The 57,671-nt window shown below is 56.5% G+C and carries 52 protein-coding genes and 1 pseudogene (2 of these 53 only partly in view); 15 read left to right on the plus strand and 38 right to left on the minus strand.

Going from position 1 to position 57,671, the window contains the following annotated elements; translation table 11 throughout:
• The 4 genes from MFLA_RS12285 to epsA form a co-directional block, all read right to left on the minus strand.
• Nucleotides 1–1,108, minus strand: partial view of a ShlB/FhaC/HecB family hemolysin secretion/activation protein gene (locus tag MFLA_RS12285; RefSeq protein WP_011480624.1) — the 5' portion only. 536 nt of this gene lie to the left of the window's left edge; the window shows 1,108 of its 1,644 coding nt (coding positions 1–1,108); it begins with the start codon at nucleotides 1,106–1,108; the stop codon falls past the left edge of the window.
• A gap of 248 nt (nucleotides 1,109–1,356) precedes the next feature.
• Entirely contained in the window at nucleotides 1,357–2,757 is a 1,401-nt protein-coding gene (locus MFLA_RS12290) for a hypothetical protein (protein WP_011480625.1), read from the minus strand.
• A gap of 81 nt (nucleotides 2,758–2,838) precedes the next feature.
• Entirely contained in the window at nucleotides 2,839–3,597 is a 759-nt protein-coding gene (locus MFLA_RS12295) for a PEP-CTERM sorting domain-containing protein (protein ID WP_011480626.1), read from the minus strand.
• Nucleotides 3,598–4,150: 553 nt separating this feature from the next.
• Nucleotides 4,151–4,969, minus strand: a complete 819-nt coding sequence (gene epsA, locus MFLA_RS12300) for an XrtB/PEP-CTERM-associated transcriptional regulator EpsA (protein WP_011480627.1) — start codon at nucleotides 4,967–4,969, stop codon at nucleotides 4,151–4,153.
• A 255-nt stretch (nucleotides 4,970–5,224) separates the two neighbouring features.
• Between epsA and MFLA_RS12305 the strand changes: the two genes are divergently transcribed.
• Nucleotides 5,225–5,815 carry a lytic transglycosylase domain-containing protein gene (locus MFLA_RS12305; protein WP_052286279.1) on the plus strand — a complete coding sequence of 197 codons (591 nt, stop codon included), beginning with the start codon at nucleotides 5,225–5,227 and terminating at the stop codon, nucleotides 5,813–5,815.
• A 154-nt stretch (nucleotides 5,816–5,969) separates the two neighbouring features.
• Here the strand turns inward: MFLA_RS12305 and MFLA_RS12310 are convergent, their stop codons facing one another.
• From MFLA_RS12310 to gspG, 11 genes are read right to left on the minus strand one after another with little or no spacing between them, the layout of a single operon-like run.
• The gene (locus MFLA_RS12310; protein ID WP_195742006.1) at nucleotides 5,970–6,575 is read right to left on the minus strand and encodes a type II secretion system protein; all 606 of its coding nucleotides are present in this window, start codon (nucleotides 6,573–6,575) and stop codon (nucleotides 5,970–5,972) included.
• Nucleotides 6,550–6,930: a type II secretion system protein gene (locus MFLA_RS12315; protein WP_011480630.1), complete on the minus strand. Its 381-nt coding sequence runs from the start codon at nucleotides 6,928–6,930 to the stop codon at nucleotides 6,550–6,552. Before MFLA_RS12315 ends, MFLA_RS12310 begins: the two co-directional genes overlap by 26 nt.
• Nucleotides 6,930–7,403 (minus strand): type II secretion system protein, encoded by a 474-nt coding sequence (locus tag MFLA_RS12320; RefSeq protein WP_011480631.1) that lies wholly within the window; start codon nucleotides 7,401–7,403, stop codon nucleotides 6,930–6,932. Before MFLA_RS12320 ends, MFLA_RS12315 begins: the two co-directional genes overlap by 1 nt.
• A 4-nt stretch (nucleotides 7,404–7,407) precedes the next feature.
• On the minus strand, nucleotides 7,408–9,381 hold the full coding sequence (locus MFLA_RS12325; protein ID WP_011480632.1) for a secretin N-terminal domain-containing protein: 1,974 nt from the start codon (nucleotides 9,379–9,381) through the stop codon (nucleotides 7,408–7,410).
• Nucleotides 9,381–9,983: a hypothetical protein gene (locus tag MFLA_RS14175; protein ID WP_011480633.1), complete on the minus strand. Its 603-nt coding sequence runs from the start codon at nucleotides 9,981–9,983 to the stop codon at nucleotides 9,381–9,383. Before MFLA_RS14175 ends, MFLA_RS12325 begins: the two co-directional genes overlap by 1 nt.
• On the minus strand, nucleotides 9,980–10,576 hold the full coding sequence (locus tag MFLA_RS12335) for a hypothetical protein (protein WP_195742007.1): 597 nt from the start codon (nucleotides 10,574–10,576) through the stop codon (nucleotides 9,980–9,982). Before MFLA_RS12335 ends, MFLA_RS14175 begins: the two co-directional genes overlap by 4 nt.
• The gene (locus MFLA_RS12340; RefSeq protein ID WP_011480635.1) at nucleotides 10,573–11,112 is read right to left on the minus strand and encodes a fimbrial assembly; all 540 of its coding nucleotides are present in this window, start codon (nucleotides 11,110–11,112) and stop codon (nucleotides 10,573–10,575) included. The genes MFLA_RS12335 and MFLA_RS12340 overlap by 4 nt, the downstream gene beginning before the upstream one ends.
• Nucleotides 11,109–11,900 carry a hypothetical protein gene (locus MFLA_RS12345; protein WP_195742008.1) on the minus strand — a complete coding sequence of 264 codons (792 nt, stop codon included), beginning with the start codon at nucleotides 11,898–11,900 and terminating at the stop codon, nucleotides 11,109–11,111. Before MFLA_RS12345 ends, MFLA_RS12340 begins: the two co-directional genes overlap by 4 nt.
• Complete coding sequence (locus tag MFLA_RS12350) at nucleotides 11,881–13,560, minus strand: GspE/PulE family protein (RefSeq protein ID WP_011480637.1); 1,680 nt, start codon at nucleotides 13,558–13,560, stop codon at nucleotides 11,881–11,883. The genes MFLA_RS12345 and MFLA_RS12350 overlap by 20 nt, the downstream gene beginning before the upstream one ends.
• Entirely contained in the window at nucleotides 13,557–14,738 is a 1,182-nt protein-coding gene (locus MFLA_RS12355; RefSeq protein WP_011480638.1) for a type II secretion system F family protein, read from the minus strand. Before MFLA_RS12355 ends, MFLA_RS12350 begins: the two co-directional genes overlap by 4 nt.
• Nucleotide 14,739: 1 nt before the next feature.
• Complete coding sequence (gene gspG / locus MFLA_RS12360; protein ID WP_011480639.1) at nucleotides 14,740–15,168, minus strand: type II secretion system major pseudopilin GspG; 429 nt, start codon at nucleotides 15,166–15,168, stop codon at nucleotides 14,740–14,742.
• Between the two features lie 230 nt (nucleotides 15,169–15,398).
• Here gspG and MFLA_RS12365 point away from each other — a divergent pair, with 230 nt between their 5' ends.
• Nucleotides 15,399–17,177, plus strand: a complete 1,779-nt coding sequence (locus MFLA_RS12365) for an EAL domain-containing protein (protein WP_195742009.1) — start codon at nucleotides 15,399–15,401, stop codon at nucleotides 17,175–17,177.
• Between the two features lie 57 nt (nucleotides 17,178–17,234).
• Here the strand turns inward: MFLA_RS12365 and MFLA_RS12370 are convergent, their stop codons facing one another.
• From MFLA_RS12370 to MFLA_RS12380, 3 genes are all read right to left on the minus strand, one after another.
• Entirely contained in the window at nucleotides 17,235–18,197 is a 963-nt protein-coding gene (locus MFLA_RS12370) for a PEP-CTERM sorting domain-containing protein (protein WP_048811739.1), read from the minus strand.
• Between the two features lie 166 nt (nucleotides 18,198–18,363).
• Nucleotides 18,364–18,867 (minus strand): single-stranded DNA-binding protein, encoded by a 504-nt coding sequence (gene ssb, locus MFLA_RS12375; protein ID WP_011480642.1) that lies wholly within the window; start codon nucleotides 18,865–18,867, stop codon nucleotides 18,364–18,366.
• A gap of 2 nt (nucleotides 18,868–18,869) precedes the next feature.
• The gene (locus tag MFLA_RS12380) at nucleotides 18,870–20,246 is read right to left on the minus strand and encodes an MFS transporter (RefSeq protein ID WP_011480643.1); all 1,377 of its coding nucleotides are present in this window, start codon (nucleotides 20,244–20,246) and stop codon (nucleotides 18,870–18,872) included.
• A 92-nt stretch (nucleotides 20,247–20,338) separates the two neighbouring features.
• Between MFLA_RS12380 and uvrA the strand changes: the two genes are divergently transcribed.
• A complete protein-coding gene (gene uvrA / locus MFLA_RS12385) occupies nucleotides 20,339–23,158 on the plus strand; it encodes an excinuclease ABC subunit UvrA (protein ID WP_011480644.1) in 2,820 nt (939 codons plus the stop codon).
• A 73-nt stretch (nucleotides 23,159–23,231) separates the two neighbouring features.
• On the opposite strand, the gene MFLA_RS12390 is transcribed toward uvrA, so the two are convergent.
• The 3 genes and pseudogenes from MFLA_RS12390 to MFLA_RS14710 form a co-directional block, all read right to left on the minus strand.
• Complete coding sequence (locus MFLA_RS12390; RefSeq protein ID WP_011480645.1) at nucleotides 23,232–23,927, minus strand: lamin tail domain-containing protein; 696 nt, start codon at nucleotides 23,925–23,927, stop codon at nucleotides 23,232–23,234.
• Nucleotides 23,928–23,979: 52 nt separating this feature from the next.
• Nucleotides 23,980–24,888, minus strand: a complete 909-nt coding sequence (locus tag MFLA_RS12395; RefSeq protein ID WP_011480646.1) for an SdiA-regulated domain-containing protein — start codon at nucleotides 24,886–24,888, stop codon at nucleotides 23,980–23,982.
• Nucleotides 24,889–25,083: 195 nt separating this feature from the next.
• Nucleotides 25,084–25,511 (minus strand): annotated as a pseudogene (locus MFLA_RS14710) (GNAT family N-acetyltransferase).
• 183 nt (nucleotides 25,512–25,694) lie between these two features.
• Between MFLA_RS14710 and MFLA_RS12405 the strand changes: the two are divergent.
• Nucleotides 25,695–26,099, plus strand: a complete 405-nt coding sequence (locus MFLA_RS12405; RefSeq protein WP_011480648.1) for a DoxX family protein — start codon at nucleotides 25,695–25,697, stop codon at nucleotides 26,097–26,099.
• 67 nt (nucleotides 26,100–26,166) lie between these two features.
• Here MFLA_RS12405 and ispH read toward each other — a convergent pair whose 3' ends face one another.
• Genes ispH through MFLA_RS12420 form a run of 3 tightly spaced genes read right to left on the minus strand, consistent with a single transcriptional unit; the run spans nucleotide 26,167 to nucleotide 28,603 of the window.
• A complete protein-coding gene (ispH, locus tag MFLA_RS12410) occupies nucleotides 26,167–27,093 on the minus strand; it encodes a 4-hydroxy-3-methylbut-2-enyl diphosphate reductase (RefSeq protein ID WP_048811740.1) in 927 nt (308 codons plus the stop codon).
• A gap of 35 nt (nucleotides 27,094–27,128) precedes the next feature.
• Nucleotides 27,129–28,043: a CobD/CbiB family protein gene (locus MFLA_RS12415; RefSeq protein WP_011480650.1), complete on the minus strand. Its 915-nt coding sequence runs from the start codon at nucleotides 28,041–28,043 to the stop codon at nucleotides 27,129–27,131.
• Complete coding sequence (locus MFLA_RS12420; protein ID WP_011480651.1) at nucleotides 28,040–28,603, minus strand: GyrI-like domain-containing protein; 564 nt, start codon at nucleotides 28,601–28,603, stop codon at nucleotides 28,040–28,042. The genes MFLA_RS12415 and MFLA_RS12420 overlap by 4 nt, the downstream gene beginning before the upstream one ends.
• A gap of 310 nt (nucleotides 28,604–28,913) precedes the next feature.
• Between MFLA_RS12420 and purU the strand changes: the two genes are divergently transcribed.
• The 7 genes from purU (at nucleotide 28,914) to MFLA_RS12455 (ending at nucleotide 41,139) form a co-directional block, all read left to right on the plus strand.
• On the plus strand, nucleotides 28,914–29,768 hold the full coding sequence (gene purU / locus MFLA_RS12425) for a formyltetrahydrofolate deformylase (RefSeq protein WP_048811993.1): 855 nt from the start codon (nucleotides 28,914–28,916) through the stop codon (nucleotides 29,766–29,768).
• Between the two features lie 390 nt (nucleotides 29,769–30,158).
• On the plus strand, nucleotides 30,159–32,042 hold the full coding sequence (locus MFLA_RS12430; protein WP_048811741.1) for a TolC family protein: 1,884 nt from the start codon (nucleotides 30,159–30,161) through the stop codon (nucleotides 32,040–32,042).
• Between the two features lie 12 nt (nucleotides 32,043–32,054).
• Nucleotides 32,055–32,816: a hypothetical protein gene (locus MFLA_RS12435; protein WP_011480654.1), complete on the plus strand. Its 762-nt coding sequence runs from the start codon at nucleotides 32,055–32,057 to the stop codon at nucleotides 32,814–32,816.
• Nucleotides 32,817–32,863: 47 nt separating this feature from the next.
• A complete protein-coding gene (locus tag MFLA_RS12440; RefSeq protein ID WP_048811742.1) occupies nucleotides 32,864–34,120 on the plus strand; it encodes an HlyD family type I secretion periplasmic adaptor subunit in 1,257 nt (418 codons plus the stop codon).
• A 27-nt stretch (nucleotides 34,121–34,147) separates the two neighbouring features.
• The gene (locus MFLA_RS12445) at nucleotides 34,148–35,485 is read left to right on the plus strand and encodes a hypothetical protein (RefSeq protein WP_011480656.1); all 1,338 of its coding nucleotides are present in this window, start codon (nucleotides 34,148–34,150) and stop codon (nucleotides 35,483–35,485) included.
• 75 nt (nucleotides 35,486–35,560) lie between these two features.
• Nucleotides 35,561–39,421 carry a beta strand repeat-containing protein gene (locus tag MFLA_RS12450; RefSeq protein WP_011480657.1) on the plus strand — a complete coding sequence of 1,287 codons (3,861 nt, stop codon included), beginning with the start codon at nucleotides 35,561–35,563 and terminating at the stop codon, nucleotides 39,419–39,421.
• On the plus strand, nucleotides 39,421–41,139 hold the full coding sequence (locus MFLA_RS12455; RefSeq protein ID WP_011480658.1) for a peptidase domain-containing ABC transporter: 1,719 nt from the start codon (nucleotides 39,421–39,423) through the stop codon (nucleotides 41,137–41,139). Before MFLA_RS12450 ends, MFLA_RS12455 begins: the two co-directional genes overlap by 1 nt.
• Nucleotides 41,140–41,457: 318 nt before the next feature.
• Here MFLA_RS12455 and chrA read toward each other — a convergent pair whose 3' ends face one another.
• The 7 genes from chrA to MFLA_RS12485 form a co-directional block, all read right to left on the minus strand.
• Nucleotides 41,458–42,672, minus strand: coding sequence for a chromate efflux transporter (gene chrA / locus MFLA_RS12460; RefSeq protein WP_011480659.1), 1,215 nt, complete (start codon nucleotides 42,670–42,672; stop codon nucleotides 41,458–41,460).
• Between the two features lie 303 nt (nucleotides 42,673–42,975).
• Entirely contained in the window at nucleotides 42,976–43,164 is a 189-nt protein-coding gene (locus MFLA_RS12465) for a YqaE/Pmp3 family membrane protein (protein ID WP_011480660.1), read from the minus strand.
• A 41-nt stretch (nucleotides 43,165–43,205) separates the two neighbouring features.
• Nucleotides 43,206–44,456: a diaminopimelate decarboxylase gene (gene lysA / locus MFLA_RS12470; RefSeq protein WP_048811744.1), complete on the minus strand. Its 1,251-nt coding sequence runs from the start codon at nucleotides 44,454–44,456 to the stop codon at nucleotides 43,206–43,208.
• Nucleotides 44,457–44,463: 7 nt separating this feature from the next.
• Nucleotides 44,464–44,592: an LPS translocon maturation chaperone LptM gene (lptM, locus tag MFLA_RS14715; RefSeq protein WP_195742010.1), complete on the minus strand. Its 129-nt coding sequence runs from the start codon at nucleotides 44,590–44,592 to the stop codon at nucleotides 44,464–44,466.
• 59 nt (nucleotides 44,593–44,651) lie between these two features.
• Nucleotides 44,652–45,341, minus strand: coding sequence for a monofunctional biosynthetic peptidoglycan transglycosylase (gene mtgA / locus MFLA_RS12475; protein WP_011480662.1), 690 nt, complete (start codon nucleotides 45,339–45,341; stop codon nucleotides 44,652–44,654).
• Nucleotides 45,338–46,150 (minus strand): shikimate dehydrogenase, encoded by an 813-nt coding sequence (aroE, locus tag MFLA_RS12480; RefSeq protein ID WP_011480663.1) that lies wholly within the window; start codon nucleotides 46,148–46,150, stop codon nucleotides 45,338–45,340. Before aroE ends, mtgA begins: the two co-directional genes overlap by 4 nt.
• 8 nt (nucleotides 46,151–46,158) lie before the next feature.
• Entirely contained in the window at nucleotides 46,159–46,614 is a 456-nt protein-coding gene (locus MFLA_RS12485; RefSeq protein ID WP_048811745.1) for a rhodanese-like domain-containing protein, read from the minus strand.
• A gap of 250 nt (nucleotides 46,615–46,864) precedes the next feature.
• On the opposite strand from MFLA_RS12485, the gene glnA reads away from it, so the two are divergent.
• The 4 genes from glnA to ntrC all read left to right on the plus strand — a co-directional run bounded on the left by glnA (nucleotide 46,865) and on the right by ntrC (nucleotide 51,615).
• Nucleotides 46,865–48,274 (plus strand): type I glutamate--ammonia ligase, encoded by a 1,410-nt coding sequence (gene glnA, locus MFLA_RS12490; RefSeq protein WP_011480665.1) that lies wholly within the window; start codon nucleotides 46,865–46,867, stop codon nucleotides 48,272–48,274.
• A gap of 104 nt (nucleotides 48,275–48,378) precedes the next feature.
• Entirely contained in the window at nucleotides 48,379–48,861 is a 483-nt protein-coding gene (locus tag MFLA_RS12495) for a DUF4124 domain-containing protein (RefSeq protein WP_011480666.1), read from the plus strand.
• A gap of 212 nt (nucleotides 48,862–49,073) precedes the next feature.
• On the plus strand, nucleotides 49,074–50,171 hold the full coding sequence (gene glnL / locus MFLA_RS12500) for a nitrogen regulation protein NR(II) (protein WP_011480667.1): 1,098 nt from the start codon (nucleotides 49,074–49,076) through the stop codon (nucleotides 50,169–50,171).
• Between the two features lie 55 nt (nucleotides 50,172–50,226).
• Entirely contained in the window at nucleotides 50,227–51,615 is a 1,389-nt protein-coding gene (ntrC, locus tag MFLA_RS12505) for a nitrogen regulation protein NR(I) (RefSeq protein ID WP_011480668.1), read from the plus strand.
• A 145-nt stretch (nucleotides 51,616–51,760) separates the two neighbouring features.
• Here the strand turns inward: ntrC and MFLA_RS12510 are convergent, their stop codons facing one another.
• From MFLA_RS12510 to pilQ, 7 genes are all read right to left on the minus strand, one after another.
• A complete protein-coding gene (locus tag MFLA_RS12510; protein WP_011480669.1) occupies nucleotides 51,761–52,108 on the minus strand; it encodes a HepT-like ribonuclease domain-containing protein in 348 nt (115 codons plus the stop codon).
• Nucleotides 52,105–52,395: a nucleotidyltransferase family protein gene (locus MFLA_RS12515; protein ID WP_011480670.1), complete on the minus strand. Its 291-nt coding sequence runs from the start codon at nucleotides 52,393–52,395 to the stop codon at nucleotides 52,105–52,107. Before MFLA_RS12515 ends, MFLA_RS12510 begins: the two co-directional genes overlap by 4 nt.
• A gap of 260 nt (nucleotides 52,396–52,655) precedes the next feature.
• Entirely contained in the window at nucleotides 52,656–53,861 is a 1,206-nt protein-coding gene (locus MFLA_RS12520; RefSeq protein ID WP_011480671.1) for a porin, read from the minus strand.
• 253 nt (nucleotides 53,862–54,114) lie between these two features.
• Nucleotides 54,115–55,233 carry a deoxyguanosinetriphosphate triphosphohydrolase gene (locus tag MFLA_RS12525; RefSeq protein WP_011480672.1) on the minus strand — a complete coding sequence of 373 codons (1,119 nt, stop codon included), beginning with the start codon at nucleotides 55,231–55,233 and terminating at the stop codon, nucleotides 54,115–54,117.
• Nucleotides 55,230–56,309, minus strand: a complete 1,080-nt coding sequence (aroB, locus tag MFLA_RS12530; RefSeq protein ID WP_048811994.1) for a 3-dehydroquinate synthase — start codon at nucleotides 56,307–56,309, stop codon at nucleotides 55,230–55,232. The genes MFLA_RS12525 and aroB overlap by 4 nt, the downstream gene beginning before the upstream one ends.
• Before the next feature lie 2 nt (nucleotides 56,310–56,311).
• The gene (gene aroK / locus MFLA_RS12535; protein WP_011480674.1) at nucleotides 56,312–56,824 is read right to left on the minus strand and encodes a shikimate kinase AroK; all 513 of its coding nucleotides are present in this window, start codon (nucleotides 56,822–56,824) and stop codon (nucleotides 56,312–56,314) included.
• Between the two features lie 105 nt (nucleotides 56,825–56,929).
• Nucleotides 56,930–57,671, minus strand: the end of a protein-coding gene (gene pilQ / locus MFLA_RS12540) for a type IV pilus secretin PilQ (RefSeq protein WP_011480675.1). Its footprint extends 1,430 nt past the window's final position; only the last 742 of its 2,172 coding nucleotides appear in the window; its start codon lies beyond the right edge, outside the window — the gene reads right to left on this strand; its stop codon occupies nucleotides 56,930–56,932.

Below are 57,671 nucleotides of genomic sequence, written 5' to 3' on the forward strand. Positions count from 1 at the left end.
CATCCGACATCAAGTCGCGAATCGCAAAGGTCACTCCCAGATTGAGCTGGGTCGTGGTGACCTTGGATTGCATGGTGGCGTCATACCCCAGATAGAACGGCAGATAATGGATGGGCATGCTGTCCACTTCAGTGCCGTTGAGGCCGATGAATTCATCAAAATTCTTGTAGTCCACCCCCAGGCTCAGGTTATGGAAATACCCGGACAACAATGGTGCCGGCAATGGCTTGATATAGCGCAACCCGGCAATTTCCCCGTTACCGACGACATTCAGACCCCCGATGCCGCTGAGCACATTCACATTGCTGCGCGAAACCACGCCATACAACGCCCAGTAATTCCCCGTTCCGGTAGGGATCATGTAGTTGAGCGACAGTACCCGGGTTTCGTCAAACCGCTCCGGCGTGACCTGGAAACTCATGGACAGGCTGTGATCCTTCTGCCAGAGGTTGTCATAGCGCACCGATCCAGCGAGACGGGTATGCGTGGTATTCGCCATATAGCGGTTGTTCAGCTCGAGGTTGGCATGAAAGGGCAGCTTGTCCTGCACCTTGAGATCCACCTCCACCTTTCCAGGCGTCTTCCCCGGACGCATGATCGGCGCCACCTGCCTGTCGGGCTGCATGTTCAAGCCCGCCAACTGGCGTTGCACATTGGGAAAATGCGGCACCTTGCCCTCTGCCAGCTCAGGCACCCTGGACTTGATCGCGCCCAGGGAGTAATAGCGCGAGCCGACCACGCGCAATTTCTCCACCTTGCCTTCCAGCACCTCCAGCCTGACGACCTTGTCATTCACCTCCTGCTCAGGCGTGTTGACAAATACCGTCAGATAGCCTGCATCATGAAATGCCTTTTCCAACGCGGCCCGCGCGCGCTCAACATCATCAATCGTCTTGCCTTCACCCAGGAAGGGATACACCGCCTGCTCAATCTTGCCTGCAGGCAATACCGTGTTCCCGCTAACGCTGAACTCCATGATGTCGAACTGGGGCTGCTCCTCCACAGACTCTGCAGGCGCATCCTCGCCCGGGACTTCATCATCAGCCGCGAACCCTGGCACGGGCAAGAAATACAGCAACCCGGCGATACACAACAAAAATAAACGCACGCTTGATACTTTCCTGGAATGTCACAAATGGAAAATGGCTAATAAAACAAGCAACCACCAGCAGACCCCATGTTTTATTAGCCGCTCTCGGCTTGCATGTCCTGCATCCGCATACACCGAGCGCGCCTATCATATGAAGCTGATATGACACACCCATGACGAAATACAGAGTAAAAAGCACTTTCCTGTTTTCACAGGAAAGTGCCTAGGTATTACAACGGGTTCACACCCTTGTTATTGCCAGCTTTTTAGAAGAACAATTGCTGTGCTGCGCAGTTGTTGCCGAAGCGGGTACCCTTGGCAGTCACTTGCAGTTCGCCCTCAACTTGAGCGCTGCCGCAGGCAGAACCACCCAGCGGATTCAGGGTCAGGCCGCGTGGCACGTCAGCACAATTGGCTGGGCTACCCAATGCAGCAGTGATTTCAGGAATCAGCTGAGCACCAAACGCATCCGCCGTATTGGCAACGAAGGAACGCAGTTCGATATGGAATGGGTAATCACCGTTGATAGCAGTTTCACGAGCGAACTCAACACCATCAGCAATACCGTTGCCATTGCCGTCGAAAGTACCGCCTTCAGGATGTACGCCGTCCAGCTTCACATAGCGATAACCCTGGTTGGAAGCACTGTCAGTACGCCAGTTGTTTTCCATGGACAACACACCGATAGCGAACTCACCACGGCTACCACGACTCGTCAAGGTGGACTTGACATTGCCAGAGCCACTGTGCTCAGTCACCACAAAAGTACCTGTAGAATCTTCAGCACCAGCTGGCTCCAAGCTTGCCAAGGCACCTGCGGAGCAAGGATTCTTCAGGAAATGTGCATTGGAACTAGCTTGCGTACCGGAAGTCGAGACGCGGCGCTCCAAATAGACTGTCTGACCTGCACCTGCATCACCCAGAATTGGGGACCAATCAGCTTGATATCCAGCGTTACGAGCAATAATGGAAGCATATTGCGCAGAAGAGATATTTGGCGCATCAGCTGGATCATCGCTACCTACGTTCAAGCCTTGTGCTTGTTGCAAGGCACGATACAGCGGCAGACTTACAGCCACACCAAAAGTCTGACCAACGTAGGCTTCAGCTTCAGTGCCTGCAGCAGAAACATCAAAACCGAACAAAGAAGCTTCAACATCAGAGAAACCACCAGCAGGCTTGGCCACTGCACCATCAGCATTAACAGCAGGATTCACCAACGCGCAGCTCTTGTAGTTGACATGGCCAGGGAAAGCGCCAGTAGCAACTTGGCAATTGGCTTGGTCAAGACGGCGCAGACGTTGCAACTGGGTGCCATCGATATGAGGTGCGTAAGCATTCCAGGAACCATCGGCAACAGAGTGGTATACCACAGAAACCACACCGCCACGTGTACAGGCATAGGCTGCGTAGTTGCCCAAGGAGCCTGGACGCACATTGGTGTCGGAGCTGGAGCTGGAGAACAGGGAAACAGAATCAGCATCGCAACCCGAGGCAAAGCCGGTGTAGATGTTGAAGGTAGGTGCGGAAGCGCCGGAAATCCAGGTTTCCTGCAATGTGCCGGCAGCGCGGGCAGCGCCAATATCAGCAGGTGTAACAGGGGCAGCCAGCACGGAACCAGCAGCCAGGGTGGCCGCAACAGCCAGGATTAATTGTTTGACTTGCATTTGAATCTCCCAATATTGATATCTATTGAATAACACTAGAGAAGACAGCCCCGCCCTTGTGAGACGGAGCCAATACTGCAATTAAGCAGATTTGCGGCGACGGGCAGCAACCCCTACCAGACCCAGGCCAGCCAACAACAAGGCATAAGTTTCTGGTTCAGGAACAGCAGCCAAAATCAAAGCGCCATTTGCATCTAAGCGGATAGAAACAACTTCATCATAGGGAACTACACTTCCGCGACCAATCACACCAGCCCCACTCAGGTATTGCACAAGACTTTGCTCAGCGCCAAATTCAGCCAAGCTTTGAGGACCACGACCCCACAAACTGCCATGCTCACCGCTATAAACATAGCCAGCATATCCTTGACCACTTGTTGAAACATTGCCATTACGCTCATTAGCAACGAGATAATTATTCATTGGCCCAGTAACTTGTGTAATGACATTAGTAACCATAGGGTCTGGAAGCGCAGCTCCATCCCTCACAGTAGTAATGAAACCAAACTCGCCAGCCACCCGGTTGTTACCAAGATTGTCAAATGCAGCAACAGCCCACTTGGTGCTAGAAGCATCAGCTGTTGCAAAGAACGTATTCCATGTATCAGCATATTCACCAGCACTCAAATCCCAGCTAAAACCACCTGAAGTATTAATAACATCTGGCGTAAACGTGTGGTAGTTAAGCCCAAGGTCAAAAACCGCAGAAATATTGTTTGTACGGTCAAGCAGAGTCAAAAATACGCTGCTATCACCACCCCTATCAAACGCATTTGCCGCGCCAGAAATGCTCATTGTTGCAACAGCGGCAACAACCAAAGCCTTCATCTTGATATTCATGTCATTACTCCCGAAAATTGTCTTAAAAAACTAAACGAAACATCTTTGAGTCGCTGCATTCGTCACGCTGCAAACTACCTAACGTACCCAACTGCGCCTTCTCAAAATTCGCGACTGAGTGCATCTTAGAAATGGAATGTGAAGTAGGTGTGGAACCGATATAGTTCTTTAGGACTAGATCGGCAGGCGATGAAAGTGGGCAGATGGCCTGACTTGGCGCCCAGCCTCAAACCGAGATCAAGCTTGATGACATACGCCATGCCAGAGCTAATCGGTCACATAGCAATCATTCTGTAGATTTTCAAGATGACGGGGTTGTATCTGACATCAAGAATCGCGAGATACCCCGTCATTCACAACGCCCGCCAACAGGAACTCAGGTAAGCAACATTTCATGATCATCACGGGAATGTACTGGCACGACGCTGATACTTATATATATGTATATTCAGGGCACCGAATAGCACTTTCTCGCCTTCGTTGGCTTGCCGCGGTTATGGACAAGGCAAGTTCTGCGACAGAGCGAGCCTGCCTGGATAGAGACGGTACAATCTCAGTGGCGGATCAAGCCCAGGCGATAGGCTTTGGCGGCCGCATGGCTGCGGTTTTGCACATCGAGTTTGCGCAGGATGTTCTGCATGTGATTCTTGACGGTCAAGGGGCTGATCTCAAGAATGGTGGCGATTTCCCAGTTACTCTTGCCGGTATGCACCCATTGCAGGATTTCTTTTTCCCTGGGGGTGATGATGCCTGCATTGACACCTTCTCCCATTGCGTCACCAAAGTTGAACACGCCATCGCTCACACGCATGAGCACGGAATGCAGGTAAGGCACCAGCAGTTCCAGCATATAGGCATGACTGGCATTCAGCTCGCCGGAAATGCGCGAAAAGGAGAAGAAAGAAGAAATGCTGCCATCGGCGGAGGATAATCCATAAGCCGCGATATTGCGCAGCTCGCTTTCCTGCAGGTTGACCTGATCGATCTTGGGAACGGTGAACCTGCCGAAGTTGCCATCCTTGAGGTAAGGGTCAATCAGCACCGGTTGGGAAGTCTGCCGCCAAGCCTGGATGGCCTTCATTACGACACCCGTTCTTTCATGCATGGCGATTGCGACCTGCGCATCGGTCACATAGCGCGTGCTGCTGAATGTCTCAAGAGAGAAATTTCTCCCCACCCCAACAGCAAAGCCGCAGAGCAAGACTTCGTGCGGTAACAGAAATTGAAAATGGCCCTGCAGCCATGAAAAAAGTTGCGCCTTTTTCTTGATCCGCAAGGACGCATCGACCACTTCCAGAAAGGCACTCGCCTGATCCGGCGTGAGATCCTTGTTATAGTTGTCCATAACCCCGATTGATTCTAATTGCAGCACAATGCCTTCCTCCCAATGTGCATTCTCGGGGATTCAGGTTTCAATCCCGTGAAGGCAGAGTGGCATTCTTGTTTCAATATCAACAGGCATGTTGCTTCCAGCCTGACGGCTGGCATGATCCTTAACGCCTGTTCACGAGCTGAAGGTTATAGCAACACCACATGACAATATATCGGCCAGTCATAGTCCCAAAGAACTAGTCCTGTTTTTGCAATTTTCATGGTTGTGTCATCTCGATTCGGCAGGCTAGCTGGCATGAGCAAACTTGGTTTGATATTTGTCCTGGCCTTCTGGACTTGGCTGTCGCTGATCCCTGAATCGCGCGCGGATATCTGCCTGCAAGGCGACAGCGATGATGTCATGCGCATTTCCAACACGGGGAACACCCAGGATTGCACATGGCGCATCAGCGAAGCTATTCCACTACAACGCGCCACTACCTCCGCCACCATGCCGTTCCATGACGCGGTGACGGCAGCCGCGCATGCTACCCAGCTTGACCCCGCCCTGCTGCATGCAGTCATCAAGACGGAATCAGGCTACCAGGCTTCGGCAGTCTCCCCGCGCGGGGCAACAGGACTCATGCAATTGATGCCAGCCACGGCACGCCAGTTGGGAGTAAGCAACGCCCTTGATCCGGGGCAGAACATCATGGCGGGCGCACGCTACCTCAGCCAGCTGCAGCACGAGTTCAACGGTGACATCAGCCTGGCGCTCGCCGCCTACAATGCCGGTCCGGCCACGGTAAAACGGTATGGCAATGTGATCCCGCCCTATGCGGAAACCCGCGCCTATGTGCCCAAGGTATTGCAGGCATATCGGCTTATCAGCGGCAAGACCGATTAAATTCCATCTCTAAAAACCAAGAGGGTAAGTGCCGACGTTGGGCTTGAATTCCACGGCTGGCTGCGCCCGGGCAGCGCAAATCCATCGACAAAAGCGCTTGCGCCTGTCTGCGTGTTAGCGAGTGCACTACAGCGGCGATGACGGATGCCGCTCCTCAATTGGCCTTTTTCGCGATGCCTCCAGCACCTGCTGCAGGTAGGTTGGCCGCCGCCGGGGCCGATGGGGAAGCTGAAGGCATGCCGGGATTGGCCGGGCTGCGGGCGTTGGCATTGATGCCGCCCTGCTCCGCGCCTTGCTTGGCGGAAAACTCCCAACGCTGGTAGCTATCCGCCCCGGTGAATGCCCGATGTGCTTCGTCGAAACCATCCTGCTTGAACGGGCGGGCCTTGGAGCGGCTGTACACACCCACGATGCGCTCCTGGTCCTTGATCAGCCCCCAGTCCTTGCTTGCCGTCATCGGGTCAATATAAACCCGGCGCAAGTGATGCTGCGGCGTGGGTCCGCGCTTGTCCAGCAGCAAGTCATCGAGCCTAGCGGGATATTGCTTGATCGGGCTGGGCGTCTGTTGGTAGTAGCGCAGGATCGCAGCCTGTATCTGGTCGCCGGCGAACAGCAGCTCTTTTTCCTTCTCGCGCTGGGAGGCGGTATGCCAGGCTTCGCCGAGGGCGGCAAGGCCGATGCCGCTCACTGCGATCATCATGAGCAGGCCGATATAGGTAAAGCCGCGCTGCATGCTACCACTCGGCGTAGAGAGAGCCATCGGATGCCTGCCCCTCCGCGCCGCTGCGCAGATCATACAGTCCGCCCGGCATGTCTTCTTCCGGGGCAACCAGTTCCCAGGTTTCACTACTTTCCGTGATCGGGTCAACTGGCACAGCGCGGATATATTTGCGCTCTGCAAGCTCTTCCAGTGAGTCAGGGTAGCGCGCATTGTCCGCATGGAATTTGTCGATGGCATCGCGCACCACGACAAGCGTCTGCTTCAGGGCCGCCTCCTTGGCACGCTCCACCCCGTTGAAATAGCGCGGGGCTGCAATGGTGATGAGCAACATGAGAATGGCCATGACCACCAGCAGTTCGACCAGCGTGAATCCGCGAAATAACGAGCGTTTCATCACCATTCCCGATAGGCAATGCCATTGAGGCCGGTGCCGGTGCTGAGCGAGTACACATCAAACACATCGGCGCCTGGCTGCGGCGCATCCGGCGGACTGGCATAGCTGCGCTTGCCCCAAGTATCCTGCGCAGGCACATCTTTGTCCGGGAACATCGGGTCGCGCGGCAGGCGGCGCAGGAAACGGATGAGGCGCTTCTTTTCGCTGCTGGCATCCGGCACGCCGTTGGCCAGCACTTCGAGGTTGGGCGGATAACCGGATGCATCCGCATTGACGATGATCTTGCCCTCCTCCACCGCTTTTTTATAGGCGTCGATCGCGCTGCGGATGTCACGCAATGCCTGGCGCAATTCGGCTTCCTGCTGGCGCTTCACGCTCCATTGACCAAGCGGGATCAAGGCACTGGCGAGGATGCTGACGATGGTCAGCGTCACTACCAACTCAATCAAGGTAAATCCGGCCTGGCGTAGCATGATGCTATTGCGCCTGCTGCGGCGCAGCCCTGGGCACCACCACTTCGGGCGTCACCAGGGGAACCACTGGCTTGGGCTGCGTAGACATGAAGTTATCCTGCTGCGCCGGCTGGCTTTCCTCGGTTGGTGCGGGCTCTGCTTGCGGCTCAGGCTCAGGCGCAGCGGCAGGTTCCGCTGCCCCGGGACGCAAACGCTGCATCAGCAGCTCACGCGGGCTCATATTGCCAGCCGCGGCAGCGCCGGTACCGGGCACATTGATCTGCGGATGGTCACTGATGCCGTTTTCCGTACCCGACCAATATTCCAGGACCTCGGATTCCGGACGGCTGATGTTATTGACCACGTGCGGCGTAATCGCCAGCACGATCTCGGTTTTCTTGCGGTTATCCGTCTGGTTGGAAAACAGGCGCCCAAGCAGTGGGATATCGCCCAGGCCGGGCAGCCGGCTGGTGTTCCTGCGTTCCTCATCATTGATCAGCCCCGCCAGAATCTGCGTCTCGCCATCCTTCAGCCGCAGCAGGGTGCTCGCGTTGCGGGTGCCGATCTGATAAACCACTCCGCCGCCGTTGAGCGTCGTGGAGCTGCCGAGCGAAGAGACTTCGAGCGCAATCTTGATATTGACGAAATCATCCAGCGTGATGCGCGGCTCGGCTTCCAGCTTGAGGCCGACATCCAGGTACTGCACACTTTGGGATGAGCCCACGCCGGCTGTCGCCACGGTAGTGATCACCGGCACCTTGTCGCCCACCAGCACCTGCGCCTTGTCGTTGTTACGCACGCGGATGCGCGGATTGGCGAGAATATTGATGTCGCCCGTGGTTTTCCTGAAATTCAGGGTGGGGTTGCTGTTGAACAAATAGGTACCGGAATTGTTGCTGCGCATGGCGTCGATCGAGAGCCCGGCAGATGCCGTCAACGAAGTGGGATAGTCGATACCCAGCTCCTGCAAGCGTTCTCGCGACACTTCCATCACCTCGATCTCCAGCATCACTTCCGGGTCCGCCAGGTCATTTGCCGCCACCAGCTTCTCGGCAATACGCACCACTTCCGGCGTGTCGCGGATCACGATCATGTTCAGCCGCTCGTCGGTGTGCACATCCTTGGTCTTGAGCATGGTCTTGATCATGGTGGACACATCCTTGGCCTTGGCATTGGTCAGGTAGAAATTACGGATCACCAGGTCCTGATAGTCCTTGAGCTTGGCAGCGGTGTTGGGAAACACCAGCGCGGTGTTCTCGGACAGCACTTTTTTCTGCAGGCCGTTGGTCGCCAGCACCATTTCGATGGCTTCATCGACTGGTGATTTCTTGATGAAGACCGTCGCCTTGGTCTCGGGCTTGATATCCTTGTCGAGGATGAAGTTGATGCCCGTCGCGCGCGACAATGCCTCGAACACCATCTTGATATTGGCGTCGCGCAATTCCAGGCTCACCGGCTTGTTGAAGGCAGGCTTGAGCTTGGGTGGGTCCATGCGCACATTCGTACGCTGCTGGCGGATCTCGCGCTGCAAGCGCAACGCTTCCTCATGCTGCGGCGCTTCCAGCAGGACCTGGTGCAGGATATCGCGCGCAGCCTCGATCTCGCCTTTTTCCAGCAACTGGCTTGCCTGCTGTACCTGCTCCGCATGTTTGCGGGTGCTTTCGATCAACAGTTCACCCGACTGCGCCCGTGGATTATCCGGTTCTATCGCCAGCACGCGACGGAACAATTCCCCCGCATCGGCCATGCGCCTGTCGCGCAGGGCAGCCTCGGCCTCGGCCAGCAATTGGTTGATCCCCTGCTCCTGCGCCAGCCTGACGCGCTGACGCTCGGCAGTACCTTCCGGTTTTTTTTCACGCGCTGCCCGTGTATTGGCAATTTTTTCCTCGGGCGTATCCCCTGGGAACCCGGGTTTGGGCCAAGGAGTAGTCGCACAGGAGGACAGCAGCAATAAGATATTGACAAGGCCCGCGGCGCGCCATGCATAACTCGACAACATTAAAGATTCCCTTGTAAATCGTCCGGATTGACCGGTAAATGACTGGCAGGATTGGCGGTCGCCGCTGGCTTGCTCTTCTTGGATAGTATCTTGGGCAAATCGAGCGGCAAGTAGGTCAGGTAAAGATTATGCTCATCCTCCCTGTCCAGGCGCCACTGCCGGTCCACATTCTCCCCGGCACCGACCATATAGAGACGGTTTGCGCCTGCCAGCATGATCATCGTGCCCTGCGGGCCATCCTCCAGTTTGCCGATGTAGGCAAATCCTGGCTGAGGCACCACTGGCGCCTGAGAGGCGAGCTCGGCTGCCGTCTTGGGCGGGGGAACATACCAGCGCTGTGACCTGAACAGATCCGTCTGCACCTTGTCTGCTCCCGCTGCCACCGTACGACCTTGCAAGAGTCCCCAATCAAGATAATGCTGCCCACTGCCTGAAGCAGGCTGAGCAGGGTCTGGCAGCACGGCAGCAGCAGAACGGGCGCGCCCTGGCCGCTCTGGCGGCAGCAGGCCGGAATCGTCTTCATCCTCCATGCTGAACACCAGTGCCAAGGTCGCCAGCAACCCCAGCACCAGACCCCATGAACGCTTGGATTGCAGCTTCATACGCCCTGCTTCCGAATGAAGAACACCAGGCGCAGCCGCGTCTTGACCTCGCTCTCCACGGCTTCGCCGCGCTCGAAGCCCAGCTCTGCCAGCGCCACATTCGGCAAGGCGTCCAAGATCGCGAGCACCAGCGCCTTCACGGACTGGTAGCTACCTTGTACCGGCACACTGGCCTCGAAGCGGCGCACGCTCCCCTGTTTTTTTTCCGACAGTGAATACTCACCCTTGACCACTTGCAGGCCATGTTGCTCAGCCAGCCGGAACAGTACCGCCAGCTCATCTGGCAGTTGCTGGATGTCAGGAAAGCGCGCGTCGAACTCGGCCAGCTCCTGTGCCAATGCCTGCTCCGGGGAGGCGACAGCTTGGCGTTGCGGCTGTGGATGCAGGCTTGAAGCCGCCTCCTGCGCCTGCAATTCCTGCTGCAATTGCACAATGTCACCTCGCAGTGGTGCCAACCACCCGAGAACAAGGCAGACGGCTGCCACCAGCAGCACAGCCAAGGCCATGCCAGACCACCCCAGCCGGTACTGCGCACGGCGCACGGCCCATTGCAGCCATTTACCATCCAGCGGGAACGCCGCAAGCCGCATCACATTGCCCCCCACCTGGCCGTAATGCCAAAGCGGATGAAGTGCGCCATCCCCTCGCCTTCCGGCTTTTCCATCATTTCATGTTCATCAAGCGCGACATCGTGCATTTCCGGCAAGCTTTCCAGTCGTTGCAGATACGCCAGCAGTGCAGCGATGTCCTTGGCCTCGCCCTTGAGGCCCAGCTTGCCCTTGGCGGCATCGGGACGGATTGCCATCAAGGCGATTTCAGGCCTGGCGACTTGCTCCAGCCTGTTCAGCAAGGCCGGCCACGGTCGGCCCAGTTCATCGAGGATTTTGTTGGCCTCCTTGATCTCGGCCTTTTGCGCAGCTGACAGCGCTTGCGGCTGAATAGTGGCCACTTGCACTGGCTGACGGGCATCCTGCAATTGCTGCAGCTTCTGCGCGATAGCACCACGCTCGGTACGCATCTCCGTCAGTTGCCAGCCACACAACAAGACAAGGGCGCCGGCAATAACCAGGCCCGCCTGGTAACGGCTACCATTGCCGATGGGCGCCATATGGTCGAGCTGCAGCTTCACGCCATGCCTCCTGCTACCGACCCGCCTGCTGGCGGATGCCAGGTCGCCAGGCGCGGCAGCACTTCCCCACGTGGCAGTTCACATACCTGTACCTGTACATTGTCCGGTAATGCCAGCTGCAGGCGCAGCCTGCGCAGTGCGGCCTCCAGCACCGGTGGCCACTCGGCAGGCACAGGCAGTAGTTGTACTGCAGCCCAGCTTCGGTTCTGCCAGGCCAGCAAGCACAGCCGACCCGGCTCGCGCAATACGAACACCCCGTCAGGCCTGGACTGGGCAAGGTGGTTGAAGGCATAAGCCAATCCAGGCTGCACGCTGGCAAGCCGGCCTTTTTCCGCCTGGACGTGCTGCGCCAGGCCTTCCAGCAGATCCTCGTCCATCGCGCTGGCCAGACCGTTGCCGCCAAGCGCAGCCAGGCTGAGGCGGATATTCCATCCCGCGACGGCATCGCCATGCACGCGCTGAAAAGCATGGCGGCACAGCAATGCCAGCTCTTCGCTATTGGCAGCGCCATCGGGATTGGGCACGAGGGCATAACGCACGAAAGCACTCGATAGCACCAGCTTGACGCGCGCGCCAGCGACACCGGCTTCACGCAGCACTTGCGGCAATGCCGCGAGCAATGGCTGCATATCCTTGGCATGATGCTCGACACTGACTTTGCCGCGTGCGATATCACCGGGCTTGAACATGCCGTGCCGGCGTATCCAGGCAATATGCTGGGGCTGGATGTGAATGGTCACACCAGGCCGCCAGCCTGTCAGCATGCGCTCACGCCACGAAAGTGACACGATTGATCTCCTCCAGGGTGGTCTCGCCACGTGCAACGGCTTCCAGCGCCGCTTCCCGCAGGCTCTTCATTCCGCGTGCTCGGCCGGCCTCCTTGAGCTTGCGCAACGGCTCGCGCGCGATGATCATCTCGCGCAGCTCGTCGTCCAACGCCAGCAATTCGGCCACCGCCTTGCGCCCCCGGTAGCCGCTACCGCGACAATGTCCACAACCCTTTCCTTGGCGCAAGTGGTAGCCGGCCACCTGGTCGCGCGTCAGCTTGGATTGCAGCAGCAGCTCATCGCTTGCTTCTGCGGGCTCCGCGCACTGCGGGCACACCAGCCTTACCAGGCGCTGCGCCATCACGCCGTTCAGCGCAGCCACCAGGCTGTAGGCCTCGACATTCATGTGCAGGAATCGGCTGATGACATCGAAAACATTGTTCGCATGCAGGGTAGTGAACACCAAATGGCCGGTGAGCGCCGACTGTACGGCAATCTGGGCGGTTTCGGGATCGCGGATTTCGCCCACCATGATCTTGTCCGGGTCGTGACGCAGGATGGAGCGCAAGCCGCGCGCGAAAGTGAGCCCCTTCTTCTCGTTCACCGGGATCTGCAGCACGCCGGGCAGCTGGTACTCCACCGGGTCTTCGATGGTGATGATCTTGTCCTGGCCGTGGTTGACCTCGCTGATAGCCGCATACAGCGAAGTGGTCTTGCCGGAGCCCGTCGGTCCAGTGACCAGCACCATGCCGTAGGGTTCGCGTACCAGCCGACGGAAATCCTCGATGATATAGTCGTCAAAACCGAGTTGCTTGAGCGACAGCCCCTTGGCCTGGTCGGACAGGGATTTCCGGTCCAGCACCCGCAGCACGGCATCCTCGCCATAGATGCTCGGCATGATGGAGACGCGGAAATCCACGTCACGCCCTTGCATCATCACTTTGAAGCGGCCGTCCTGCGGCACACGTCGCTCGGCGATATCGAGTTCGGCGAGTATCTTCACCCGCGATACGGCCTGCTCGGCCATATCGGCACCCTGCATGCTGCCGACATGGACCAGTACGCCGTCGATGCGGTACTTGACCATCAGTCCGGCAGCCACGCTTTCCATGTGGATATCGCTCGCCCCCGCTTTCAGGGCATCGTATAGCGTGGAATTCACCATGCGGATTACCGGGCTGCTGTCGGCATGGATGCTCTGCAGGCTGAGATGCTCGACGTTGGTCTTGTCTGCCTCCATGGCTTCGCCGGTCTCGAGCAGGTCGCCATCCATGGCGCGCAGGTCTTCTTCATGCCGGCTCAGGTATGCCTGTATATCCCGGAAATGCGCCAGCCCGGTATGGAAGTCTTCCGCGATCCATTCCGCCGCCCAGTCCAATACGGCCTGGTCGAAAGGGTCGGCAAGCACCAGCCATAGCATGCCGTTCTCACGCAAGGGCAAGCACTGCAGCCGGCTGGCCATGGCAAAGCTCATGACCTCAAAAGCAGGTTGCATGGCATGCAAGGCATCCATGCTGAACAGCTGCAGTTGCGTCGCCTCGGCCAGCGCCGCCGCATACGCTTGGTCTTCAAGGGCAGACAGGCTCTGTAGCATGTCCACCATGCTGCGGTTGTTGCGCATGGCCATGCTTTGCGCCTCGGCCATGCGCTCCGGGCTGAATATCTCTGCCGCCGCATTCATTGCAGGCTCCCGGCGAGCTCGAAGATCGGCATGTACAACATGACCACCACAGCACCGATGATGAGACCGATGAAAATCATGAGCAGCGGTTCGAACAGGCGTGTAAACCACTCCAGCCAGCGTGCAATTTCCTCATCATGCAGGGTGGCGATATGCTCCATCATCCTGCCCATTTCGCCGCTTTTTTCACCAACACGCAGCATGCGCAACGAAACCGGCGTCACCAGACCGGCAGCTTCCATCGCCTCTGAAATCGACCTTCCCTCGCGGATTAACGTGGCCGCCTTGTCCAGGCTCTGGTGCATGGAGGCTGTCAGCAGGCCGCGCGCCATTTCCAGGGCCTGCTTGATGGTGATGCCGCCTTCCAGCAGCATGCCCAGCGTACGGTAGAACCGCGCCAGCTGGAACACACGCATCTGCTCGCCTAGCGTCGGCAAACGCCACAGCATGGTCAAGAGGCGTCCGCGCACGCCGGGACGCATGAGCGCCGCCACCGCCAACCCAAGACAAACCACGCCGCCCAGCAGCAGGCTTTGACCATGTGCGTCCATGAGATCCGCCCAGCCCAAGACTAGCCTGAGCATCCAGGCCTGGTTCTCGCCAGCATCGGCATAAATCTGGGAAAAGCGCGGCACGACATAGCCAAGCAGGAACAGGACGACCAGCCCACCCACAGTGATGAGGAGGAAGGGATAAATGGAAGATGCGATGAGTTTCTTGCGCAACACCTCTACCTGTTGCTCGTAACCGATGTAGCGCAACAGGGCTTCAGGCAGGTCCCCGGTACGCTCACTGGCCTTGACCATGGAGGTATAGAGGCCAGGAAATGCCGAGGGATAGGCTGCCAGCGCAGCCGAGAAGGTCTGCCCACGGTATAGCGCGTCCAGCACACCCTTGAGTACCTGGGCAATCTCGGGACGCTGCTCCTTCTCCGCAATACCTTCGAGCGACTCGACCAGTCCCAGACCGGCCTTGAGCAAGGACAACAACTCCTGGCTGAATAGCAACAAGGGAAAACGCGTGCGCCTGTTGCCAGTGAGCCCCTGGCTACCCGACTTGGTCGCCAGGACTTCATACCCCTGGCTGCGCGCCTTGGCGGCGGCCTCTTCGGCATGCTGAGCCTCGAACTCAAGCGAAACCAGGCGGCCCCCGCTTATCGCCCGTACCTGATAGCGCATATCACCAGTTCACGATATCGACGTTGTCATCGCTACCACCGGGCTGACCATCCTTGCCTAGGGAATAGAGGTCGAAATCCCCATGCTCGCCGGGTGACTTGAAATGATAGGGACGGCCCCAGGGATCATTCGGCACGCTCTTCTGCAGGTAGGGCCCCGCCCATTTGCTTTCGCCAGCGGGCGCAGTGTTCAAGGCCGCCAAGCCCTGCTCTGTGGTTGGATAGTGGCCGACATCGAGCCGATACTGATCCAGCGCCTTCTCCAGCGCCCCGATCTGGGCGCGTGCCGTCTTGACCTCGGATTTGCCGAGTTGGGCGAAATACTTGGGCGCTACATACCCGACCAGCAACCCCAGGATGACGAGTACCACCAGCAGCTCGAGCAATGTGAAGCCTATCTGGCGCAAATGCATTGAATAAGGGTTTTTCATAGCGGCATGCCAGGTTCCGCCTGGCGTTCATACATAAGATTTGGTGCCCAGCATAGTCCCGATTTATGACGTTTTCATTAAACTGAACCCACCCGTACTGTCGTGCTGGTCAGGCCAATGCATATGCCGCCACTTCATAATTCTGCAATCTTTGCATGCATAATCTGGACGGTAGGCCACGATCACCTGGTCACATCGGATTTTCCACGCTAAGGCCACCACACTGCTTCATGAACACTGCCACCCACTTCAGATTCAGCCATGGCGACGACAACCCCACCGTAAAACGCCTGCTGCGTGCAGTGACCCCTGTCCCGGACGATATGCCTTGCCTGCAGGTACTGTCCATGTTTCAGGAGAATCAGCGCATGTATGCCCTGCCTGTCGTCGATGCGCAGCAGCACCCGGTCGGCATCGTGGAGCGGCATGCCTTCATGGAAATCTTCATCAAACCCTACACCCACGAAATCTATGGCAAGAAGCCGATTGCCGAATTCATGAACCCTGAACCCCTGATCGTAAACAGCCATACGTCCATAGACGATATCTCCCGCATCATCATCGATGCCGGCATGCAGCATATGGTGAGTGGCTTCATCGTCACGGAACAGGGGAAATACGCAGGCCTCGCCAACGGCCATGACCTGCTCGACGAAATCACGCAGCGAAAACAGGCCAACCTGTTCTATCTGGCGCATTTCGACCAGCTCACCAAACTGCCAAACCGGGTGCTGTTCATGGACAGGCTGGCCATGACGCTGGCAGAAGCGAGTCGCACCAATGCGCAAGTCGGGCTGCTGTTCATCGACCTGGATAAGTTCAAGCACTTCAACGACTCCATGGGGCATGCCTTCGGCGACCAGCTGCTGATTGCGCTGGCTGGCATCCTCGCGCGCTGCTCGCGCGAGATGGATACCGTCGCCCGTCTCTCGGGCGACGAGTTCACCATCATCGTCGACAGCATCAGCGGCCAGAAAGACCTGGATATCCTATGCTGGCGCATACTCGATGCCCTGAAACTCCCACAGCAGATCATGGGACGCGAGATCTTCATCTCGGCCAGCATCGGCACCGCGATCTACCCGCTGGATGACGAGGATGCCAACAACCTCATGATCAAGGCCGATGCGGCCATGTATGAAGCCAAGCGCAACGGACGCAATACTTACCGGCACTATGCAGCAGGCATGCAGCTTTACTCGCTGGATCGCATGTCGCTGGAAACCGACCTGCGCCTTGCCATCGAACGCAATGAATTCGAACTCTATTACCAGCCGCAAATTGCGCTCGACAGCGGCCAGGTGGTCGGCAAGGAAGCCTTGATCCGTTGGCACCATCCGCAACGTGGGCTACTCACCCCCATCCATTTCATTGAAATTGCCGAAGAAACCGGGTTGATCGTGGCCATCGGCCAGTGGGTGATCAGTGAAGCCTGCCGACAGCACCAAGCCTGGCTGCAGGAAGGATTCCAGCCCATGCGAATCTCGGTCAATATTTCCGCCATGCAGTTCTACCAGAGTGACTTCTGCGACATGGTGGAGCACATCCTCAAGGAGACCAGGATCAACCCGGCTTATCTCGAATTCGAGCTGACCGAGAGCATGTTCATGCAGGATGCCGATGCCGTGGTGCGCACCCTGCATCAACTGAGCAGGCTTGGCATCAAACTGGCAATCGATGATTTCGGCACGGGCTACTCCAACCTCAGCTACCTGCGCAAATTCCCGATCGACCGGCTCAAGGTCGATCAATCCTTCATCAAGGGCATAGAGCGCGAACCGATCAATGTAGAAATCGTCAAGACCATCGTGGCGCTGGCGCGCAGCATGTCACTGGAACTGGTGGCTGAAGGTGTGGAGACGGACGTGGAGCTGCACTGGGCGGAAAGCAGCGGCTGCACCTTCGTGCAGGGCTACCGCTTCTCCCAGCCGCTGCCGGCGGAAAAATTCACGCGCTGGGTGAGGGAATACAAATACCAGGCCAACCAGCACTCGCTGGCTGACATTTAGTGTTCAGCAAGGACCTGTTCCCGTATTTCCGGGCGGTCTCGGCATCGACACAACCATTCACTTACTGGTGATCAGCGTGGATTGTTTGCGCTGCCAGCGTCCAAACACGCCAATCAGGCCCAACAACAACATCCAGATGGTCGACGGCTCGGGCACCGCGCTCACCTGCCAGCCGATGTCCGCCAGCGCCGCGTAATCCAGATCGCTGAAATATTCGCGATTGCCGAACGGGGTGCCCGGATCCATGAGGTTGGGCACAAGCTCCCCGTTTATCCTCCCCTGCACGCCATAGGCCCAATGCGCCCCTCCATCAACGGGCACCATATCGCCATACGCCGCCACGGCATGTTCACCGGCAAATACCCAGCCGTCATCCGTGGGCAACAGCAAAGCATCCCAAGCTGTAGACGCCCCAAAACCGAGCAGGTGCGCGATTTCATGGGTTGCCGTGGTCAACAGGTCCGGCTGGCCTGCAGCCAGGCCGCTCTCATCGAGACCTGCATACCATGAAAAATGGCTGTTAAACCAGATGGAGTCTCCCCATGGACCGACATCAGTAGGTACATCCTCCAGCGCGCCTTCCTGCCCACGCGCCGTTACCGTCTCCAAGAAATCCTGGCTACCCTGGGCACGAATGCTGCCACCACCTGCTGCGCCAAGTACCGAGCCATTAAAGGAGGATGCCCCTACGAAAATCACCATGCTGTTTTCCGGGACATACAAATCCGTCACCGTGACATTCTCGATCCAGCTATTCCAGCTAGGATGCTGGAACCTCACACTCCAGCTATCACCTGCGCCAGGCTGGATTGCCGAGAGGGAATCGGTGAAGCCACTGAATACCGAGGCGGCCTGCTCCAATACGTTGCGCCGCATCAGGCCAGCATCGCTGTCGGTACTGAACCAGCCATTCCGGTCAAACCGGTAGTCAAACACAATATCGAGCGCATGGGCCGAACTCGCAATCAGGGCAAGGCTGGCGATCAGGGCCGCTTTAATGGGAATGCGGAATGAATGCATGATGCAATTTCCAAGCAGTGAAATTATTAATTGAGAATCATTATACATTGAATCAACAATCATTCTCAATAATGCACCAAGAATCCGCTACTTCATGGCTTGTTAGCGCAACAAAAAGCCCCGCTTGACGGGGCTTTCAGCAATCACCGACGAAGCAAAGCATGCCTTAGAACGGGATATCGTCCTCGAAATCATCGAAATTGCTGCCTCCAGCAGGCTTGGATGCGGCAGGCGCGGGGCGTTGTGCCGGCGCAGCCTGTTGCCTGGGGGCGGGCTGGCTGTAGTCTTGGTTGAAGTCGTCGCCACCATCATAGCTCGCTCCGCCACCGCCGCCGCTATCGCGCCCGCCCAGCATCTGCATCTGGTCGGCGATGATCTCGGTGGTGTAGCGGTCCTGGCCTTCCTTGGTCTGCCACTTGCGGGTTTGCAGGCGGCCTTCGATGTAGACCGGGCGCCCCTTCTTCAGGTACTCGCCGGCAATTTCCGCCAACCTGCGGTACATGACGATGTTGTGCCATTCGGTGCGCTCCTGACGCTGGCCGTTCTTGTCTTTCCAGCTGTCGGTAGTGGCAATGCTGAAGTTGGCCACCGCCTCGCCATTGGGCATATAGCGCACTTCCGGGTCGCGGCCCAGGTTGCCTACCAAGATTACTTTATTGACCGATGCCATCTTTAACCCCTTATCAATTGCAGGGCGGCGGAATCATCCCAATCCGCCTGCATATCCACTTTCAATATCACCACGCCCTCCTCGGGCAAGACGACCGATTCCTTCACGCCCGGCAACGCTGCCAGTTGCCGCGACAATTGCGCCGCATCATGCGTTTGCCCTTCAGGCAAGGGGTACATTCTACTACGTACTGCCGCCGGTGCACGCATGGTCCATACGCTGACCAGCCATAGCAGCATGAGCGCACCGCAGAAAGCGAATACTGCCGCATATCCATGCTGGCTGGACAGCCAGCCGCCGCAGACGCCGCCAACGAAAATGCCCAATGACTGCGCGGTATTGAACACCCCGATCGCGGTACCCTTGGCATCGGCAGGCGCCTGCTTGGAGATGGTGGAAGGCATGATCGCCTCCAGTACATTGAAGGCGATGAAGAAAATGGTCAACGCCACCATGATGCCCCAGAAACTATCGATCATGAGCCCGAACGCAAGTTCCGCCAATAGCATCACGGCGACACTGATGATGAACACCTGCTTGAGCTTGGCCTTTTTCTCGCCAATGATGATGGCCGGCACCATGAACGTCAGGGAAATCACCATGATGGGCAGATAGATCATCCAATGGTCATTCTCGTTCAACCCACTGGTCTGCTTGAGCGCGAATGGCACCACGACAAACATTGCCATGTGCGAGGCATGCAACGCGAAGATGCCGAAATTGAGCCGCAACAGCTGCGTATCCTGCAGCACTGGGCCGAGCTTGGCCGGCGCGGCCTGGGTATCGGAATGGAACCGGCTGACCTGGGGGTTGGGTACCAGATACTTGATATCCAGCATGGCAAGCAAGGCCAGGACGCCGGTCAGCACGAAAATGCCTGGAACGCCAATCCACTGGTTGAGCGTCGGCCCGAGGATCAGCGACAATGCGAAGGTAATGCCGATGCTGCCGCCGATCATCGCCATTGCCTTGGTACGGTGCTCTTCGCGCGTCAGATCGGCCACTAGTGCCGTCACCGCGGCGGATACGGCGCCCGCGCCCTGGATGGCACGACCGATGATGATGGTATGGATGTCGTCCGCCATACCGGCAACGAAGCTGCCGATCGCAAAGATCAGCAGGCCGATGTAGATCATGGTCTTGCGGCCAAAGCGGTCTGAAGCCATGCCGAACGGCAGCTGGAACAAGGCCTGCGTCAAGCCGTAAGCGCCTAGCGCCAGGCCGATGTAGAAATGGTCATCCCCCGACGGCAAGGTTTCAGCGTAGATCGCAAAGATCGGCAGGATCAGGAACATGCCCAGCATGCGTAAGCCATAGATCGAGGCCAGGCTCAGGGTGGAGCGTAGTTCAACCGGGGACATGCGTTCAGGCTGTGACATTAAAATTCATTGAATTCAACACGCGAAGTTGCGTATATTAACAGGTTGCCCCACCAGGCGTTAACCAAACTCAAGGCAACAGCTTCTACCCCATGGATTACATACGTATACGCGGTGCCCGCACGCACAACCTGAAAAATGTTTCACTGGACTTGCCCCGCAACAAGCTGATCGTCATTACCGGCTTGTCGGGTTCAGGTAAGTCCTCGCTGGCGTTCGACACTTTATATGCCGAGGGACAGCGCCGCTATGTAGAATCCCTGTCCGCTTATGCGCGCCAGTTCCTGGCGCGCATGGACAAGCCGGATGTCGACCTGATCGAAGGACTGTCTCCCGCGATTTCCATCGAACAAAAATCCACCTCGCACAACCCACGCTCCACTGTAGGCACCGTCACCGAAATCCATGACTACCTGCGCCTGCTCTATGCGCGCGCAGGCGACCCGGAATGCCCGGACCACGGCATCAAGCTCGAAGCGCAAACCGTCTCCCAAATGGTGGACAGTGTCCTGCTGCTGCCAGAGGACACCAAGCTGATGATCCTCGCGCCGGTAGTCAGCAACCGCAAGGGAGAACAACTGGACCTGTTCGAGGAACTCAAGGCACAAGGCTTCGTACGCGTGCGCGTGGACGGCAATATCCACGAGCTCGACAGCGTACCCAAGCTGGCCAAGACCGTGAAGCACAACGTCGACGTCGTCGTGGACCGCCTCAAGGTACGCGCAGACGTCAAGCAGCGCATTGCCGAATCCTTCGAGACCGCGCTGCGCCTGGCCGACGGCAAGGCTGTGGCGCTGGAGATGGATAGCGGCAAGGAGCACCTGTTTTCCGCCAAGTTCTCATGCCCTGTGTGCGACTACTCACTTGCAGAGCTTGAGCCGCGCCTGTTCTCATTCAACAACCCGATGGGTGCTTGTCCCAAGTGCGATGGCCTGGGCCAGATCAGCTTCTTCGATCCCAAACGCGTCGTGGCTTTCCCGCATCTCTCACTGGCCAGTGGCGCCATCAAGGGCTGGGACAAGCGCAACCAGTTCTATTTTCAGATGCTGCAAAGCCTGGCCAAGCATTACGGATTCGACCTGGAGACGGCTTTCGAAACCTTGCCCGATGACGTACAGCAAGTGCTGCTTTACGGCAGCGGTAAGGAAGCCATCACTTTTCAGTACCTCAACGAACGCGGCAAACTATACGAAAAATCCCACACCTTCGAGGGCATCCTCAACAACCTGCAACGCCGCTACCATGAAACCGACTCCATCACGGTACGCGAGGAACTGTCCAAGTATCTCAACTCGCAAGCCTGCCCGGAGTGCGGGGGCACGCGCCTGCGCCGCGAGGCACGCCACGTCAAGGTGGGGGGCAAGAACATTCACGAAGTGTGCGAGGCCCCGCTGCGCCTGGCCTTGCATTTCTTCGAGCACATCGAATTGACCGGGCAAAAACATGCGATTGCGGACAAGATCGTGCAGGAGATCAGCAGCCGCCTGAAATTCCTCACCAATGTCGGGCTGGAATATTTATCGCTATCCCGCTCCGCCGAAACCCTTTCGGGCGGTGAGGCACAACGCATCCGCCTGGCCTCGCAGATCGGCTCCGGCCTTACCGGCGTCATGTATGTACTGGACGAACCATCCATCGGCCTGCACCAGCGCGACAACGACCGCCTGTTGCAAACCCTGGTGCGCCTGCGCGACATCGGCAACAGCGTCATCGTCGTCGAGCACGACCAGGATGCCATCATGGAAGCCGACTACGTCGTCGACATCGGCCCCGGGGCAGGCGAACACGGCGGTCACATCGTGGCGGCAGGCACACCGGCAGAAATCCAGCGCAATCCCCAATCGCTCACAGGACAGTACCTCAGCGGCGCCAAGGAAATCGCCGTCCCCAGGCAGCGTCACGCCCCTGACCCAAAACGCTGGCTCAAGCTGACGAGGGCCAGTGGCAATAATCTCAGGAACGTGGATTTGGCTTTGCCTGTCGGTCTGCTCACCTGCGTCACTGGCGTGTCTGGCTCTGGCAAGTCCACGCTGATCAACGATACCCTTTACCGCGTGGTAGCACGCCACCTTTACGGCAGCTCGACCGAGCCTGCGCCTTTCGAGGAAATTTCTGGCCTGGAGTTCTTCGATAAGGTCGTGGATGTCGACCAAAGCCCGATCGGCCGCACACCGCGCTCCAACCCGGCCACCTACACCGGCGTCTTCACACCCATACGCGACCTGTTTGCCGGCGTGCCGGAAAGCCGCGCCCGCGGCTATGGCCCTGGCCGCTATTCCTTCAACGTCAAGGGCGGCCGTTGCGAAGCCTGCCAGGGCGATGGGGTGATCCGCGTCGAGATGCACTTCCTGCCCGATGTCTATGTGCCTTGCGACGTCTGCAAAGGTCACCGTTACAACCGTGAAACCCTGGAAATCCAGTACAAGGGCAAGAATATCCACCAAATCCTGGAAATGACCGTGGAGCAGGCGCGTGAATTCTTTGACGCCGTGCCTGTGGTCGCACGCAAACTGCAGACACTGCTGGATGTCGGTCTAGGCTACATCACGCTGGGCCAGTCCGCGACTACACTGTCGGGCGGCGAGGCGCAGCGTGTTAAGCTGGCATTGGAGCTGTCCAAGCGCGATACCGGCAGAACGCTCTATATCCTCGATGAACCCACCACCGGCCTGCATTTTGCCGATATCCAGCTGCTGCTCGACGTATTGCACCGCCTGCGCGACCACGGCAACACCGTCGTCATCATCGAGCACAACCTGGACGTCATCAAGACCGCGGACTGGATCATCGACATGGGTCCGGAAGGCGGTGATGGCGGCGGCACCATGATTGCGTGTGGCACACCGGAAGAAGTCGCGGATACCAAGGCCAGCTATACCGGGAAATACCTCAAGCCGATGCTCAAACGCTGAGATAACTCTCCTCAATAAAAAATGGCTCTCCTGATGGAGAGCCGTTTTCATGAGATACAAATAGCTTTATCGCTTATGCTGCCTTGCGGCGGCGTGCTGCAAACCCGACAAGACCCAGGCCTGCCAGCATCAATGCATACGTTTCAGGCTCAGGAATAGCCGCGATGGTCAGGTTGGTCTGGCCAGGGCTACCGATATCGCCCACGCTTGAGCGCCAGGAACCTTCGGAATCACCCACTTGGGAGGATACCCAACCGTAGACGTCGTTGGCACCCAGTGCATCTACGCTACCAGGGACACCGCTGTTGTAACGGGCACGAATGCTGCCAGGAAAGTCCTGGTCGCCATAAGTCAGGCGGTCCACCAGGTTCAGCTCGTGATCGAAAATATTGATTTCGTCGTTGCGGCCCAGGTTGGGATTCATGAAACCAATCACCTTGACATCATCGCTCAGACCCCAGCGTGCACGGAATTCGTCAGCACCGATTTCCGTAATCACCACGGACTCGCCAGCCTTCACAATGCCGAAATCCGACAGATTGAACACCAGGCTGGTGCGACTGTCGTCGTCATAGCTCCAGTTGGTGAAATCGACGTCGTTGGAACCAAGGTTGGAAATCTCGATGTACTCGCCCAATTCGCTGCTGTGGCGACTTTGATAGGACCACTCAGTGATATAGACATTGTATGGATTGGCCAGTGCAGGAAGCGCTGAGAACGCACTTGCGGCCAGGATGCTTGCTGCAACCACTTTCTTGATGATGCTCATGATATTAACCTCTCTGATTTGAATAATATTAACGACGCAGGAACAACAACACTCAGGCAATGCGGCGACGGCGTGCCGCAAAGCCCAGCAAGCCAAGACCGAGCAGCATCAATGCATACGTTTCTGGTTCGGGCACGGCAGGCGTTGGCGGCAGGAACACAAATACGGAAGGCTGTTCCTGGGAAACATAAATAATGCCGTTCTCATCGATGGTGACACCTTCGGCAGCACCGCTCAGATAGCGAAGGTTGATGGAGCCGAGTATTTCGCCTGTGCGGGTGACTTCCATCAGCAAGCGCGACTCCTGGCTGATGACCAGCAAGTTGTCATCCAGGCCAGTTCCAAGGAAAGAAGGCACGGTAGCAAGCACTTGCACATCGGAAAGATCCAATACACCCAGCAATGCTGCATCAAACAGGATATCGTGGCTGCCAGTGCCGTCATTGAAGTCGATATTGGCTTCGTAGATGGCCTGCGGATTCTTTTCCTTCACTGCAATGAAGCTGTTGTTGCGAGGATCCCAGCTCACGCCTTCCAGGCCTTCGTTATTGCTGTATGGCCCAAAGCTATAGGCGGGCAATGCATTGGCGCGACGCAGAGTGGTATCGGCTTCATAGGTCACCTTGAACAGGCTTTGCGTACGCTCCTCGCCCAGTGCGAACTGCCCGTTGCCGATATACGTCAGGGCTTCGGTGTCATCAAAGCCGCTGAGCTTCATCGAGCCGATCACCTCGCCGCTCTTGCTCACCTCGACTATGGCCTCTGCCTCGTCGCCGACGACAAACAATGTGCCCGTATCCCAGTTATAGGTAATGGCCGAAGTCTCGGCTGCCATGCCAGGCTGGCCAGGTAGCCTGAACTGATACCCCAAGGTATAGCCGGAAAGATTGAGCGATGGCTGTGCCATGGCCAGAGCCGACATGGAAAGCCCGGCAAACAGCACCAGAATGCGTGAAATCATCTGAAATATCCCCTTGTGAATTAATGTGAAACTTGTACTTGATGAGCTAGCGCAGCGATATTGACGAGGGCAAAAGACAACAGGATGAAGATGCGCATAGTCCTGCCACGAGTCATGGCAGGGGCACCATAAAGCGGGAGTCTGAAAGGCGGAATAATCCCGCACCTGGATTCAGGCGCGGCATGAAAGACAGGGTTAGTTGCTGATATGCAGCTTCATGGCTTGATGGGGAATGCCGGCATCCATGTATTCATCCCCAATGCGGCGGAAGCCGGCTTTTTCATAAAAACCGGACGCATGGGTTTGCGCAGAGACATGAATATCTAGCCAGCCGTGCTGCCGGCACAACTCGATGGCCGTATGCAGCAACGCCTGGCCACCCCCTGCCTGCGCCAGTGTTTCAACACCGCCATGCGGCCAATGGTGCCATCGCTGAGAATGCGGGCGCAGCCGATCGATTTACCATCCTCCGTGACGGCCAGCAGGTGCAGGGAGGTCTCGTCCAGCCCATCCCATTCGAGATCGGCTGGCACATGCTGCTCCTCGATGAAAACTTGCTGACGAATAGCCGATATCTGGGCCTGATCGCTGATCCAATCAGCCTGCCTTACATAAAAAGTCATGTCGATGTTCTTTCTGTTCTTGGTAGGCGGGAGATAGGCATTTCAGCCCGGCGCCTGCCGCCTTGACAAGTGTTGCGGCGCATGGCGCTTACAGGCATCATCTATGCTCGCCTCGATTGATGAAGTCGATATAACAATTAACTTAAGCACAATTATTGTGCATTTGGACGAGAAGGTAAGACGATGACGAAGTTTTTAGGTTTCCTTGGGCGCATCCTGTTAGCACAGATTTTTCTGGTCGCCATCCTGTTCCAGCTCATGATCATTTTTCAGAACCCCAGCGGCTATGAGCAATACCAGATGTACCTTGGCCATTTCGGCCTGCCCGGCGTATTTGCACCTTTGATGATCCTGGTACAGCTGGTATTTGGCCTGACCCTGCTGTTGGGGTTCAAGACCAAACTATCTGCTTATGTGCTGGCAGTGTATGCGATTTTCGTCGCCGTCTTCTTGAAGCTGCCCGACCCCACACCCGGCAGCGGACTGATTGGTTTCATGCAGTACCTCGCACTGGCCGGGGGCTATATCACCCTGGCCTTGCATGCCCCAACGGCCTTCAGTCTGGACAATCTGCGCAAGGCTGCTTGACCACCGCAGTGCACGCACTCGAAAAAGGGCGGTAGAACCGCCCTTTCAATTTGCCAACCGCGATATATCAGGCCTCGGCCAGATTGCGCGGTATTTTGAACACCACATTCTCCACCACGCCATTGAGCTCCTGCACATCGGCAGCGCCCAGCGCTCTCAGCTTGTTGATCACTTCCTGCACCAGGACCTCCGGCGCAGAGGCACCTGCAGAAACACCGATGCGTTTTTTACCGACGATCCAGGCAGGGTCAAGGAAAGAGGCATTGTCGACCATATAGGACTCTACTCCCTGGTTCTGCGCCACTTCCCGCAGCCGATTGGAATTGGAGCTGTTGGGAGACCCCACCACGATCACCAGGTCGCAATCCCGCGCCATGACCTTGACTGCATCCTGGCGGTTCTGCGTCGCATAACAGATGGAATCACTGCGCGGCGGGGTGATCTCGGGAAACTTGGCCTTGAGCGCACTCACGATCGCAGCGGCATCATCGATCGACAGGGTCGTCTGCGTCACGTAGGCCAATTGCGATGGATCTTTCACTTCCAGCATCGCCACATCCTCCGGCGATTCCACCAGGTACATGCCACCCTCGGCCTGGCCCATGGTTCCTTCCACCTCCGGATGTCCCTTGTGGCCGATCATGATGATTTCCTTGCCTGATGCACGCATCTTCGCCACCTCAAGGTGCACCTTGGTCACTAGGGGGCAGGTAGCGTCGAACACCTGCAAGCCACGGGCTTCTGCCTCGGCGCGCACATCCTTGGAAACACCATGGGCGCTGAAAATCACGGTGTTGCCGGCGGGCACCTCATCCAGCTCCTCGACAAAGATCGCACCCTTTTTCTTGAGGTCGTCGACCACAAACTTGTTGTGTACCACCTCGTGTCGCACATAAATGGGGGCACCGAACTTCTCCAGTGCCTGCTCGACGATAATGATCGCGCGGTCTACGCCTGCACAGAACCCACGTGGGTTGGCTAATACAATATCCATAGTCTCTTCTATCAAGTCACCCACTGCCCTCTTCATCACTGCCCCAGCCAGTGGGCGAAGGTCAGCAGTAGCAATAATCCAATCAACAATACCAGCACGCGCCAGACGAGACCTACCGCACTGCGCAAATAGTCGGCATCGGCCGCATCGCCCAGGCCGATCTCGGGGCGGAAGACCAGAATGCCATTCATGGGCAACGGTTCGCCTATCCTCACGCCCAGTGCGCCAGCCCCGCTTGCGAGGATCATGCCCATCGCCTTATCCGGCCAGGTCTCCGCCTGAGAGCGCCAGCAATAAATCGCATCCTCAAAATCGCCTACGATTGCAAAACTGCCCGCGGTCACGAAGGCGGGTGGCCAGTTTAGCCAACGAAACACCTTGCGCGCCCAATCATTGAAAGGCGTCGCTTCTTCAGGCTGCCACTCCATGGTGACGATATGGGACAGCCTGTAAAACAATGCGCCGGCAGGACCGAGGATGACAAACCAGAAAATCGGTGCAAACAAGCCATAATGTGAGCGTGACAACACTGTCTCCACACTCACCTGCGCCACTTGCGTCAGCGTGAAGTTGTCACTGTCGATTTTCTCCCACTGCCCGAGCAAGAGACGTGCCTCGTCGATGTTACCGGTACGCAATGCGGCAATGATCTCTTCCGCACGCGGGCCAAACTGGCTCAAGCGCAAGGTGAAATAAAGCAAGGCCACGCCGAATACGATGCCAAGAATTGCATTCACCTGCAACAGCACATAGTAGACCGCACCAACCAGGAGACTGGGCAACAGCACGACCAGCGCCCAGGCCGTCATCCCCTGCAGGCGGTTGCCACCATTGAAGTTACGCTCCAACAACTGGACCAAGGGCGCGACGATCTCCTGCAACCAGTCCAGCTTGCGGTGCGGCCGGTAATAAGTCAGCGCCAGGGCGCCAATCAGTGCAATGAAGTTCAAGGCGACACTCCTGCATTGGGTTGTGATTCAGGAACGGGATTCAACGGCATTTCGACGCTCAGCACACTATCATCCACAATCTCGACCGTGGGCAGGTTCAATGGCATATCCTTGGACTTGACGAACTCCAGCACCTTGGAATAAGTCTTGCCATAGGCAAGCAAGGGATGCGCCTTAATGCTGGCGACGAACACTTTGCGCACGGGTACGGTATCCACCTGGATCGGTGCCACCGGCTTGGCATCGGCATCAATGATGAAGCCGGCACGCGCATGCAGTTCCTTGTATGGCGTAGTGCGTGGATCGCTGAAAATCAGGGTGATTTCCGGGCCGGGCTGTATATTCTGATCAACCAGCTCGTGCAGTACCTCTTCCTGCTTGCTGGATAGCTTGGAATAAGGGCCGTCGGCTTCTAGGTAGGCATAGCGGTAATTGCCTCGCTCTGCAATCTCGACATCGGCAGATGAAAACAAGCCCCACCACCACAGCACCAGGGTCACGGGGATCAGAAATACCAGCAGGAAATAAGGTAATTGTTTCTTCACGGTCTTGGCTGCCATCAGACAATTGTCCGCAACATGCCTTGCGGGCCCGAACAACAGGCTGAGGCTACTATTATTGTTACTGCCAAACGATACCACAGACACAGCTTGTCTTCATCATAACTTTCAATCATGCATTTGAAATCCCAACTGCACGTATTCACGCTATTTTTTGAGGTGGGCACGGCACCTAACCGTAGGCTCGGGACATAGGTACGGGTGCTGTGCCACATTGGCATCAATACCCAATGAAAATGACGTGAGCAGCGCTCAGCCATCAAATCCCAGTATAATGGCGGTTTTGCGTTTCAAAGCTGCCAGAGCCACGATGAAAAACACCGCAACCCTGCTTGTGACCTGCCCTGACCGCAAAGGCATCGTCGCTTCGATTGCTGATTTTCTCTATCGCCACGATGCCAACATCCTGCATGCGGACCAGCACCAGGATGCCGAGAACAACCTGTTCCTGATGCGTGTAGAGTTCGACCTAGAAGGTGCCAAGGTAACCTTGGACAACTTCCCGGGGCACTTCTCTTCGATTGCCGACCAGTTCAGCATGAATTGGGAGCTCAAAGGCTCACAGCGCCGGGCACGCATGGCCATCATGGTCTCCCAATATGACCATTGCCTGGTGGACCTGCTGCACCGCCACCAGAGCGGCGAGCTCGATTGCGACATCCCACTCATCATCAGCAACCATCGCGATACTGAGCACTTGGCCAGGTTCTACGGCATCCCTTTCTTCCATATTGAAGTCTCCAGAGACAACAAGGCCGAGGCCGAGGCGCGGCAATTCGCATTATTCGATGAACACCAGGTCGACCTCATCGTACTGGCGCGTTACATGCAGATTCTCTCCCCTGATTTCGTCAAGCGCTATCCGCACCGCATCATCAATATCCATCACTCCTTCCTGCCGGCGTTCATCGGCGCCCGCCCATACCACCGGGCCTTTGAGCGCGGCGTCAAGCTGATCGGTGCCACCAGCCACTATGTCACTGAAGTCCTGGATGAAGGCCCCATCATCGAGCAGGACATTACCCGCATTTCTCATCGCGACCAGGTCGAAGACCTGATACAGAAAGGTCGAGACCTTGAGCGGGTCGTACTATCCCGCGCCGTGCGCTGGCACATCGAAAACCGCATCCTGCTCTACGCGAACAAAACCGTGATCTTCGACTGACCGGACCAACGCCGAGAAACTGTCATCAATGCCGGAATATCGACATGATGGTGCCAAGTTCCGGCTACACTGGCACTGGCGACTCAAACGCCGCCTTAGTCCAATAGGACTAAAAACCCTATAAAAACAATGACATTTACCTAGCACATCATTTAGACTAGCCCGCAGCTCTCCGAATTGGCGCAATCCATGCTTAATGATGGGTTGTCATCAATCATGCGTGATATCCGCAACTCGCTTGGGTTCACAATGATTGACATTCAGGGCATGGGTTTTGAGCTAGATTAACACTGCAGAGCAGAAAGAATTCCGCCGCGTATCTATAAAAATCACTAAGGGTTGAACGTGTCAAACAGCCGCAAGTACTTCATGTTTAAATGTACATGGCCTATGTTAGTGGTGACAGCAGCCTGGGCTGCCGAACCGCAAGGGGAAACCACAAATGCACCTGCCAGCGCATTGCAGACTGCTTCCAGCGCCGCCCACGCGGCAGTTGAGGCTGCCAATGCGGCGGCCGCAGCAGCCACGGCCGCCGCGAATGCCGCTACTGCGGCCGCGAATGCAGCCAGCGAAGCAGTCAAGGCCACCGAGCAGGGCTTGAAGCAACCACAGCTAGTCGTCGCGCCAACGACGCCGGAGCAGCTGGCTTCTCCCCCTGCCAGTGCAGCGCCTGCCCTTGTTGGCAACACTCCCCTGCAACAGCAGGCAGCCCAACCCAATGTGGCACCAATCGGACTGCAATCGCTGAACCTGGACTTGCCGACACAGGCTCAATCCGTGGCTGCAGTCGACGAGCTCCACTTGTCACGCCTGTTTGGCACCAGCATCATCCCGGTGGCAGTAGCCAATGAAATCCACAATGAATACCTGAGCAGCGAGTATGCAGATCAGGTTCATTCCGAGCAGTCACCGGCCACCGTCACCGACACCATGGATATCCGCGCGGCAACCGATGCCGCCGTCGATTTCAGTCGCGATGTGCATATCGCCGATGAACGCCTGAACCAGGCCGAAGCGCAATCCAAGCAGGCACGCGGCCTGTTGCTACCCAATCTTTCCGTGCGCTATGGCAAGGGGCGTGAAATCTCCTCACCCTCTTCCGCCATTAATGCCCGTACCGGCTCCCGCATGGAGGAATCGCACCATACCCGCACTGACCGCATCATTACCCTGCGCCAGCCGCTGATGGACTTGACCAGCATTTATGACTGGAAGCGCCGCCAGGCCATCATCAGTGCACGCGAGGAAAGCCGCCGCGGCAGCCAGGGGGATGCCTGGCTTTCCACCGTCAATGCCTACCTCGGCCTGACCACCAGCCGCCTGATTGCCGACCTGTCGCTGGGCTATGAAAACCAGCTCAACGAACTGTTCACTTATGTGGACAAGCGCGCTGCCGCCGGCGCCTCCAGCGATGCCGACCGCGAGCGCGTGCGCGCCCGCAGCCTGGCCGCGCGCTCGGCACGTACCCAACAAGAAGCCGCGCACTCGGCTGCCAGCATCGAATTCCTGCGCCTGACCAACATCGCACCACAGAATATCCGGCTGCCGGAGCGTGAAGACATGGGCACCATCCCGTCAACGGCAGCCGAAGCCATCAAGATCGCGATGGACAACAGCCCCGACATCGCATCAATTCGGGAAGAACTGCGCGCGTCCCAAATAGACCACAATGTGGCCCGGTCACGTTACGCGCCTCGCCTCGACCTGGAGCTTTCCAGGTGGACCACGGACAACGCAGGCGGCCCCGTGGGCGAGCAGGACGACAAGCGCTTCATGGTCGTCCTGAACTGGAACCTGCTGAATGGTGGTGCCGACTACTACATGGCGCGGGAGAAACTGTCGCGCATCGAGGAAATCCGTTACCGCCTGGACGACCTGCAGCGCCGCATCAGCCAGGCCATGATCTCGCAATATGCCATTCTTGAGTCCACCCGCGAGCAACTCGTTGCCGGATACCGCGAATTGAATGCGATCACTTCCGCAGTAACTGCAATGTCTGAAAAGATGCTGGCAGGCAACCAGTCGCTGCTGGATCTGCTGGATGTCTATGACCGCCAATACCAGGCCCGTACCCGCTTGGTGACGCTGCATGCCCAGGAAATCGACGCCCTCTCGCAAATCAATCGCTTGCTCGGACAATCCCGGCCCATGACCATGGTTGCCGACGGCAAGGCGCCAGGTTTCGGTCCTGCCACGCCGCATGCTGAAGACACCGTGACCATGCCGTTGGACCTGCAAGAAGAAGGCACGGCTACGCCGCTACCCAAGGAATAGTGAAAGAACGCCATGCAGCTTGATAACGAACAGGAAGACGCCGGCATTTTCTGGCCCGGTTACGTGGACGCAGTCAGCAACCTGGTGCTGAACCTGCTGTTTGTCGTCGTGATTCTCACCATTGCGGTCTTCATTTTCGCCATGGAGCTGGGACGGCGCCATATCAGTGCCGAGACCCCGGTTGCACCGCCGGCTGACGAGCAGATGCATGTCTCCCAGATCACGCCTTCGGATATGGAAGCGATAGAACCCACTTCGCACCAATCCGACGATGACGCGGCCCGCTTGCGCCTGCAGGTCGATGCATTGCAGAAACAACTGGCCGCCCTCAAGGGCAAGGACGACGAGGTGCGCCGCCTCAAGGAAGAGCTGGCGGCTCTGCAGCATGAGAAATCTGCCGGCCGCAACAGCCAGCGCCGTGTGGTTGCCGCCACCGTACGTGCCGAAGAACCCGACATGACCATCTCAGGTGCCCAAGGCGGCCTCGTTGTCGACTTCGTTGATGATGCCATCACGATATCGACTGCCGAGGCCGATGAATTACGCGGCCCGCTGCAGCCTATCGTGGAAAGCGGTGGTGCGACCCTGGAAGTCAGCGTCCCGCCAGGCTTTACCGAGGCACGGCGCCTCGCATTCTATCGCGCCATGGCGGTACGCAACCTGCTGATCGACATGAAACTCCCTGCCGACCGGATTCGTGTTTCCATCATCGATGGCAACGCCAGGTCGGACAGCTCGCTGGTCTCCGTCGTGCCGGCAAGCGGTAAAGAATAGAGGGCACGCCTGGCGACATGAGCTGGTTGCGCAGACAATGGAATGCCATGACGCCTTCACGGGCCTTTGTTCTGATCAGTGTGTTCGCTGTCGCGGCATTGATCACTTGGGCAGCACTGGCACAAGTTGACCTGATTGTGCGTACGGTGGGCCGTGTGGTACCGGCGGGCAAGGCGCAAATCGTGCAGCACCTCGAAGGCGGGATTGTGAGAACCCTCCTTGTGCAGGAAGGCGAAATCGTCAAGGCAGGCCAGCCGTTGATCGAGCTTTCCGACATCAAGGCGCGCTCCGACCTCGGTCAGGAGCGTACCAAGCGCGACGCCCTGCGCGGACGCGAGGCAAGACTGCTGGCGGAGGCACGCGGTAAGACCAGCATCGAGTTCCCTGCCGACCTGCACGATGCCGAAGTCAAGCAAGCAGAGTCCGCCGCGCTGCGTGCCAGGTTATCCAGCGTGAACGAGGAGTCCCGTGTATTGCGCGACCAGAGTGCCCAGCGCCGAGGTGAAATCGCCGAGATTGAGACCAGGCGCAAGAACTTGGTGTCGGAGATCGAGCTGGCACGCCAGCAGCATGCCCTGATTGAAGGGCTGAACAAGAATGGTGCCGCATCGAGGATGGAATTGCTGGACGCGGAAAGCCGGCTGCAGCGCCTGGAGTCTCAGTTGCGCGAAGCCGAAGCAGCTTTGCCCCGGCTGAAAGCGGCACAGGCGGAAATCGAGTCCAAGATCGCCGAGCTGTGGGCCCGCTTCCGGGCGGATGCAACAGCCCAGTTGACCGACGTCCGGGCTGAGCTGCAACGGTCTACACTCGAGTTCGAGACCAATGCAGACCGCCTTGAACGCAATATCGTGCGTGCGCCGATGGCAGGGTTCATCAACCGCATGATGCTTTCGACGGTGGGTGGCGTGATCAGGCCGGGAGAGCCTTTACTGGAAATCACGCCGGAAGACGAACATATCGTCGTCGAGACCCGTGCGAGGCCGGATGACCGTGCCAACCTGCGCAATGGCCTGCCGGCAAGGGTACGCATCGGCGCATTCGACTATGCCACTTATGGCGCCTTGCCAGGCAAGGTCACCGAAGTCAGTGCGGACACCTTGTTCGACGAACGTGAAGGGTATTACTACCGGGTGAGGGTAGATGTTGGGAGCATCAGTGAGATCAAGCTGGCGAAATCTGCTGGCCCGATTTCACCAGGGATGTCAGTGACGGCGGATATTGTCGTAGGCAAGCGCACCGTGCTTTCCTACCTGCTGTCGCCGATGATGCGTTTCGGGGATCGCGTATTCCGCGATCCGAGATAGAGATTATTTGTTAAAGGTAAGTTCCACATGCTGAAGCGACTAAGAATTTATTACTTTTATGCGGCTTTGCCATTCGTGCTGCTTTTGCTGGGGGCTGCCGTCTATCATGAGGCCATCATCAAGACGCTGGTCGAGAACCCGCATCCGCAGATCAATTACGCCATCTTCTTCATCACTATTCTCGGCGGCATCCTGATCCTGCTCAACGTCCGCCGCCTGTTGCGCGAAGCCAGCAAGCTGGAAGACTATACCAATGCCGTACAGTCTGGCGAAGGCCCTGCCCAGCTACAGGACAGAGCACAGTCCTATGAAGGTGATATTGCCTATGTATTGCGCATGCTGGCCACTTCCACCGGTCGAGGCATTGCCCACCAGGAGCAAGTCGCCATTGATGCTGAGCTCAATAGTGCAGGCCGCCGATTGGTCAATCGCAACGCCTTGCCGCAATTCCTGACCAGCTTGCTGGTCGGCCTCGGCCTGCTGGGCACTTTCATCGGCCTGCTGGCAACGCTGGACGACATCGCCATATTGATTTCCAGCTTTGCCACCGTCAACGTGGCAGTGGACAGCCCAGTCGAAGTCTTTCGCGACATGGTATCGCGCATGCGTGCCCCGATGCGCTCCATGGGCATCGCCTTCTCGGCCTCACTGTTCGGCCTGCTCGGGTCCATCGTGCTCGGCTTCATGATGGTGGCTGTACGCAGGTGTACCCAAGAGGTCCTCTCCATCCTCGGCTCCGAAGTCGCCCAGCACATCGAACAAGCCATTGCGCGCCTTGCCAGCAACGGCCAGACCGGCAATGCCGCTACCACAACAGATGGCGAAACCGTGGTCATCGAATCTGGCATGCCAGACAATGCCGGCTATCTTGCCAATATGGACCCGGCAGAACTCAAGTTCCGCCGCGAAGTCGCCACCGAGGAAATCCGCGTACTACGCCGCATTGAAGAGCGCCTCAGCGAATCTTCGCGCCTGCAGGAACGCGCATTGCAAGCCGAGCTCGACAACTTCAGCAAGCAGCGTGGCGAAATGATGCGCGCCATGGCCGACCATAACGAAGCCGTCTCCCAGTTCCGCGGCGAACTGCAGCGCGTGGGCCGCCAGCTCGGTACCATCCTCAGCATGATGGAGCGCGGCAATGCGGACATGATGGGTCAGCTAAACGACCATTTTACCGGCCTGATCCAGGCGACTACCCGCCAGGGCAGCGACCTTGCGCGCATGACGGACATGATGACCCGTATGACCGACGACTCGATGGAGCTTCGTACCGCCATCATCAACATGATGGACAGGTTCTCGCCAGCCGAGCAGCGCGCCCTGCTGGCCAGCCTGTTGGAAGAAGCGGGCAAGCAGCGCCGCTGATCACGACGTTCCAGCACCTGAATGTTGAATGCCCGGCACCGCCGGGCAGCCAATTGAACAAAGGAGTACCATACCATGGCAATTACCCAACCTGCAGTCACCGAACAGCGTAATGGCCCAAGCGCCAAGCAGAACCATGTGACCAACGTCACGCGCGCAGAAGCCGATGCAAACGGCGTCATCCGCCTGACGGAAAGCCATGGTGCGCTCAAATCCGTCGATGTCGCCGACGTCGACCTGGTGTTGGGATTCGCCGACGGCACCTACGTCATCATCCCCAATGGGGCCCTGGATGCCCTGGAGCCTGACGCCCCCACGGTAGAATTCGACGGCGACAAATACAACACCAGCCTGTCCGAACTGTTCAAGCTGGTCGGCACCGTCGATGCCGCCGACGCCGGCAACCTGCGCATCATCAGTGAAAACATCGATACCCGCCTGACCGAGCTGCAGCCAGACGAGATCGACTACACCTCGCTGTTCATGGCGCTCAACAACCATGCCTCAGCCCCCGCAGCACCAGCTGCACCTTTGCCGCAGGCACCCACCCTGCCTACCGCTTCACAGGTACAACGAGGCAGCATCAACGGCCGCGGCAACAACAGTGGTGAAATGATAGAAGCCATTATTCCGCCACGTGTAGACCAGCCGTCGACTTACCGGTTGGGAAATCGGGTGGAAACCGCGGACAACCTGAACATCGGTTTACCTGTTATCAATGGAAACCTGTATAACTCCTCAAGTTTTAAAGTCGCCGGCGATATCACCCAAACTGGCCTGCCAACAGGTGCACGTGACTCATCCCAACCAGAAGACTCTACCTTTAACTCCACAGCACGTAATGCTGCCAGCCAGGCACACAATGAGCTGATTACCGGAACCAGCGGTGACGATACCATTCAATGGAATACGGCCGGCTTTTCATCCAGTGACCAGACATGGAGCAAAACCTTCCATCTCAGCACAAATGGATTAGACAATATCGATACGGTTAGGCTGACATCATCCGATACATTGCCTCCCAACTTCAGTATTACTGGTCCCGGAGTGACATCTGTCACCAGTAATGGCGTCACCACATGGTTCATTAATCCGACATCCCTCAATGCTGACGGCTCTATTGACTTGATTATCACATACGATGTTGGAGGCACGCTGGCAGTGCCCGATTTCACCATCAATGCCTATATCAAAGGCTCCTCTGGTCCGTTTACTTTTGAAGTCGGTAAAGACTTCTACTTTCGCTACATTGATGCAACCACCGCAGATGATTTTATTGCTACCAAGAATGGTGAAGCCATTATGGTGCTTCCATCCAATGGTATCGGCTATAAAATTGATGGTGGTGATGGCAATGACATCATCAGTGCCGGCGCGGGAAACGATACACTGATTGGTGGCCATGGAAACAACCAATTGGATGGCGGGCTGGGTAACAATACTGCCAGTTATGAAAACATGACGATTGGACAGGATGTCACTGCCTCTTTGATATCCAACACTGGCACTGTCAGTGGCGGCATTGCATCCGATACCTATGCCAACATCCAGAACCTTACAGGCGGAGCCGGTAATGACTTTCTCACAGGCAATATCGTCGCCAACCGCCTGATTGGCGGTGCTGGCAACGACACATTGGTAGGAGGAGGCGGCGCCGATACATTGGATGGCGGAGACGGAGTAGATACAGCCAGTTTTGTCGACTTGGCTGCGGTGAATGTCGTGCTGGATGCCAACGGCAATGGCACAGGAGAAACAGCTAGTGGCAATGTAACACTGCTCAGCATTGAAAATCTGGTTGGTACAGACCATGATGACACCTTTCAGGTCTCTGTACTACCCAGCGAAGTAGGTGGAGTAAAAAGTGGTGTCATTCAAGGTGGCGCCGGTACAGATTCCCTAGTCTATAATGTAGCCGGCAACTTAAACGTGGATTTGCAGACTGGCACTGTCAACGGCATCACCGACATTCTCGATAGCATTGAAAACATCACCACAGGCAGCGGTAACGACATCATTGTCGCGACCAATGGCGTTAACAAAATCGATGGCGGCGCTGGCAATAACACGGTGGACTTTATTCATGCCACGACTGGCGTTTCGGTAAATATTATCGACCCCACTGTCGAGACCCTGATCAGCGGCGGCAGCGGTGCCGACATATTGCGCAATATCCAGAACATTAATGGCTCCGCCGCTGGCAACGACACGATTACCGTCGGGAATTTCGATAGCACCATCAATGCGCGCAATGGAAACAACCTGATAAAAGCAGGTACAAATACCGGAAGCAGTACCTACAACATCGCAGCCGGTTCAGGCAATGACACTATTGAAGCATTAGGTAGCGGCAACAACGTTATTGATGCTGGCAATGGTAATAACAATATCAAAGCTGGCAATGGCAACAACACCATTACCACCGGCAACGGTAATGACACGATTGTTTCCGGCACCGGCTTGAGCAATATCATGGCAGGCGATGGCACAAACACCATCACCATCGGCAATGCCAATAGCACCGTAACAGGTGGCACCGGCAGCGACACCGTTACCTATAATCTATCTACAAGTGTTTATGCCAACATCGACACCGGCTTTGCTGGCTCCAGCCTTGGCACGGCCCAGGCAAATCGCCTGGTGGATATCGACCACCTGACAGGCGGGTCTGGCAATGACACGCTGATCGGCAACGATGGTAACAATATCCTGCGCGGCGGCGCAGGCAATGACTCCATCTTTGGCGGGGGCGGCAACGATACCATCTACGGCGGCGCTGGTGCCGACACAATTGACGGTGGCACAGGCAACAATACAGCCGTCTATACCTCTTCAGTGCTGGTTTCACTGACAGATGGACTCTTACGCACCACAAATACAAACGGCGACGTCCTGGGTTCAGGCACGATCGTGAATGGCGGCATTGCAGGACGCGCTACCGGCGGATCAACTGCCAGTGATGAAGCATTTGGCGACGTATTGACCAACATACAAAACCTCACTGTAGAAGGTTCGGGCTCCAGCTATCTTATTGGTAATTCGCAAGCCAACCGCCTGACGGGCGGCAGCGGCAATGACACTTTAGAAGGCATTGGCGGCGGTGATACCCTAGACGGTGGCAGTGGCAGCGGCACCGATACCGCAACCTACGTTCATGCCAGTGCTGGCGTGAAGGCAAGCCTTGGAGCCACAGGACTGGATTCAAAGGCAGCAGCGGCACTTGCAGCGGCAGGCGGCATTTCTGCCAATACAGGCACTATCAACGGGCTTGCATCCGATACCCTCATCAGCATAGAGAACCTGACCGGTACGCAATATAACGACGTATTGGTGGCACGCAACGGTGGCAGCACGCTACGGGGCGGCAATGGTAACGACACATTGATTGGCGGCACTGGTAATGATTACCTGGACGGGGGGGATGGTAACGACGTGATTTACGCCACCCAGGGAAGGGACACGGTTGTTGCCGGTGCCGGTAACGATACCATTCACGCTTCTGTTGATGAGTCAGCTAGTGGCTCCGCATATAATAACCGTTTCACCAGTATTGATGGTGGCTCAGGTGAAGAAGATACATTGGTATTAACCGGCTTCGTTCCTGATGCCAACTATTCACTCTCTACCCTGCGTACAGGCAGCGGTGCTGGTGGCGGTAGAGTCAGCAATATCGATATCATCGATATCCGTGATGGCACCAATACCAATCTTGCAGTGGATGCCGCAACAGTGAATGGCATCAAGACTGGTAACAATGCAACTACGGGCTCAGTATTGACAATACGTGCAGATAACGGTGATGACATTACGATATCCGACCCTGCCGCAAACTGGACAAGCCAAGCAACCGCTAACGGCATGGACTATTTCATTTACAGCAGCAGTGATCATTCAGCAGCCAATTTGATCGCTACTGTGCACTGGCAAACTGCTTAATGACCAGTCAAAAACGGGAGTTCTCTCCCATTTCAGGGTTGTGGAATCTACTTCGCACCCAATGGCTTGAAGTCGGCCTCGCCAGCCTGCTCATCAACAGCGGCCAGATCCTGCTGCCGCTGTTTTCCATGCTGGTGTACGACAAGATTGTCAGCAACGGCGTGTTCGAGACGTTATGGGCGCTGGTGATCGGCATGCTGATCTTCATCGCGCTGGACGTGGGCATGCGCGTGACCCGCAACTGGACGGTGGAACGGGTTGCGGCGGATATGGCCCGCAAGACGGATGAAGGGCTGTGGCACAAGCTACTCGCGGACCGCGACATGCCGGCGGGCGGCGTCGCGACGTTCCTGGCGCATTACCGCGACCTGACCAATACACTCAATTTTGTTTCCTCCACTTATTTACTCGCGATTGCCGACCTGCCGTTCTACCTGCTCTATATGCTGGTGATCGGCTTCATTGCCTGGCCGATCATGATCCTGGTCGGCGTGCTGACCTTGGTTTACGCCGGCATCGGTTATCTCGTGCAACGCCAGACATTGCGCCTCAACCGTGATGCCGAGCAGACCTCCACCCAGCGCATGGCCTATATCGGCGAAGTCTTGCAAGGGATGGAGGTGGTGCGCACCGTTCCGGGCGTCACAGGCTTGCTGCAGGGCTGGCGCACGCAATCCGAAAAGGTCAGCGACCTGGAAGCGGCGCGCAGGCTTTCCGCCAGCCATAGCAACACGCTTTCCGCCGGCATGATGACGTTCACTACCGTCGCCGTATTGACACTTGGCGCCTACCTGATCGAGGCGCGCATGCTGTCCGTGGGCGGCCTCATCGCCTGCTCATTGCTGGCTGCGCGCGCCATGATGCTGGTCACGTCGCTGTACTTGGTGTTGGGCAAATGGGAAGACTTCGCCCGCTCGGCGAAACGCATGGATGAGCTGCTGGAATCCGGCAAAGCCGCGCATGGTATCAGCCACGATATCGAACAATCCGCTCCACATGCTTCATTCAATGTCAGCAAGCCGGAAGCCAAAGGCGACATCACCCTGCGGCGTCTCACCAAACGCTATCCCGATCGGCCCGCCGCACTGGACAATGTCAGCCTGACCATTGCAGCAGGAGAGAAAATCGGCCTGCTGGGCCGCCCCGGCGCTGGCAAGAGCACCCTGCTCAAACTGATTGCCGGGCTCAGCATTGCAGATGAAGGCGAAATACTGATTGACGGCTACGAGCTGCACGCGATATCTCCTGAGGACCGCGCCCGCTGGCTCGCCTACAAACCGCAGGAGCCGGTGCTGTTCGCAGGCACGCTGGAGGCCAACCTGCTGTTGGCTGGCAGCAAGCCGCGCAGCGAACGCATGGAACTTGCGCTGTGGGCCTCCGGCCTGGAGGAAGAACTCAAGCAAGGCCGCCTCACCCTCACCATGGCCATCGCCGATCGCGGCAGCAACCTCTCCGGTGGACAACGCCAAAAGGTCGCGCTGGCGCGCGCATTCGCGCAACCCAGCACCATCCTCCTGCTTGATGAACCCAGTCTCGGCCTAGACCCCGAAGGCGAACAGCTGCTCGCCCAACGCCTGCCGCAAGTCGTCGGCAATGGCAACCTGATCATGATCAGCCACAGCGCCGCCATGATGACTGCCGTACAACGCATCATCGCGCTGGATGGCGGCAAGGTTGTGGCTGATGGGCCGAAAGAGAAACTGTTGCGGCCAGCGTGAGCAAAACCTATATTCATGTTATTGCAATGTGGCAGCCACATTCCGTCAATAAATGCCATTAGCCAGCGCGTTCCTGCACTCTCGTTACCCTATATCGTAACGCTGCATTAATCGCGTCCCACTTAACAATACATCAATGAAGCATTTGGCTTGACGATCCCTCTGTCCAAACGTATTGCCATCCTAGCCTAGCCTGATGATCCTCATGAATGCATTGGTCCCATGGTATGGCAAATTTTCAGAGGCATGACTTTTCGAATAATAGTTCTTACTGTGAAATTACTAGACTTGGTCGACCGTAGCGCGGGCCAATGGCATTTAGATAGTGATGCCAGCTACCCCTGCTAACAGCACCACGAGCGCTGGCGGCGCACGTCCAATGGTCAGCAGGCCGAACAAGAGCAGCGCCAGCGCAAAATCCGCCTTGCAGTGAATAGCACTCGTCCAAACTGGGTCGTATAGTGCAGATCCTAAAATACCAACTACACCGGCGTTGACACCGGCCATGGCAGCCTGGATGCTTTCACGACGGTGTAATCCTTCCCAAAATGGCAGTACGCCGATTAGTATGAGGAAAGCCGGGAAAAAAATAGTGCTTAACAACGCCAAACCGCCAACCCAGCCATGTAACGGCCCTTGCGCGATGACACCCAGATAGGCGGAGAATGTAAACAGTGGCCCAGGCACGGCCTGGGCCGCGCCGTAACCGGCCAGAAAGTCGGCATTACTGACCATTCCACTGGGCACCACTGTGGCTTGCAACAGTGGCAACACGACGTGTCCACCGCCAAAGACCAGCGCACCCGAGCGGTACACCCCTTCCAGCAATGTGATCGTGGTGGACGAACCCGTACCCGTAGCTGCCCCCCATAAGGGCAGCCCGACAAGCGGTACCGCAAACAGCATTAGCGCAGCCATGCCAAGCTTACGCGAAACCGGGTAGCAATGAGCCTGGCCACCGCCTGGCGGCGTGATCTTTAACCCCCACCAACCCAGCAATCCCGTCATCGCGATGGCGGCAACCTGTCCCATCGCTGAAGAAAACACCATCGTAAGCAGCGCTGCCAGAATGGCCAGTACAGCACGCGGCCAATCAGGACATAGCGACTTGGCCATGCCACATACTGCCTGTGCCACGATGGCCACCGCGACAATCTTCAGTCCATGAATCCAACCGGATTGGGACAACTCCTGGTACTCAGCAATACTGAAGGCAAACAGGGTCAGCGCAATTGCTGATGGCAGGGTAAACCCTACCCACGCCGCCAGCAGGCCAAGCCAACCCGCACGGCCCAGTCCCAGCGCCATCCCCACTTGGCTGCTGGCTGGTCCGGGCAGGAACTGGCACAAAGCGACGAGATCAGAGTAGCTACGATCATCCACCCAGCGGCGGCGCTCTACAAACTCGGTGCGGAAATAGCCAAGGTGGGCGATGGGACCGCCGAAGGCAGTCAGCCCCAGCTTGAGAAAGGCAACAAAGACTTCTGCGACCGATCCATCAGGACTGGATATTTTCACAGTTTCGTCCTGCATAGTTATGTGGCATCAGACATAGGCGCATTGCCCCTCGATAGCTTTCGCATGCGTCCGCCAGAGCTTAGGCTTACTGGCTTTGGGCTATGATCGTGTATAGCTTTCTCACGGGAAGGCCCTCATGCCCCTGGCACGAATGGAGATCGACATTGTATTGGGGGATATTCTCCACCCTTTCATTTTTAGGGACCATCTCACTGCATCTCTTGGCAGGGACGAGCACCATCCATCCTGGATCAAGATAAATTAAAGCCAAAAGCCAGCAATCGCTGGCTTTTCTTTCATGCAAAATTACTCGTGGAATTACTTCTGCAAGGCTTTGCTGATTTTCTGATCGGTCTTGTATTCACTCAAGGCATACACGGACCAAATCGCGGCTGGCAACCAGCCGATCACGGTAATCTGCAGAATCAGGCAAATGATGCCTGCAATTGGCCGACCGATCGTGAAGAACTGCAGCCAGGGCAGGAAAATGGCAAGAATCAGGCGCATTTCAATCTCCTCTTTAACTCTATCAAACTTGCGTTAGCAGTTTAGCCCAGAATCTTTTCGAGGGCGAACAGTTGTGCTACGGTTTCACGCTCGCGGATCAGGTGTGTCTTGTCGCCATCCACCATGACTTCAGCGGCACGGGGGCGCGTATTGTAGTTGGAGCTCATGCTCATGCCATAGGCGCCGGCGGACAACACCGCGAGCAGGTCGCCTTGTTGCAAGGCTAACTTGCGGTCATGACCGAGAAAATCACCGCTTTCGCAAACCGGGCCGACGATCTCGTATACCTGGGCGGAGGATGGGTCCGTTGCTGGCACGACAGCTGCAATCTCATGATAGGCATCGTAGAGCGCCGGGCGCATGAGGTCGTTCATGGCGGCATCCACAATGGCAAAGTTCTTGGCTTCGGTATGCTTGAGATATTCCACCTTGGTAATCAACGCGCCGGCATTCCCCACCAGCGCACGCCCAGGTTCGAACACCAGCTTGACCTTGCGGTCACCCAGCTTTTGCAGCATGGCGGCCGCATATGCAGCAAAATCAGGCGGCGTCTCATCGGCATAACAGATGCCGATACCTCCGCCGAGATCGATATGCGCTACCCTGATACCTTCAGCTTCCAACTGATCCACCAGGGCCAATACACGGTCGAACGCATCCATGAATGGGGAAAGCTCGGTCAATTGCGAACCGATGTGGCAATCCACGCCATGCACGGCGATATTCGGCAAGCTGGCTGCATGCTGGTACAGGTTGAAGGCATCCTCATACGCGACCCCGAACTTGTTGTTCTTGAGCCCAGTGGAAATATAGGGGTGCGTCTTGGCATCCACATTGGGGTTGACACGCAAGGACACGGGCGCCGTCTTGCCCAGGCGGCCAGCAACGTCATTGAGCCGGTCCAACTCGCTGGCGGATTCCACGTTGAAGCAGAAAATACCAGCATTTAACGCAGTTTCCATCTCCGTCTCGGTCTTGCCCACCCCGGAAAACACCACCTTGGCAGGATCTCCACCTGCAGCCAGTACTCGCGCCAGCTCTCCGCCTGACACAATGTCAAACCCGGCGCCCAGGCGGGCAAACAGGTTGAGCACCGCCAGGCTGGGGTTGGATTTCACCGCAAAGCAAACCAGGTGATCCTGGCCATCGAAACCCGCTGCAAAACGCGTATATGCGGACTCCAGTGCTGCGCGGGAATAAACGTAGGTGGGTGTGCCGAACTCATCGGCAATCCGGGTCAGGGGGACATTTTCGGCATGCAGGATGCCATTCTTCAACTGAAATGGATTCACGGACAGCTCATCGGGAAGGTTGTTGTTGCGGCTGGAGTTCCTGCGGGTACTGCTGTTCCGGGATGTAAAGGTTGCCCTTGGTGCCACAGGCAGCCAAGGTCAGGCTTGCAATCAGGATCAGGAAACAGAAGCGCATAGGGTTTTAATGCAAAAATCGCATTCTAGCACAAGGCCGTAGCAGCCCAGGCAATACCGTCACGGCACTTCTGCATAACGCATGCGCGCCTCGATAATGCGTGCCTTTCGGATCAAGCCGCGCGCCTCGCGATGTTTGTCATAGTAGCGCGGGTTAGGGATCATCGCCGCCAATCTGGCAGCCTGAGCGACATTCAGGCTACTCGCACTGGTCCTGTAGTAATGTCGCGCGGCAGCCTCGGCACCGAACACGCCATTGCCCCATTCGATCACGTTGAGGTAAATCTCGAAAATCCTGCGTTTGCTCATCATCCGTTCCAGCATCCAGGTAATCACGGCCTCCTCCAACTTGCGCCAGGGCGTGCGCTTGGTGGAGAGAAACAGGTTCTTGGCAAGCTGCTGGCTGATGGTCGAGCCACCAGCGACAATCTTGCCTTGCTTCCAGTTCTTTTCATAGGCCTTCTGGATGCCGTCCCAATCAAACCCTTCGTGGCCGACGAACTTGGCGTCCTCGGCTGCAATCACCGCCCGCTTGAGATGGATGGAAATCCGCTGGTACTCGACCCATTGATGCTTGAGCGCAGCATCAGGGTTATCCTGCTGCAACGCAGACAGACTGGCACGCATGAACGCGCTGCTCGAAGGATTGTGCTCCACCCACCAGAGGATATGCATGAAGATCCAGAACTGGTACAACACCACGAGCACCAGCGCCAGCAACAAGCCGCGCCAGAACAATTGCTTGATCATGCGGCCCGCAATGCGGCCATCACAGGCGCAGTATCAGGCCGCACCCTGCGCCAGATATAAAAGGCTTCCGCTGCCTGCTCCACCAGCATGCCCAACCCATCGGCAATTCTGCTGGCGCCTTCCTCACGCGCATACCGCATAAAGGGCGTCTCGCGCCCGTACATCATGTCATATGCCAAGGCATCGGCTGCAAACAATCCGGATGGCAAGGGCAGCCGCTCGTTGTGCAAGCCGCTGGAAGTAGCATTGATCACGACATCGAACTCTTGGTCGGCCAGGGCATCGAAACCGCGCGCGTCCAATGAAGTTTGACCCGGCCTCACACGTGCCGCCATCGCCTCTGCCTTGTCCACGGTGCGGTTGGCAATGCAGAGTGACAAGGGAGACGCTTCCAACAGGGGGGCCAATACTCCCTCCGCAGCGCCTCCTGCCCCCAGTAGCAGCACACGCTTGCCTGCCAGGGTGAATGCCAGGTTCTGCAGGATATCGCGCACCAGCCCGACGCCATCCGTATTGTCGCCATGAATGGCGCCGTCCGTGAAAGTCAGTGTGTTCACCGCACCAGCATCACGTGCCCGTGGTGTCAGCTCCGTCGCCAGGGAATAAGCCTCAAATTTGAAAGGCACGGTGACATTAACCCCTCGATAGCCTTTTTCCTGCAAATCGGTCACGATGGCAACGAATCCATCCAGGGGAGCCTGCACCTTGCCATATTCAAGCTGCTGCCCCGTCTGCTGCGCAAAAGCCGCATGAATCAAAGGCGACTTGCTGTGCTCCACCGGGTGGCCGATGACGGCGTAACGATCCATGACTATCCTCAGGCGTTGGTCCAGGGCAATCCGGCGGCTTTCCAGCCATTGATCCTGCCACGCTGCTTGGTATCGGGAGTGGGATCGCCTTCGAATCCCTCCAGTACGTTGTAGGCTTCGGCATACCCGGCCTGGGCAGCCACGACGGCTGCATTGTGAGAGCGGCCGCCAGAACGGCACAGAAACATCACCAGCGCCTCGCGATCAACCTGCTTGTCCAACTGAGCCAGAAAATCGGGATTGGGGACCATGCCGGGATAAAATGCCCACTCGATGTGCGTCGCATGGGGCACACGCCCCACCAGCTCAAGCTCCGCTTTGGTGCGTACATCCACCAGTTTCGCCGCTGGCGCCAGCTCCAGCACCTGCTGCGCCTCCTGCGGCGTCAATGCACCTGCATAAGGAAGCCCCTGCTGCTCAGCACGCTGCTTGGCATTCTGCAAAATGGCACTCAATGTTTCCATCGCGTTCTCCTTTCCTCTCAGAACTGCGGAGTATAGCGTTAAATTTTGCCACAATTCCATGAGCACCAATATGGTGCACAAAACCTCTTGCTCGCAATATAGTGGTGCATCACATAGCGTTTCTCTTTTGGATCCTTATATGTGAGAATGGGAATTTACGTAAATTCCGTGGCACAGTTCCTGCTTCACTTCAGTGTCAAGCATGCGTGCTTAATCAACTTCTTAATCCAAAAAGAGCTAGGAGAATCAAATGGCGGTGGCCGATGTATTGAAACTCGTGAAGGAAAACGACATCAAATTTGTCGATTTTCGCTTTACTGACACCAAGGGCAAGGAACAGCACGTAACCGTGCCAATTTCTGCATTCGACGAAGACAAATTTACCGAAGGCCATGCTTTCGACGGGTCTTCCATTGCAGGCTGGAAAGGTATCCAGGCATCCGACATGCTCCTGATTCCGGACCCGAACACAGCCAACATCGACCCGTTCATGGATGAACCCACCCTGTTCCTGACCTGTGACGTTGTGGATCCTACCGACGGCAAGGGATATGATCGTTGCCCACGCAGCATTGCCAAGCGTGCTGAAGCCTACTTAAAGTCCAGCGGCATCGGTGACGCAGCCTTCTTCGGTCCCGAACCAGAGTTCTTCATTTTCGACTCCATCAACTGGTCCGTGGACATGAGCGGCAGCTCGGTCAAGATCAACTCCGAAGAAGCCGCATGGGCCTCCAACGAGAAGTTTGAAGGCGGCAACACCGGCCACCGCCCCGGCGTCAAGGGCGGCTACTTCCCTGTGCCCCCGATCGACTCCCTGCACGACATTCGTTCCGCCATGGTTGTGGCGCTGGAAGAACTAGGCGTGCCCGTCGAAGTTCACCACCATGAAGTAGCAACCGCTGGCCAATGTGAAATCGGCACCAAGTTCAGCACCCTGGTTCAACGCGCCGACTGGACACAGATTCTCAAATATGTCGTCCTGAATACTGCTCACGCATACGGCAAGACAGCCACCTTCATGCCCAAGCCCATCTCTGGCGACAATGGTTCCGGCATGCACGTGCACCAATCCGTATGGAAGGACGGCAAGAACCTGTTTGCAGGCAACGGCTACGCCGGCCTGAGTGAGTTTGCCCTTTACTACATCGGTGGCATCATCAAGCACGCACGTGCGCTGAACGCCATCACCAACCCGGGCACCAACTCCTACAAGCGCCTGGTTCCCGGCTTTGAGGCCCCTGTGAAGCTGGCCTATTCCGCGAAAAACCGTTCCGCCTCCATCCGTGTCCCATTCGTGCAATCCGACAAGGCACGCCGCATTGAGGCACGCTTCCCCGATCCAACCGCCAACCCATACCTGGCATTCAGCGCATTGCTGATGGCAGGCCTGGACGGCGTGCAGAACAAGATCCATCCTGGCGAACCTGCTACCAAGGATCTCTACCACCTGCCACCAGAAGAAGATGCAGCGATCCCAACCGTTGCCTCCTCTCTGGAGCAAGCGCTGGAAGCCCTGGACAAGGATCGCGAGTTCCTGACCCGCGGCGGCGTGTTCTCCGATGACTGGATCAGCGCTTATATCGATCTGAAGATGGAAGAGGTAACCAAGCTACGCCAGACTCCACACCCGATCGAGTTCAGCATGTACTACAGCGTTTAAGCGGCGCAACCACCAGAAAAAGCGGGGTAACCCGCTTTTTTTGTATCTGGAATCCATCCCGTCAGCAATTGCCTGTCCCAGACTTCTGCTCTACACTGAATCTCATGAAAAGAATCAGCCTATTCCTTCTGGCCTGGCCCATGTATGCAGTCATGCATGGCAGCGCCCATGCCGAAATCTACAAAAGCGTGGACGAACATGGGCATGTCACCTACTCCAATGTCCCCAGCAAGGGAGCCATCAAACTGGATATAGATCCGCCGCCCCCGGCTCCCCCGCCCAAACCCAAGCCCCAGGCCACGCCTAGCGATTTTCCGCGCATCGACACCCAAACCCAGAAAAAGCGCGATGAACAGCGCAAGCAAATCCTGCTTGAAGAGCTGGAGGCTGAACGCGCAGCCCTGGAAGAAGCAAAAAAAGCCTATGCCGAAGGCGAATCCAAGCCTGAGGTTTACCGGGGCGCCAACGGAAAAACCTATCGCAACGTCGCAAAATTCGAGGAAAAAATGAAGCGCTTGCAAGCCGAAGTGGATGCGCACGAGCGCAATGTACAGCTCTTGGAAAAAGAATTGGAAGCATTCAAATAACTACTGCCCATACCGGCGTCATGTCCACGCCAGGCCCACTATGCACAGCGAAAGCATGAGGAGAAAGCCTTGGTCGCCCCCAATGCACAGCAAATAGCGCTATACCCCACCCGCGCTTGCAAGCGCGGGGCTGACGCGAGCCGGGACGCCTGTAGCATAGCCTGCCTGCATAACGCCACGGGGCCTGGCCTGGCTTTTGCTTAATAGAAGCCATGGAACATAAAATCCCCCCCTCATTCGCAGGTTTAGAGCATTTATCGACCGCGATTATCCTACTCAATAATCAGCGTCACGTTGTCTATGCCAACCCCGGCGCCGAGGTGCTATTCGCCATCAGTGCCAAACAGATCGCAGGCCTGCCGGTGTCTCAGGTATTTCCTGGCTGCGACATCCTCGACTCCGCCATGGAACACGCCATCAAGTACCACAGCCCGTTCCGCGAGCACGAGTTCCCTATCACCACGCTGCGACAGCAATCTTTCGCCGTTACCTGCACTGTGACGCCGGTAGAGCTGGACCCAGCGTGCCTGGTACTCGAATTCCAGCATATGGACCAGCAGCTGCGCATTGCGCGTGAAGAACGCATGCTCATCCAACAGCAAGCCAACGCCGAACTCCTGCGCAACCTGGCCCATGAAATCCGCAATCCGCTAGGCGGGCTACGCGGTGCGGCGCAACTGCTGGAACACGAGCTGCCGCAAGTCAGCCTGCGCGAATACACCCAGGTCATCATCAAGGAGGCCGACCGGCTGCAATTGCTGATGGACCGGCTGCTGGTGCCGCACCGCGTCCCGAAATACGAGCCGACCAACATCCACGAAGTATTGGAACGTGTGCGCAGCCTGCTGCTGGCTGAGTCCCCCCGCGGCATCCAGATCCGCAGGGATTACGACACCAGCCTGCCCGAGCTGATCGGCGACCGCGAGAAACTCATCCAAGCGGTCCTGAACATCGCGCGCAATGCCGTGCAGGCCATGCTGAACAACCCTGGCGAGCAAGCACCGGAAATCATCTTACGTACGCGTGCGGCCCGTCAGGTCACACTGGCAAAAAAACGCTACCGGGTTGCCATCAAGCTGCAGATCATCGACAACGGCCCCGGAATTCCGCCCGACATCCGCGAGCGCATTTTCTACCCGCTGGTGTCAGGCCGGGAGGGCGGAACAGGCCTGGGCCTGACGCTGGCCCAGACCTTCATCACCCAGCATCACGGCATGATCGAATGCGAAAGCGAACCGGGCCGTACCACTTTCACCATATTGCTGCCAATAGAAAGCACGGCAATGAAGTCTTACATCGCAAGACAATAAACCACAGCAGAGCAAATACTTTCAATACAAAACAAAGACTGTACAGGTAACCATCATGAAACCGATCTGGATCATAGACGACGACAAATCCATACGCTGGGTATTCGAAAAGGCGCTAGCCCGTACAGACATGGATTTCAAGACTTTCGCATCGGTACCCGAGGCACTGAATGCCCTTACCCGGGAAGAGCCACAAGTCATTGTCAGCGACATTCGCATGCCTAATGGTTCTGGCCTGGATTTCCTGCATGAGGTGAAGCAACGCCATCCAGACATTCCTGTCATCATCATGACCGCTTATTCCGACCTGGAAAGTGCCGTTGCTGCATTCCAAGGCGGGGCTTTTGAATATCTGGCCAAGCCTTTCGATGTTGACCAGGCGATTGAAATCATCCGCCGTGCAGTGGATGAAAGCATGCGCCAGGCAACTGAAGTAGTGATACAAGAGGAAACACCAGAGATCATCGGCCAAGCTCCTGCCATGCAGGAAGTGTTTCGCGCGATTGGTCGTCTGAGCCGCTCGCACTCCACAGTATTGATCAATGGCGAATCCGGCACCGGCAAGGAGTTGGTGGCAAGCGCACTGCACCGTCACAGCCCCCGTTTCGACAAGCCGTTCATTGCCATCAATACCGCAGCCATCCCCAAGGATTTGCTCGAGTCTGAACTATTCGGCCATGAACGCGGCGCATTTACCGGGGCGCAAGCCGCCAGGCGCGGACGCTTCGAGCAGGCGGACGGCGGCACCTTGTTCCTCGACGAAATCGGCGACATGCCTTCTGACCTGCAAACGCGCTTGTTGCGGGTGCTATGCGATGGACAGTTCTACCGCGTAGGGGGCCACCAGCCGGTCAAGGTCAATGTGCGCATCATTGCCGCCACCCACCAGGACCTGGAAGAAAGGGTCAAGCTCGGGCTGTTCCGCGAGGACTTGTTCCACCGCCTCAACGTCATCCGCCTACGCCTGCCGCCGTTGCGCGAACGCCGCGAAGACATCCCCTTGCTGGTCAAGCATTTCCTGCAGCATAGCGCCCGCGAACTGGGCGTCGAAGCCAAGCAGCCATCCACCGCAGCCTTGCGTTATCTCGGCACGCTGAGCTGGAGCGGCAACGTGCGCCAACTGGAAAACGTATGCCACTGGCTCACCGTCATGGCCCCCGGCCAAAACATCGACATCGCCGACCTGCCGCCTGAACTCAAGGAAGATGCCGCCAAACCCGCCAGCGCCACCTCATGGCAGAACGCCCTCGCATCGGAAGTCACGGATGCCCTTAACCGTGGCGAACACGATATCCTCGATAGCCGCACTCAGCAATTCGAGCGCATCCTGATCACCAAGGCACTGCAACATACCGGCGGACGCCGGATCGAAGCAGCAACGCAACTCGGCATGGGACGCAATACCCTCACCCGGAAAATCCAGGAACTAGGGATAGACGAGTAACAGTCTATTATTAATTCACAATCTTTAATGCCGGGCAAAGACCCGGCATTTTTATTTACTGTTATCTAGTTAAAAAGACAATAAAAAACGGCACTCTAAGTTACCGTTTTTACAATTCAAACTTAATTAAGCAAACTAGAAATTTTCAGATTCCCCTAAGCAACCCAATTTGCCTCACCAAATCTGGAATATTACGTTGAACCGTTTGCCACACGACATTCAGGTCAATATCAAAGTAACCATGAGCAATCCGGTTACGCATACCACGCATATTTCTCCAAGGAACTTCGGGATGCTGTTCAACAAACTCGGCATTACTATCCATCACCTTCGCCGCCGCCTCACCAATAATCACAAAACTCATGATGACAGCTTGTTGGGTTCGCTTATCTGCCAGAAAATCGTGCTTATCCAATCCATCAACAAAATTACCGGCATCCACTGCCGCCTGATAGATGTGCTCAAGATAATCCGACAAGCGGCTCTCATTCATACCGATTGTGCTTCCGCAAGCACCTTATCCCGAAATTTAGCCGGGATGTCTGCCGGAGTTAGAAGATCAACCTGAATGCCAAGCAAGGCTTCTAAATCCTCTTGCAAACCTCCCAAATCAAACAACGTCGTATCAGGCAATGCATCAACCAGCAAATCAAGATCACTAGCATCTACATCTCTACCATGCAATACAGAACCGAATATCCTAGGATTCCGCGCACGACTAGTTTCGACCATTTTACGAATGGCTGCACGGTTTTTATTCAATACCTCAGAAGGCTTCATCTGAATTCATCCTCTGCGCTAAATGGATACATCCTTAATATTATGACAATAAAAATCTATCATCACTTAAATCCTCATCAACACCCGCCCGCTCCAACCTATATTAATCTGCAATTCTATTTAATAGACAAGATATATTACTAGTTACGAAGGCAATATCAAGATACAAATACACGCCGATCGCAGATAATAAAAAACGGCACCTGAAGAGTGCCGTTTTTCTGACGATTGCTTTCTAAGCTAAATCTTGCGATTTAATCCTAGAAGAACAGGATCGCGCCCAAGCTAACAGTCTTAGCCTTACCGTCAAGACCGCCAACTACGTTGTTTTCGATCTTTTGTTGAGCATATTCTGCAACCAGGTTCAGGCTCTTGGTCAGAGGGTGGTAAGCACCAACGATCCAAGACTTGTTCTCGATGTCATAAGCGTTAGTACGCTCTTCAGACTTGCTGACACCGTAGGAAACACCCAGCTTGGTACCAACTGTAGGCAACTTATAAGTAGCTTGAACATAGCCACCCTTGTCATCAGACTTGTTGCCACCCAAGAACTGCAAACCACCTAACTGGCCACCAGTCTGCATGTCCAGACCTTTACCATCATAGTAGTAACCAACCAAGCCGAAATCAGCTACGTTGATCTTACCACCCAGGTCATAACCGCGGGAACGATAATCACCTGTTTTAGTGTTATTGTGCTTTTGAGTAATGTAACCAGCCCAAACTTTACCGGAAACATCACCAGTCCACTCGTAACTTACCTTACCATCAAAACCAAGTTCTGTTTTGTCATCAGCAAGAGCAGTACCAGCAGCTACGCCATCATTACGCAGACCTTCACGAGCAGCTACAGCAAAGCTGAAACCGTTCCAGTTAGGGGATGCATATTGAATTTGACCGATCCAGTCAGCGTAAACATAACCGGAACCGATACGGCCCAGTGTAGAGTTACCAGGACGACCAGCACCAACACCAACGCCCAACAGGGTCATGTCGGAGAGGATAGCATCAGAACCGAACAGACCGAGGTCACGACCAGCCTTGATAGTACCCCAGGAAGCATCACCAAAAGTCATGTAAGCTTGACGAATGTTGATGGAGTTACCATCACCAGCACGGCTTTGCCAATTACCATTTGCACCTTGAGCGGTACCAGTAGTACCAAAACCACTGTCAGCATTCGCACCAACAAAGAATGTGAACTGGAATGCAATATCCAGATCGTTCTGACGAGTCTTACCACCGATACCGATAGCGGAAGGCAACAGACCTGTAGAAACTTGGTTCTTTCTAGCGTTATTAGCAAAAGCTTCGCCAGAGTAACGAGTGTTTGTGTAGTAAGTATTGACGTTACCACCGATATCAATCGTCCAGTCACCTGCTGGAATGATGATACCTGCGTTTGCAGCGGAAGCGCCGAAAGCCAATACTGCGCCAGCAACTGCCAGGCCTAGTTTCTTGTTCATGTATATCTCCTAATGCGTTTTAGTTAGCTCCCGTGCGGTTTTTACCACCGCTTCGAGAGTATTTCGCCTACTTCTTGTGAAAGAAGTTATGGGCAGTATGCCAAAGGCGATTCAGAGGCTGCAAGCAATCTTGTAGTTTTTTCATGCTGAGCTGGGGATTGTGTTGCAATTACGCAACACATTAATGCTATAGCCAATATTTTCCGGGAAAACTTCTTCTCTGCTAATCAGTTAGAAAAGAATGCTAAAGCTTTTATTCAGAAATGGAGAACAGCCGCTGATGCTCACGGATGGCATAACGGTCCGTCATGCCCGCAATGTAGTCCGCAATCACCCGCGGCTGTGCATCGCCGTCTGCAACCCGGTATTCATCAGGCAGCAGGGTGGGGTCTGACAGAAAGGCGTTGAATAATTCCGCAATGATGCGCCTGGCCTTGGACGTCATGCGATTGACGCGGTAATGCCGGTAGAGGTTGGCCCTTAGGAAGCGCTTCAACTCAAGCTGCTGCTCGTCGATGGCCGGGCTGAAGCCGATCAACGGCGGAAGCGCCCGGATGTCGTCCAGTGTCCTGGGGGCATGGTCTGCGATGTTCCTGCGGCTTTGTTCGCATAAATCCGTCACGAGGATATGAATCATGCGCCGGACGGTTTCGTGGATCAGGCGGCGGCCGGCCAACGCAGGGTATTGCCGCTGCACCAGGGAAAACTGCTCGGCAAACAGCCGCACCTCGGCAAGCTGTTGCATCGTGATCAGGCCGGAGCGCAAGCCGTCGTCGACATCATGGTTGTTATAGGCGATCTCGTCGGCCAGGTTCGCCACTTGCGCTTCCAGCGAAGGCTGCTGCTTGTTGATGAAGCGCTCCCCTAATTCGCCTAACAGCCTTGCGTTGGGCAGGGAGCAATGCTTGAGAATGCCTTCGCGCACCTCGAACGTCAGGTTAAGGCCGTCGAATTCGGCATAGCGCAATTCCAGATGGTCCACGACGCGCAGGGATTGCAGGTTATGCTCAAACCCGCCGTATTCGCGCATGCACTCATTGAGCTGGTCCTGCCCGGCATGGCCGAACGGCGTGTGCCCCAGGTCATGCGCAAGCGCCACCGCCTCGATCAGGTCTTCGTGCAGGTTGAGGTTGCGTGCAATGGCGCGGCCTATCTGCGCCACTTCCAGGCTGTGCGTCAGCCGGGTGCGGAACAGGTCGCCTTCATGGTTGATGAATACCTGGGTTTTGTATTCCAGCCGGCGGAAAGCGCCGGAGTGAATGATGCGGTCCCGGTCGCGCTGGAAATGGTTGCGGGTCGCCGGCGCCGGCTCCTCATGGACCCGCCCTTTGGTCAAGGCCGGGTCGGCGGCATAGGGCGCCAGCGCTATCATGCGGCGATGGCCAGGGTTTCTTTCAACAGAGCGGCATCATAGTCGCTGGTCACCAGAGATTTGCCTATGCCTTGCTGCAGGACCAGGCGTATCTGACCATCGACGACTTTCTTGTCCAGCCCCATGAGGCCGAGATAGCGTTCCACGCCCAGTGCCGGCGCCTCTATTGGCAGCCTTGCTGCCTTGAAGATAGCCTTGATGCGGCTGATCTCGGCATCCGTCAGCCAACCGAGGCGGCGCGACAGGTCAGCCGCGAGCATGGTGCCTGCCGCCACGGCTTCGCCGTGCAGCCAGACGCCATAACCCATGGCATTCTCGATGGCATGGCCGAAAGTGTGGCCCAGGTTGAGCAAGGCACGTTCGCCCGACTCGCGCTCGTCAGCGGCCACGACTTCTGCCTTGTTCTCACAGGATCTGTAAATGGCATAGCTCATGGCTTCGGTATCCAGCGCCAGCAGTTTTTGCATGTTGGCTTCCTGCCAGACGAAAAATGCCTCGTCACGAATCAGGCCGTATTTGATCACTTCCGCCAGGCCGGCAGAGAGTTCACGTTCCGGCAGGGTGGACAAGGTGTCGATATCCGCCAGTACGACTTGTGGCTGGTAGAAGGCCCCGATCATGTTCTTGCCGAGCGGATGGTTGATACCGGTCTTGCCGCCCACGGAAGAGTCCACCTGGGATAGCAGCGTCGTCGGCACCTGGATGAACGGCACACCCCGCAGGTAGGTTGCCGCTGCGTAACCAGCCAGGTCGCCAATTACGCCACCGCCGAGTGCAATGATGGTGGTGCTGCGCTCGCAGCGGTTTTCCAGCAGGGCATCGTAGATGAGGTTGAGGGTAGCGGCATTCTTGTAGGCCTCGCCATCGGGCAGCACGATGGGAATGACATTGACGCCAGCATCACGCAATGGCTGTGCCAGCTTTTCCAGATACAACGGCGCTACGGTGGTGTTGGTGACGATTGCCACCTGCTTGCGCTTGAGGTGCTGCAGGATCAGTTCCGGCTGGGTCAGCAGGCCGCGTCCGATATGGATAGGGTAAGAGCGTTCTCCCAGCTCTACATGTAGTGTTTGCATGGTCATAAGGATAAAAGTTTCTGTTCGATCTGGTGCACGATGGCATTTACCGGCTGTCCGCCGGTATCCACGATAATGGACGCCACTTCACGGTACAAGGGATCACGCTGGGCGAACAAGTGTTCCAGCCTCTGGCGCGGGTTGTCGTTTTGCAGCAACGGGCGGTGCTTGTCGTTGCGGGTGCGGTGCCAGAGCTCATTCACATTGGCACGCAGGTAGATCACTGTACCATTTTCCATGAGGTGCTTGCGGTTCTCGGGCAATAAAACCGCTCCGCCCCCTGTGGCGAGGACAATGTCCTGCATGTGGCTGAGCTCCTCTATCACTGCGGCCTCGCGCTTACGGAAGCCGTCCTCTTTTTCCAGCTCGAAAATGACAGGAATGCTGACACCTGTTCGGCGTTCGATTTCATGATCGCTATCGTAAAAGGCCTTGTTGAGGTGTTTGGCAATAATACGGCCTATGGTGGTCTTGCCTGCCCCCATCAACCCGACGAAGAAAATATTTGCTGCCATAAAAAAATGCCCGCCATATGCAAGCGAGCATTTTAAGGGAATCTGGTTGAACTGTCAGATATGGCAGTAATGGTCGAGCGAGTGGCTATTGCTGCAATTTCCTCATCAGCGCAGCGACAGACTCTCGTCCATCACCTTTGGCGTGATGAAGATCAGCAGCTCGGTCTTGTCACTTTGCTTGACACGTCTTTTAAAGACATTGCCAAGAAAAGGCAAGTCGCCAAAGAACGGCACCTTGTCCACATCGTTACGCTCGGTCTGCTCGTAGATGCCGCCAAGCACGGCAGTTTCACCGTTTGCTACCAGCACCTGGGTCTGTACGCGCTGGGTATCGATGGAAGGCACATTGTTGAACACGACCCCGACTTTATCCTTTTTGACTTCAAGATCCATGATGATCTTTTCGTCTGGTGTAATCTGCGGCGTGACCTCCAGGCTCAGGGAAGCATTCTTGAACTGCACCGCGGTCGCGCCGCTGCTGGTGGCCTGCTGGAAAGGAATCTGCGTACCCTGCTCGATGATGGCTTTCTGCTGGTTGGCAGTGGTAACGCGCGGGCTGGACACAATCTTGCCGCGCTGGTCCGTTTCAAGCGCAGACAGTTCGAGATTGAGCAGGAAGCCCGCTGGCAGGCGGAACAGGCTGAAGGCGAAATTGCCGAAGGCATTGGCGACAGGGAGATTGACGTTCAAGTCCTGTGCGCCGTCGGGGCTGACACCCACACCAACCGTGCCGGGAATGGAGGTAGTCGCCAAGGTAGAGGAGCCGACACGATTGGCAATTGTTTCGGTAATGACGCCCGTGGTGGGATCTACCGTCCGCTGGGTGATGGTGTTACCCAGGGTACCA

Origin of the sequence: Methylobacillus flagellatus KT (genome assembly GCF_000013705.1) — a bacterium.
Lineage (GTDB): Bacteria > Pseudomonadota > Gammaproteobacteria > Burkholderiales > Methylophilaceae > Methylobacillus > Methylobacillus flagellatus.

Coding starts and splice junctions, on each gene's coding strand:
- glnL (WP_011480667.1), top strand. CDS start 49,074: ATGGAACATAAAATCCCCCCCTCATTCGCAGGTTTAGAGCATTTATCG.
- MFLA_RS12365 (WP_195742009.1), top strand. CDS start 15,399: ATGAACACTGCCACCCACTTCAGATTCAGCCATGGCGACGACAACCCC.
- MFLA_RS12495 (WP_011480666.1), top strand. CDS start 48,379: ATGAAAAGAATCAGCCTATTCCTTCTGGCCTGGCCCATGTATGCAGTC.
- MFLA_RS12510 (WP_011480669.1), bottom strand. CDS start 52,108: ATGAATGAGAGCCGCTTGTCGGATTATCTTGAGCACATCTATCAGGCG.
- glnA (WP_011480665.1), top strand. CDS start 46,865: ATGGCGGTGGCCGATGTATTGAAACTCGTGAAGGAAAACGACATCAAA.
- MFLA_RS12320 (WP_011480631.1), bottom strand. CDS start 7,403: ATGCTACGCCAGGCCGGATTTACCTTGATTGAGTTGGTAGTGACGCTG.
- ispH (WP_048811740.1), bottom strand. CDS start 27,093: ATGGATATTGTATTAGCCAACCCACGTGGGTTCTGTGCAGGCGTAGAC.
- purU (WP_048811993.1), top strand. CDS start 28,914: ATGAAAAACACCGCAACCCTGCTTGTGACCTGCCCTGACCGCAAAGGC.
- MFLA_RS12305 (WP_052286279.1), top strand. CDS start 5,225: ATGAGCAAACTTGGTTTGATATTTGTCCTGGCCTTCTGGACTTGGCTG.
- MFLA_RS12370 (WP_048811739.1), bottom strand. CDS start 18,197: ATGCATTCATTCCGCATTCCCATTAAAGCGGCCCTGATCGCCAGCCTT.
- MFLA_RS12455 (WP_011480658.1), top strand. CDS start 39,421: ATGACCAGTCAAAAACGGGAGTTCTCTCCCATTTCAGGGTTGTGGAAT.
- uvrA (WP_011480644.1), top strand. CDS start 20,339: ATGGATTACATACGTATACGCGGTGCCCGCACGCACAACCTGAAAAAT.
- aroB (WP_048811994.1), bottom strand. CDS start 56,309: ATGCAAACACTACATGTAGAGCTGGGAGAACGCTCTTACCCTATCCAT.
- MFLA_RS12450 (WP_011480657.1), top strand. CDS start 35,561: ATGGCAATTACCCAACCTGCAGTCACCGAACAGCGTAATGGCCCAAGC.
- MFLA_RS12440 (WP_048811742.1), top strand. CDS start 32,864: ATGACGCCTTCACGGGCCTTTGTTCTGATCAGTGTGTTCGCTGTCGCG.
- MFLA_RS12515 (WP_011480670.1), bottom strand. CDS start 52,395: ATGAAGCCTTCTGAGGTATTGAATAAAAACCGTGCAGCCATTCGTAAA.
- chrA (WP_011480659.1), bottom strand. CDS start 42,672: ATGCAGGACGAAACTGTGAAAATATCCAGTCCTGATGGATCGGTCGCA.
- MFLA_RS12525 (WP_011480672.1), bottom strand. CDS start 55,233: ATGATAGCGCTGGCGCCCTATGCCGCCGACCCGGCCTTGACCAAAGGG.
- MFLA_RS12315 (WP_011480630.1), bottom strand. CDS start 6,930: ATGAAACGCTCGTTATTTCGCGGATTCACGCTGGTCGAACTGCTGGTG.
- mtgA (WP_011480662.1), bottom strand. CDS start 45,341: ATGATCAAGCAATTGTTCTGGCGCGGCTTGTTGCTGGCGCTGGTGCTC.
- ntrC (WP_011480668.1), top strand. CDS start 50,227: ATGAAACCGATCTGGATCATAGACGACGACAAATCCATACGCTGGGTA.
- ssb (WP_011480642.1), bottom strand. CDS start 18,867: ATGGCATCGGTCAATAAAGTAATCTTGGTAGGCAACCTGGGCCGCGAC.
- MFLA_RS12290 (WP_011480625.1), bottom strand. CDS start 2,757: ATGCAAGTCAAACAATTAATCCTGGCTGTTGCGGCCACCCTGGCTGCT.
- MFLA_RS12405 (WP_011480648.1), top strand. CDS start 25,695: ATGACGAAGTTTTTAGGTTTCCTTGGGCGCATCCTGTTAGCACAGATT.
- MFLA_RS12350 (WP_011480637.1), bottom strand. CDS start 13,560: ATGAATGCGGCGGCAGAGATATTCAGCCCGGAGCGCATGGCCGAGGCG.
- lptM (WP_195742010.1), bottom strand. CDS start 44,592: ATGCGCTTCTGTTTCCTGATCCTGATTGCAAGCCTGACCTTGGCTGCC.
- MFLA_RS12435 (WP_011480654.1), top strand. CDS start 32,055: ATGCAGCTTGATAACGAACAGGAAGACGCCGGCATTTTCTGGCCCGGT.
- MFLA_RS12465 (WP_011480660.1), bottom strand. CDS start 43,164: ATGCGCCTGATTCTTGCCATTTTCCTGCCCTGGCTGCAGTTCTTCACG.
- aroE (WP_011480663.1), bottom strand. CDS start 46,150: ATGGATCGTTACGCCGTCATCGGCCACCCGGTGGAGCACAGCAAGTCG.
- MFLA_RS12295 (WP_011480626.1), bottom strand. CDS start 3,597: ATGAATATCAAGATGAAGGCTTTGGTTGTTGCCGCTGTTGCAACAATG.
- MFLA_RS12325 (WP_011480632.1), bottom strand. CDS start 9,381: ATGTTGTCGAGTTATGCATGGCGCGCCGCGGGCCTTGTCAATATCTTA.
- MFLA_RS12485 (WP_048811745.1), bottom strand. CDS start 46,614: ATGGAAACATTGAGTGCCATTTTGCAGAATGCCAAGCAGCGTGCTGAG.
- aroK (WP_011480674.1), bottom strand. CDS start 56,824: ATGGCAGCAAATATTTTCTTCGTCGGGTTGATGGGGGCAGGCAAGACC.
- MFLA_RS12310 (WP_195742006.1), bottom strand. CDS start 6,575: ATGGCTCTCTCTACGCCGAGTGGTAGCATGCAGCGCGGCTTTACCTAT.
- MFLA_RS12445 (WP_011480656.1), top strand. CDS start 34,148: ATGCTGAAGCGACTAAGAATTTATTACTTTTATGCGGCTTTGCCATTC.
- MFLA_RS12420 (WP_011480651.1), bottom strand. CDS start 28,603: ATGGCAGCCAAGACCGTGAAGAAACAATTACCTTATTTCCTGCTGGTA.
- MFLA_RS12355 (WP_011480638.1), bottom strand. CDS start 14,738: ATGCGCTATCAGGTACGGGCGATAAGCGGGGGCCGCCTGGTTTCGCTT.
- MFLA_RS14175 (WP_011480633.1), bottom strand. CDS start 9,983: ATGAAGCTGCAATCCAAGCGTTCATGGGGTCTGGTGCTGGGGTTGCTG.
- MFLA_RS12395 (WP_011480646.1), bottom strand. CDS start 24,888: ATGATTTCACGCATTCTGGTGCTGTTTGCCGGGCTTTCCATGTCGGCT.
- MFLA_RS12520 (WP_011480671.1), bottom strand. CDS start 53,861: ATGAACAAGAAACTAGGCCTGGCAGTTGCTGGCGCAGTATTGGCTTTC.
- MFLA_RS12430 (WP_048811741.1), top strand. CDS start 30,159: ATGTTAGTGGTGACAGCAGCCTGGGCTGCCGAACCGCAAGGGGAAACC.
- gspG (WP_011480639.1), bottom strand. CDS start 15,168: ATGAAAAACCCTTATTCAATGCATTTGCGCCAGATAGGCTTCACATTG.
- MFLA_RS12390 (WP_011480645.1), bottom strand. CDS start 23,927: ATGAGCATCATCAAGAAAGTGGTTGCAGCAAGCATCCTGGCCGCAAGT.
- MFLA_RS12380 (WP_011480643.1), bottom strand. CDS start 20,246: ATGTCACAGCCTGAACGCATGTCCCCGGTTGAACTACGCTCCACCCTG.